This is a genomic window from Staphylococcus sp. FSL W8-1207, assembly GCF_038003745.1.
Taxonomy (GTDB): domain Bacteria; phylum Bacillota; class Bacilli; order Staphylococcales; family Staphylococcaceae; genus Staphylococcus; species Staphylococcus equorum.
Genome location: NZ_JBBOPU010000001.1, coordinates 519,043 through 576,713, shown reverse-complemented (window position 1 = coordinate 576,713; position 57,671 = coordinate 519,043). Strand labels below are relative to the sequence as shown.

Here is a 57,671-nt window from a genome sequence, read left to right as displayed (position 1 = left end):
GCTATAAGTAAGATTTTGCATATCGCTTCATCTCACTTATAGCATGTTTAAACAATGTTATTTATTTTGTTTATCTTTTTTCTTACGCTTATTATTACGATCAATAAAAGCGCAAATCATAAACATGATTGCAGCAATTAATAATTTAATACCAGAATCTTCATGACCAATAGCCTGTAAATAATAGCCTACAACGAGTAATATCATTGCCATTATGACAAATATTTTAGTTAAATGTTTCACTCTCTTCACCTCAAACAATATCATTGTATCAAACTTTGGCATTAATTTCTAAAAGCAATTCATTTCAGAAAAATTATTGATACTTATGTAACTACTTTTATGATTGACATTTAAATATATTGTTTGCAGTCTATTACCTATGATGATAAAATTGTAAATGTATCCACGGATTATACTACACAATCCCAAGTCTGCGTCATCAGACTTGGGGTTTTTTGTGTAAGGCCACCTATTTGTCCTTCCATTTACTCTCTAACCAAACACGGAATACAACAAGTAAGCTACCTGTTAATAAAGTTGTAATTATTTCTTGCCACCACGCTATCATACTACACCTCCCACAGAAAAAAGTGCCACGTAGGATTTTTGATGGCCTATCCGTATTCTAACACAAAACAGAACATGTGTTCGTATAAATGGCTAAATTTTGAAATTTTCTGTCTAAAACAGTCACAAGACTTTAATTTTAAGCTATTTCAAGATAATATAAGGTTATCATTGAAAAAGTAAAGAGAGGTTGACCAACTATGAATCCTTTAGCTTTAGATTTAAACGAGCAATTATCTAAATCAAATCCAGAAGTTGCAGACATGCTTTCCGACCTAGGAAAATTAATGTATTATCCGAAAGGTATATTATCTCAATCGGCGGAAGCAAAATCCACACAATATAATGCCACGATAGGAATGGCAACATATAAAGATAGTAAGATGTACGCAAATACTTTAAATGACATCTTCGATCATTTAGAACCAGATGAAATCTTCCCTTATGCTCCGCCACAAGGTTTAGAATCTCTTCGTGATTTATGGCAACAAAAAACATTAAAAGAAAACCCAGATTTAGATGCGAAAGACATGACAAGACCAATCCTTACTAATGCTTTAACACATGGCTTATCATTAGTTGGTGACATGTTCGTCGATAGTGGTGATACACTCTTACTCCCAACGCATAATTGGGGCAACTATAAACTCGTTTATAGTACAAGACATAGTGCTGAAATCGAAACGTATGATATTTTTGACGAAGCTGGACATTTTACAACAGAAAATTTAGTTAATACTCTAGAAAATTATAATAAAGAAAAAGTCATTTTAATATTAAATTATCCAAATAATCCAACTGGTTATACACCAACAAAAGATGAAGTTCATACTATCGTCGCTGCAGTAAAATCATTAGCAGAACGTGGTACAAACGTTATCGCTTTAGTTGACGATGCATACTACGGACTCTTTTACGAAGATGTTTATACACAGTCATTATTCACAGCATTAACGAATTTACATTTAGATAACTTATTACCAATTCGTTTAGATGGTGCAACAAAAGAATTCTTTGCATGGGGCTTACGTGTAGGTTTCATCAGTTTTGGTGTCGGAAACGATACAACAAAACAAGTATTAGAAGCTAAAATCAAAGGATTAATTCGAAGTAACATTTCAAGCGGCCCATTACCTTCGCAAAGTGCAGTTAAATACGTGCTCGAAAATCACGAAACTTTTGATAAAGAAATTCAACACAATATCAACACGTTACAAGCTAGATATGAAGTAACGAAATCTGTTGTATATGATGAGAAATACACATCATACTGGCAAGCCTATGATTTTAACTCAGGCTATTTTATGGCGTTACAAGTTAAAGACGTTGACCCTGAACAGTTACGCCAACACTTAATTAATAAATACTCTATTGGTATTATTGCCCTTAATTCAACCGACATTCGCATTGCTTTTAGTTGTGTAGAAAAGGATGACATTCCACATGTATTTGATTCTATCGCTAAAGCTATTGAAGACCTAAAAAATCAAAACAAATAATAAAAAGGATGAAATCGCATATAAACGGTGATTTCATCCTTTTTATTTATATTAACGTTGCTGTTTCAGTACACGTGCCATTTCTTCAATTTTACCAGCATGTAGTGGTACATGAATTGCATTTAAAATTAACAACTCATCTAACGTACTACAACCAGCAATCGTTTCAGTTAATTCAACTTCTAATTGTTGGTCAGTTAATTTTTTGGCACGTTCAGGTAACGTTTTTAAATTTTCGATAATTTCATCCACACTTGGGATATCTTCGTCGCCCCAATCAGCTGGATTAGAACCATAGCCAAATAAGCGCGTATATTTTTGGATGTCTACTTCATTTTGTTCACTTAAAGATAGCGCAGATTCAAAAATAGTTAACACGTGTCCATATTGCCAATGTAGCGTATTAGGGAAGAGTTCACTTTCATTATCTAATATACTTTCAATGTTCCATTTGTCATAATCTGATATTAAATAATTAATACCTGTATCAATCACATCGTACACTGATTTTTTTGTCATAGTTAATCTCCCTTTCTTAAAAAAGCTTCACATAAATAATAATTATAAGTAGTGAATAATATTTATGCTTACTTTCTCTACCCTCAATAAGTTGTTTTTACTCACTTTATACGTTTTATACTAAAAATATTTAAATACTACTGTTAAATAGTGCTCTATATCGCTTTCAAATTCAATTGTTTTTACTTTAAGATTTAGTGATTAAATATTACTAAAGTACAGCGTATTTTTAATCATCCCATTTTGAGCGTAGGACACAAGAACAAAAATTATTTTGAGGGTATTCTGGCTCAAAATATTTCACCACATCAGATTTAATATTACCAAAAGTTGTTTCAGGTTTATGCTTAAAGCCTTCATAAAAAGCTGTTAATACATCTTTTTTAAAATTACCTCGAGGAAATTTATTTACGATAGCTTTTCTAATTTCATCTGAATATTGGTCCCAATTGTCACTCATAACATCCATACCAACACCGTGATATAATAATGCAACATTATTTTCTTTATGCTCAGCCACACCTATCGTCGTATGTAATGCAATTGAATCCCAAGCAAGTTGTAAATCTTGGTCGTTATAATTGTGTGTATCTAAAAATTGGCGGACTGCATTTGCGCCGTCTACTTCAAACCTCAGATCATCACTACTATATTGGTTTGTTAACCCTAAATCATGGAAGAGCGAACACATATATAAAAGCTCTTTATCATATTTCAAATTATCTTGCATGCCTTTAACTTCACCAAATAAATATACTCTATTCGAATGGTTCCATATTAACTCATTACCGTATTCATGGACTACTTCTTGTGCTTCTTGGATTATTTTACTATCTGGGACAACAATTTCATTGATATCTTTTAACATAATAAATTCCTCCTTTGTTACAATATAGTCTCTATAGATATGTATATCAAACTATAGACCATTCATCATAAAAAAGAAGCCTTCCACTAAGTTAAGTAACTTAATGGAAGACGTCAGTAAAGAATTATTTTAAATTTTCTATGACCAAATTATGACCATAGATAAAGTGAAATACCGTCATATCAATGGTTATAAGTTATTTTACATCATCCCTGGCATGCCGCCCATACCTGCTTGTGCATCATTACTGCTTTCTTCAGGAATATGCGCAACAACCGCTTCAGTTGTTAAGAACATTGCTGCTACACTTGCTGCATGTTGTAACGCTGAACGTGTAACTTTAGTTGGATCTACAATACCTGCATCCAACATATTCACCCATTCATTTGTAGCTGCATTGAAACCAACACCTACATCAGCATTTTTAAGTCTTTCAACAATAATCGAACCTTCTAAACCAGCGTTTTCTGCAATTTGACGAACTGGAGATTCTAATGCTTTTAATACAATATTAATGCCTGTTGCAATATCGCCTTCAGCTTCAATTTTAGAAACTTTGTCATAAATATTCATGAATGCTGTACCACCACCGGCTACAATACCTTCTTCAACAGCAGCTCTAGTAGAGTTTAAAGCATCTTCAATGCGTAATTTACGCTCTTTTAATTCTGTTTCACTTGCTGCACCAACTTTAATTACAGCTACGCCTCCAGCTAATTTAGCTAAGCGCTCTTGTAATTTCTCTTTATCAAATTCAGAATCCGTTTCTTCAATTTGAGATTTAATTTGGCTTACACGTGCATCGATATTATTTTGATCTCCATTACCATCAACCACTGTTGTATTATCTTTAGTGATTTCTGCTTTACTTGAAGTACCTAACATGTCAATTGTTGCATCTTTTAAATCTAAGCCTAAGTCATCAGTAATCACTTGTGCGCCTGTTAAGATAGCTAAATCTTCCAACATTGCTTTACGACGATCTCCGAATCCAGGTGCTTTAACTGCCACTGCAGTAAATGTGCCACGCATACGGTTTAATACGATATTTGTTAGTGCGTCACCTTCTACATCATCTGCTACGATTAGGATAGGTCTGTTAGATTGAACAACTTGTTCTAATAATGGCAGAATATCTTGGAAAGATGAAATCTTTTTATCTGTAATTAAAATATATGGTTTTTCAAGTTCTGCAACCATTTTATCTGAATCAGTTACCATATAAGGAGATTGGTAACCACGATCAAATTGCATACCTTCAACGACTTCAAGTTCAGTATTAAAACCACTTGATTCTTCTATTGTAATTACACCATCGTTGCCTACTTTTTCCATAGCTTCTGAAATATATTTACCAATTTCTTCATCTGCTGCTGAAATTGATCCAACTTGCGCAATTTCATTTTTATTATCAACATTTTGAGAGATTTCTTGTAATGCGTCAATAGCTACGTCTACAGCTTTATCGATACCTTGACGTAAACCTACAGGATTTGCACCACTTGTTACGTTTTTCAAGCCTTCTTGTATCATTGCTTGAGCTAATACTGTAGCTGTAGTTGTTCCGTCACCTGCGATTTCATTCGTTTTGTTGGCAACTTCTTGTACTAATTTCGCTCCCATATTTTCATATGGATCTTCTAATTCAATTTCTTTTGCAATTGTAACACCGTCATTTGTGATTAGTGGTGATGTATATTCTTTATCTAATACAACATTACGCCCTTTTGGTCCAATTGTAACTTTCACGGCGTTAGCTAATTTATCTACACCTCTTAACATAGATTGACGTGCGTCTTCGGAAAATTTTAAATCTTTCGCCATATTACTTTACCTCCATGATGTTCGTATTATTTGTATATTTTTTAGTTTTAATTTTGATTATTCTTCTATTACTGCTAATATATCGTCTTCGCTAACGATTAAGTATGTGTCGTCTCCACGCTTAACTTCAGTTCCAGCAAATTGTTGGAAAACAACATTGTCGCCTTCATTCACTTCAGGAGCAACTCGAGAACCATCTTTTAAAATACGTCCTGCACCTACTGCAATTATCGTACCTTCATTTGATTTCTCTTTAGCGCTATCAGTTAAAACGATACCACTTTTAGTTGTTTGCTCTTGTTCTGTTTTTTGAATAATTACTCGGTTACCTAATGGCTTTAACATTGATTGTTCCTCCTTAAAATACTAAAATTTTTAGCACTTAATCATTGTGAGTGCTAATACACTTTCTATAATAATCAAAGTTGGTCAATATTTCAAGTTAAAACCATTACACTAAATTTTGTGTGAAAAGCTATTTTGCGATAAAATAGAATATATTCTAATTTTTGGAGGTTCATTATGTCTCGTTTATGGGTGTCCATTTTGACATTAGTTATTTATGGCCTTGCTCAGTTTGGTCCGATTTTCTTACAAATGGCTGGCTTATTTAACAATTTAAGTGGCAAGGAAATCCTCTTTGCTAATATTTATACACAAGTGATCTTGTTTATTATAGCTGCTTTACTCATCATACTAATAAACTTTTTCATTGCCAATCCTACCCAACTAGAGTTACAACCTAAAGAAAAGAAAAGGTATGTAATACTTTGGGCAATCGTAGGTTATATGATTGTTATGATTTATCAAGTTGTTGCAGGAATGATAAATATGTATGTATTCGGCGCACCTCAATCTAGCCCTAATACGGAAAGATTGATGAAAATAGCACAAGAAATCCCGATGTTTATCATATTAATTTCAGTTGTAGGACCTATTCTAGAAGAGTTCGTGTTTAGAAAAGTAATATTTGGTGAGTTATACAACATATTAAAAGGTAATAAAACTTTTAAATTTCTCATTGCCGGAATTGTGAGTTCAATTATCTTTAGTGCTGCACATGCAGACCCATCATTCTTTATCATCTATTTTGGTATGGGCTTTATTTTCTCAGCATTGTATGTATATACAAAACGTATATGGGTACCTATCCTAGTACACATAATGCAAAATGGCTTTGTCGCTATTGTACAAATTTACTTTGGTCCTGAAAAAATAAAAGAACTACAAGAATCTGCATCATTTATATTTATTTTCATGTTTTAATTAAATTTTAAGTTATATAAAATAAATGGAAGAACTCAATGTTTATTACATGAGTCCTTCCATTTTTTATTTGTCTATGAAACGTTATATATCAAAAGCTATTCATTTTCTTTTTTGTTTCTGAGATAAACGAAATATCCTACCACTACACCTATAAATATTATCGTTATTGCAGTGATTAAAGCAAATAATGTCCGTTCGAATTTAATATCAATTGTGTCTTTCGATTTCTTATCGTTTGTACGCGTCGATTCTTCATCACTACTTGAATGATATTCATATTTACCAGATGCGGCACTTTTGTTTTCTGGCGTTTTTAAGTCAGGCATAGAACCTATTTCTCCAGTAATCAATGCCAAAACTTGCTTATCTAAATTTTTATAGTAATCTCTTGATTTTAATGGGTTAAAATATTGAAATTTAAAATAATTTGTTCCCTTTTGTAACTCATTTAAAAACGCATTATCTGAAAAACTTTGACGTCTTATAATAGAAGTAATATCTTTGTCAGATACACTATCAACATTATTATTAAGCTGTTTAACTTGGTTCAAAATAAAAGGATTGTATTTAAAAGAACCTGGAGACATTTGATTAAATCTATTAACTAATCTGCTGTCACCTTGATTTGAATTTTGACTTGTTTTCTCTGTACTCAAATCTCCATAAGTCACAGCATTATTGTTAGTGCCTGCTATCTTTTTATTTGATTGCGCATATTGCTTATTTGCATTTTGATTCTCACCATTATATTTGTTTGAAGATGTGTGTTCATTTTGAGAACTTCCCGAGTTTGAATGATTCACTGAACTGTCTGATATATTATTTTTACTACCCTGGTTATGATGGTTTGATCCAGATGGTATGTTGGGGCTCAGTGGTTTATTAGGTTTCGGGGGTTCTGTTGTATTGTTATCTCCTCCGCCTTCACTTGGTTGTTCTGGTTTAGGCTTCTCTTCTGAGTCATCTCCACCACCTTGTGGTTTATCAGGATTTGTCGGTTCTGTTGTATTATCGTCTCCGCCTTCACTTGGCTGTTCTGGTTTAGGTTTCTCTTCTGAGTCATCTCCACCATCCTGTGGATTATCGGGGTTTGACGGTTCTGTTGTATTATCGTCTCCGCCTTCACTTGGCTGTTCTGGTTTAGGTTTCTCTTCTGAGTCATCTCCACCATCCTGTGGATTATCGGGGTTTGACGGTTCTGTTGTATTATCTTCGCCACTTTCTCCTGGTTGTTCTGGTTTAGGCTTCTCTTCTGAGTCATTTCCGCCGCCTTGTGGGTTATTTGGGTTTGATGGTTCTGTTGTATTATCGTCTTCGTCTTCACTTGGTTGTTCTGGTTTAGGCTTCTCTTCTGAATCATTTCCGCCGCCTTGTGGGTTATTTGGGTTTGATGGTTCTGTTGTATTATCGTCTTCGTCTTCACTTGGTTGTTCTGGTTTAGGTTTCTCTTCTGAATTGTCGCCATTATCTTCTGGTTGGTCAGAACCTGATGATTGATTATCTTCTTCTGGCTTTTCAGGCTCAGTAGTAGTGTCTGAATCACTATTGTCCAAATCACTACCATTTGGTTGTTCCGATGATGGTTTATCTTCAGTTCCGTTGTCACTGTCTCCTGTATTGTTTGAATCCGATGATTGATTGTCTTCATCTGACTTATCTGGGTTAGTAGTAGTGTCTGGCTCACTATCGTTAGAGTTACTATCATTTGATTGTTCAGATGATGAAATCGTTATAGCATCACTACTGGTTGTATTATCAGTTTGGTCAGAATTTGAAGGTACTTCATTCTCACTTGAATTATTTACTAGCTGAGTGCTATTTTGCACATTTTTATCTATATCTGATATATTGATACGCTTATGGTCTAAATCAGCATTCTTCATATTCGTATTCTTATTGTATTCATTTAGATCTTTCTCTGTCCCTTGTGTTGGCTTAGAAATTAATGTAGCACTTAGTGCAATTGCAAAGCTAGATACAATAAACTTATGTGAAATATAATTTTTCATAATCTCACCTCCAAATAATTTTTCTTATATTCCCTATTAGTATATTAGAAATCGTCCTATTTTTCATTAAAATTAGGCTTTTGAAAGAAGAAATTAATCTATTTGAAATTTATTGTAAAAAGCTATTTACAAACCAAGGTATAATTATTATACTAGATATATAAAATAAATTGATATGAAGGAGTTTTCCGAATGGGGCTTTTTAGTAAAAAAGAAGATACACTAGATGTATTTCAAAGTGCAGTAGAATCAAGACGTACAATATATAGTTTAGAGCAAGAAATTTCAATATCTGATAAAGAGGTAGAAGGTATCATCGAACATGCAATTAAACATGTTCCATCTTCATTTAATGCTCAATCAACCCGTATTGTATTGTTATTAAACGATAACCATAATAAATTTTGGGATATAACAAAAGAAGAATTAAAAAAATCAATGGGTCCTGATCGTGAATTCCAAGCAACTTCAGACAAAATTGATAACTTCAAACATTCATATGGTACAATCCTATACTTTGAAGATCAAGACGTTGTCGAAGGTTTACAAAATCAAATGCCTAACTATGCTGAGAACTTTGCAATTTGGTCAAACCAAACAAATGCAATGCACCAATTTGCAATTTGGACTGCATTAGGTACTAAAGGTATTGGCGCATCATTACAACATTATAATCCACTTGTAGACGTAGCAGTAACTGAAGCGTTCGATATTCCTACTACTTGGAATCTTCTAGCTCAAATGCCTTTTGGTAACGTGCGTGATGAAGCTGGAGAAAAAGAATTTCATGATGTAAGCAAACGCTTCTTAGTAAGAAAATAGTTTGTTTAATTTTTTAAACATTAACAATAATACAAGCGCTTAGGGGATAAACCCTTTCCAATTTATAAAACCAATTCATTTAAAATGAACTGGTTTTTTTATTTGAATATTTCGGTTTTGAGTGTCCACGCTTCTCACGTGGTATTTTGTAATTTCATTGAACCCTCTCAATTTTGAATTTTCTGAATGTATCTAGTATATTTATGCTAACAACAATTTAAGGGGCGATCGAGATGAATATAGAAATCTTTCAATTTAAAGTGGAACCAGCGAATGTTGCATTAAATGAAGAAACAATTACGAATTGGTTTGCAGAGTATGTGACAGCAAAGACAGACATCGTAGTTTTACCGGAAATGTGGAATAACGGTTATGCCCTACCGCAACTAAAAGAACTTGCTGATAATCAATTATCAAGAAGTTTTGAGTTTATATCAAAATTAGCAATCCAATATAAAGTTGATGTAATTGCAGGTTCTGTTTCAAATAGTATGAAAGAGAACATCTACAATACTGCTTTTGCCGTTTCAAAAAATGGTTATTTAATAAACAGTTATGACAAGGTACATCTTGTGCCGATGTTAGATGAACCTTCATTTTTAACACCCGGTAATGCAGTTCCAGAACCCTTCACCCTATCAGATGGCGCTAAAGTTGCACATATTACTTGTTACGATTTACGCTTTCCTGAATTACTTCGCTATCCAGCGCGTAAAGATGCACAAATCGCTTTTTATGTTGCACAATGGCCCGCGGTAAGATTGAATCATTGGACTGCCCTCTTAAAAGCACGTGCCATCGAAAACGATATATTTGTAGTTGGTTGTAATGCTTGTGGAGATGATGGTAAGACTGAATATGCAGGTCATTCTATCGTAATTAACCCTAATGGTGAAGTTATAGCAGAATTAGAAGAAAAACCAGATCATTTAACTTGTGACATTGATTTAGATGAAGTAACGAATCAACGCAATACTATTCCAGTATTCAAAAATTTAAGACCACATCTATATAAATAATTTCATAATAAAAACCGTGAGCTTGGGAGGGGCTCACGGTTTTTTGTAACTTATTATTAAGGGAATGTTTTTACAGTTATTTCTCTATCTATTTTTGGGGATGTTATTAATTATGAAAAAAATTAGTGAATTTACCGATTTTAATGATAAATTGAATGATGTTTACGATAGCTTACATGTTAATATTTTAAATTGTCTCTGTTATAGACAATGTTAAAATGATATTAGATTCGAGACTGGGAAGGTTCTGCAAATCTAAATTGGGAATGCTTAAATTAATAAGCGCGTTGTGTACTCAGTAAGTACTATTTTACGAAATCACTAATTGCTGCTGAGATATCTTTTGTCACTACATCAGCCTCCTCTTGTTTGTATTAAAATTGAAAAACGATAACTAATTTTTGTAACTATAACAACTATACGAAGAAAGTACAGTTACAATATCAGCGTGTCAATTAAGCTCCTGCTCAAAAGCTTAATTAACTTCATCATTCAAATCAAAATTCAAACAAAAATTGATTAAATGATTTGTAAAATGCTATCACTTCTTTGTGATACAAGTACATTTAACCATGATTTTGAGGTTATTCGTTAAAAAATCCCTAACTCGTCATATTTCATTCCTAAATGTTTACTTTTTTATGTTAAAATTAAAGAGATAAAGATTAGCAACAGTTAGGAACACAAAATATACAGTTACGCAATAAGACGCATAAAACTTAATTAAAATTGTATAATACGACTGAGGAGAGAAGCCCAATGTTAAAGTCTATAGATAGCAAAATTGACCGTTTTGCTAAATATCTACAACAACGTAACAACTTAGAACATATTGATTATTTAAAGATGCGTTTAGGTATGCAAGTATTTGTAGGCAATGTAACTAAAACAATAATAACTTATGGCGTTTCAATCCTTTGCCATCTCTTTTTTTACACACTAACTGTCCATTTATCATACTTTTTTATTAGGCGTTATGCACACGGCGCTCATGCAAAATCTTCTTTTGCATGTCATGTGCAGAATTTATTGTTATTTGTTTTATTACCTTGGTTAATCGGGTATATGAAAGTGTCTTCATTAATTATGTATCCATTAGCAATAATTGGTTTCATTATATTAATGATATACGCACCTGCTGCTACGAAAAAGCAGCCTATACCACAACGATTAGTAAAAGGTAAGAAATTAAAGACAGTCATTGTAACTTTATTATTATTAGTAATATCAATGTTTTTCAGTGAGCCTTACCAACAATTAGTACTTTTAGGCATTATTTTGATTGCTATCGCTCAACTACCTATATTTTTCCCTAAGGAGGATGTTTAATTATGCATATCTTTGAATCTATTTTTAGTTTAATCGCGAAGTTTTTCTCAACACTAGGTGCAGTAGCTGGTTTAAGACCTTGTGGTGGATATTTTGACGAACCAGAAGTACCTAAAGAAATTACAGAGTTATACGAATAATTGTCCTAGAGAGTGTGTAGAGTATGGCTATTTTAAACACAATTATGTTATCAATATTTCAAGCATTTTTGCTTTTCGTAATCATTAAAATTTTAACAAATGTAACTTATACTTTGAGGGATTATATTACCATTATTGGGATTATAATCCCTTCAACCATTTTATTCTTTTATTTTGACACAAAATCGATGTTATTTTTATTATTAGTAAGTGTTGTCTTTATGTATTATAGGAAACGTTTCATCGGTATTGCATCTGTACTCGTTAGCTTTTTCATCTTATATATGGCTAATTTTTTATCAATCTGGTTAGCTACATTATTACTAGACTTAATTTCAGCTCAGTACATATTTGATTTTATATATTTACTTATTTTCGCTATAATAACATTTTTTTTCTCAATACTAGGAAGAGTTTTATTTAAACAATTAACCACTTCCGGTTTATCATTAAATAAAATTTATTTAATTATTGTTTGTGTATTTCTGCTTACAATATTACTACTAATCTATTTTTATTTACCTGATCAAAGTCTTTCTTTTGGAGATGCGAAATTTTTAATAGTTATGTATGCCGTATTAATCATAACGACTGCTGTACTTATCATTACGATTTCTTTCAGTATCATTCGTCAGATTCAATACAAACGTAATATGCGTGAAATCGAGAATTACTATAAGTATACTTTACAAATAGAAAAAATTAATCATGAAATGCGTAAATTTAGACATGACTACGTCAACATATTATCAACGATGTCGGATTTTATTAGAGAAAATGATATGGAAGGTTTAGATCAATATTTCCATGAAGAAATTTTGCCTATGCAAGACAGTATGCAAATGAATGCCATTAAAATTAATGGTATTGAAAACCTAAAAGTTCGTGAAATCAAAGGATTATTAACAACAAAAATATTACAAGCTCAAGAAAAGAATATTAGAATTAGCATAGAAGTTCCTGAAACAATCGAAAAAATAGAAATGCCTATTATTAATTTGAGTAGGGTTATTGGCATTTTACTTGATAATGCGATCGAAGCTTCTGAAAAAATAGTGGATGACCCGCTTATTCGAATTGCTTTTATCAAAAATGAAGATGATTCAGTGATGTTTATAGTTATGAATAAATGTGATACTGATATGCCTCGAGTACATACCCTGTTCCAAGAGAATTTCTCTACAAAAGGTAAAAATCGTGGACTTGGGCTTTCAACATTAAAAGAGTTGACTGATACGACCTCTAATGTTTTATTAGATACAACAATTGATAATAACTATTTTATTCAAAAAGTAGAAATATTAAATACTGATTCATAAGGGTGTGAAAATATGAAGATATTCATATGTGAAGATGATGAAAGACAACGTGAGAATATGATTTCGATTATCAACAACTACATCATGATTGAAGAGAAACCGATGGAAATTGAAGTTGCAACTGCCGATCCTTATGAAGTTTTAGAACGTTCTAAAGATTTAAGTGATATAGGGTGTTACTTTTTAGATATACAATTGGAAGCCGACATTAACGGTATCAAGCTTGCTAGTGAAATTCGCAAGCACGACCCTGTAGGTAATATCATTTTTGTTACAAGTCATAGCGAGCTTACATATCTTACTTTTGTTTATAAAGTAGCAGCGATGGACTTTATTTTTAAAGATGATCCAGATGAATTAAAATCTAGAATCATTGATTGTTTAGAAACTTCAGAATCTAGGTTAAAATTACTTTCTAAAGAAAGCACTGTTGAAACAATTGAATTAAAACGTGGAAGTAATTCAGTATATGTTCAATATGATGATGTTATGTTTTTTGAGTCCTCTACTAAATCTCATCGATTGATTGCGCATTTAGACAATAGACAAATTGAATTCTATGGTAACCTTAAAGAACTTAACCAACTTGATGATAGATTCTTTAGGTGTCATAACAGTTTCGTTGTTAACAGACATAATATTGAATCTATTGATTCAAAATCTCGCATTGTTTATTTCAAAAACCAAGAACATTGCTTTGCTTCAGTAAGAAATGTTAAAAAAATATAATAAAAAAAGACTTAGTAAATTATGCTAAGTCTTTTTTTTACTGTTTATTTAATGCTTTATTTACTTCACTTAAATTCGGAATACTCTCTATAGCGCCGTATTTGGTAGTAACCATTGCTGCTACATAATTACTAAATTCTAAAATGCTTTGACCTTCATTTTTTAACAATTGATTTATATCATTTGTATTTGAGGTTACGATTCTACTAATCAACGCTCCAATAAAAGCATCTCCGGCACCTGTCGTATCAATCGGCTGTACTTTAAACCCTTGGTGCCTAATGACTGTACCGTCCTTCAAATATATCATAGCTCCACCAGCACCTTTAGTATAAATAACCGCTTCTACATCACCTTGAAATAACCATTGAATTGCTTGTACTTCGTCACTCTGACCTGTAACAAAAGTCAATTCTTCATCAGAAATTTTAACAATATTTGCTAGTGGTATAAATGATTGTATTGCCTCTTTACACGCGTCCTCACTATCCCATAATGGCAAGCGAACATTGGGATCAAATACAACTGTTCCCCCTGCTACTTTAACTTTATCAATCAATGCTTTGTGTGCATACTTCATAGGACTTTCTACTAAATCCACCGAACAAAAATGTAGCACATCGTTTTCCATTACATCAATTCCTGCTACCGCTTCAGTTTGGTAAAGCATATCAGCAGAAGGTTTACGATAAAAGGAAAAGTCTCTTTCACCGTCTTTAGTTAAGCTTACAAAAGCTAATGCAGTATTAGCCTCATCCGTACGTTTTAAATACTGTGTACCGACATCTAAGTTTTCTAACGTTTCAACTATTAAATCACCAAATGCATCATTTCCTAATTGAGTAATCATCTCAGCTTTGCCACCTAGTTTAGTGGTCGTACATGCTACATTACAAGGTGCGCCTCCCACTTGGCGCGAAAAGCCTTCAACATCTTTCAATTTAGAGTCCGTCGTATTAGGTATAAAATCGATTAACGCTTCACCTATAGCAAGTAGTCGTTTCATACTTCCTCATCCTTTAAATCATATTTTGTGAATTTTAAATATACTTGTCCAGATTCTGTTGATGTTTTAATGCCTGTAGCTTCATCGTCTGTAAAAATTCTAGAAGTCATGACACGTTCACCATCGTTGCAGAATATTTCGACACTCGATGTATCGATAAATAATTGTAACTGTGTTAAAGGTGTATCCAGATAGGTTGTTCTTGTTGTACTGTCGACTGGGTCTGGTAACAAACCACTTTCACTACGATCTAACGTTAACTTTTGTTCTTTCTTATTATAAGTAATCAGTGTTGTTTGTGTTTTAGACGTACGCACTTCAAAATATACTTCAGTTGAATCGTTTTCTAAAATATCGATAATCAATTCATATTGTCTTCCTTCATATGGATACAATTGTCTCGTGAATTTATTCGCATACCCTAGTGCTGTTTCTTTATTTGTTCTTAATTGTTCAAGGGATTTTACAGGTCGTTGTTTTAAATTACCTGCTTCAATCGATAGTACACGTGGAATAGTTAGACAGTGTGCCCATCCATCAACATCAGATGGATAATTAATTTCCGGCAATCCCATCCAGCCAATTAATATTCGCTGTCCATGTTCATCTATAAACGTTTGTGGCGCATAAAAATCAAAGCCGTGGTCAAGTTCAAAAAAGTCTCCATGATTCATTGTTAAATTATCAATGTCGTATTGTCCCATAATATACCCTGATTGATAGATATTCTTAAATCGCTCACCTTCTTCATCAATACCTTGTGGACAAAATAACAGCATATCATATCCATCCAAGTTAAAGTAATCCGGACATTCCCACATATAACCAAATGAATCTAGATTCGTATGAACTTCACCTTGAAATTCCCAATTCACAATATCTGTTGAACGATATTGAATCACTCTACCTTGACCTTGTTCATTTTGAGCTCCAATGACAGCATAATAGACACCATCTTTTGAAAATACTTTAGGGTCTCTGAAGTGCTGTGTATATCCAAATGGCGGTTCAGCAATGACCGCTTTAGGAAACTTTTCAATTTCACCTTCTGCATTTATTTTTGCAATATGTTGCGTAGAAATTCTATTCCAATCTTCATCGCGATGATTTGCCGTATACATATAATACATATGGTTATTATATTCAAATGCACTACCACTATAAACACCATGACTATCATCTTTAGTATCTGGCTTTAATGATGTTCCCACATCTTCAAAATGTACTAAATCCTTACTTGTATATGTATACCAATATTTCAAGCCATGGACTGGTCCTAACGGAAACCATTGATGTGATATATAATACGTCCCGTCATAGTATATTAATCCGTTAGGATCGTTTAATAATCCTGTTTTAGGTTGTAAATGAAACGTTTGTCTATACTTAGACTCATTAACTTTAGCTGATAAATCATCTAATGTTTGCTGATCAACGTCTTCATATTTTTGATAACGTTCATCTCTTGTCCACTCAGCCATTACTATTTTCCTCCTACTATCCAATATTCAAACTTTATTCTATATTATGGTACCGGTTCCATTACGCTTTATTATATAATATCATGCTTCAGTTAATTTTTAAATGAAAGACCCACATCAATAGAGATACGTTGCTCTATAGGTTGATGTTGAATGAGTTGATTGAGTTTGCTCATTGCTACTTCACCAGCATATTCAAAATGATAATTAACTGTATGAATTGAAGGCGAGACAATTTCTGTAACTGGATCACCACCAAAACCAACGATAAATTTGTCACCATTTTGTGTAGTATCTTCTGAGGTGATTTTATGTACAGCTAATGCGATAGAATCTGTTGCTCCTACAACTGCGTCATAATTAGGTTGAGTTTGCAATTCTTTTGATACATCAATCATTGCCTCATTGTAATTAAATGAGGTTTGCGAAATATGTGGTTTGACATTATATTTCGCTAAGCCACTGATTAAGCCTTTTTTTCTATGTATACCTACAGCAACATCGGTTTCTGTAACTCCAAAGAATTGAATGTTTTTAAAACCTTTTGATCCGAGTCCTTCGCCTACCATATAACCTGCATGAAAATCATTATGGATAATACAGTGCAAGTCCTTATGTTCTTGACCGACGATAATAACAGGGACATCAATTTTATTAATCACTTCAATATGTCTATCTGTAATTTCTGTAGCCATTAATATAATTCCATCGACTTTACTTCTATAAAATGTTTCTAATGCATCAATTTCCAGTTCTGTATCGATATTTGTATAATTAAGCAATAATCTATAGTTCAAATCATCACAAACTGTTTTCACGCCTTTGATTGTTTCATCTACTGCGTAAGAGTTCATTCTAGGTATAATCGCACCTATCATATTGGTTCTATGCGCTCGCAGACTTTGGGCAAACTGATTTGGTTGGTAATCATTTTCTTGAATGATTTTATCCAACTTTTGCTTAGTTTTTAAACTTACCGAGCCATTATTAAGATATCTTGAAACTGTACTCTTTGATACGCCAGCAATTTTTGCAATATCAGATATATTTTTCATATTCTCTCACTCTCATCAATAAGCTATTCTCAATATGATTAATTCTATCATATTGCAATCGCTTTAAATACTATTTAAAATAAAAACCAACCTGATACCTTAGGTATTTAAACCTAATAATAGCAAGTTGGTTGGTCTTTCACTTATTCAGCTTTTTGAATTGTAATCGTCCAAGAAGCATCATCTAATTGTTCATAGTTTGTTATCGGATATCCTTTTTCAGCTGCCCAATTAGGTAGTGCCTCTGTTGCCTGAGTACAGTCAAAGTCTATTTTCAATTCTTCACCGTTATTCATTGTATCCATTTTCTTTTGTGCTTCTATTAATGGAAATGGGCAAACCATTCCTACCGTTCCTAATTCATGTACCATAATTAAATTCCTCCCTAATATAATTAAGTCGTTTGTGTTTGTGTTGAAATCGTATTTTCACTAGTTTGTTGGCGTTGCGCTTTTTTCATTGGTTTTATAAATATAAAGTAACTCATAAACCAAGCTCCTAAAATCATAGACGCAAGTGCAATCCAACCTTTCCATGACATCGTTGCAGTTTCTACTAAACCGTTACCTATTGAACAACCGCCAGCTACAGAAGCGCCAAATCCCATACATACGCCACCGATAACACTATTACGTATTGTCTTTTTATCAGGCATTCTCCATTTGAATTCTTTAGCACCTTTCGCAGCAATATAAGAACCAACGAATATACCTAGAACAAGGAATACACCCCAGTCTATCAATTTCAAATCACCAGTTACAAAAAACTGAACTATATTTGCAGATGGTGTTGTAATACCAAGTCCATACATTCTTCCTGTTGATTCACTTACAGGCCACGCGATTAAAGCAATTAGCCCAACAGCTATTGCTGCAACAAATGGGTGATATTTTTTCTCGAATAAATAATGTCTTATACCTGTATATTTTTGCTTTAATTTTGGTATAGCAAATTTAGGTTTTGGTTTACGTAACGTTTTTACAACAAGAAGAATCGTGATGATTGTAAGTAACGCGACCCAAACCCATGTTGGTATACCTGTCGTTTGTGCCATACTTGAATTTACATTTGTCGGTTTGTTCACACCATTCATTAATGGTAACAGCAAACCAAACTTTGTTGCCGCTGCAGTGAAACCATAGGCAATAAGTGCCATCCAGCTACCTATTAAACCTTCTCCAGCTCTATACCACGTACCTGTAGCGCAACCTCCAGATAAAATAATACCAATACCAAATATAAATGAACCTATTACTGTTCCAATAATTGGATACGTAGATTCTGGAATTTCTACTAAGCCTGTTGATGTTAAAATTAATAACCCAATACTTTGTACGGAAATTGCAATTAACAATGCATAAAACATTTTATTGCTTTTTTGAACGTACATATCTCTAAATCCACCAGCTAAACAAAATCGTGTTCTTTGCATAACAAAGCCTAAAAGCGCACCAACGATTAGTCCACTGATTACTAACCACGTCATATTATTACCTCTTTCCCGATAAAATCAATATGATTTATCATATTAAACTTTTCATTAAATATCAAGCCCGTTTGCTTATATTTTATAAAGTGTTAAATGTGAAAATAACTGTAGTTGTTAGTAATCGTATAACTAAATACAAAAACTAGCTTTTTTAAACACTCACCACTTAACGTGTATCTCGTGTAAATAAAAAAGCTAGCCTATTTTCATACGCTTTATTTGTTACTATAATTTTTCATAAAGAATAGTAAAGATTGTAATTCAATACCCAAATCAATATGATGTACTTGAACATCCGATGGTGTCAAAACACGACTTGGTGTAAAGTTCAAAATACCTTTTACACCTGTTTTTACTAAAGTATCAGCAACGTGCTGCGCTACTTCTTCAGGTGTAGTTAAAATCACTACATCAATATGTTCTTGTGCTAATATTTCCGTAATTTTATCAAACGGACTGACTGTTACCTTCCCTATTTGCGTCCCTATAATTTCATCTCGTATATCAAAAGCTTCCGTTATTGTCATCTCATCATGTATTGAGAAGTTGTATGTTAATAATGCTTTCCCTAAATTCCCAACACCTACAATTGCAATTTTTATCTCGTCATTTTCACTTATCTCATTTTTAAAAAAATGTAATAAGCTATCTATATTATAGCCATAGCCTTTCTTGCCTAATTCACCAAAATATGAAAAATCACGACGAATCGTTGCAGAATCAATGTTCAAACCCTCACTTATAGTTTTTGAATTAACTCTATCTATGCCTTTAGATTTCAAAGTATTGACGAATCTATAATACAACGGTAAACGTTTCAATGTGGCACGAGGAATCTTTTCGCTTTGATTAGCCAAGACCATGTCCCCCTATTTCATTATCTATTGCTGATTTATCTTATAATCACTACAACATTATACATTATTGAATAATAAAAATAAACAATGATAGTTTTAACCACGCGTTGAATACTGTAGAATGATAATGAATAGAGAGGTGCAAATCGGATGATATTATTACAACTCAATGACTTAACTAAATCATTCGACGGAGAAGATATTTTTAATAATGTAGATTTTGAAGTTAAAACTGGTGAACGTATTGGTATCGTTGGACGTAATGGTGCCGGAAAATCTACTTTAATGAAAATCATTGCTGGCGTCGAGACATATGATAGCGGTCAAGTTTCAAAAAGCAAAAATCTCAAGCTTGGTTATCTAACACAACAAATGACTTTAAATACGAATCAAACTGTTTTTGATGAAATGTCGAAACCATTTGAAAGTATGAAAAAATTAGAATTAGAAATGAAATTTGAGACGGACTGGTTAGCGCAACATGCTGATGAATATGATACTGAGTCATATAAGACACACATCGATCGCTATGAGTCTTTATCTAATCAATTTGAACAACAAGAAGGTTACCAATATGAAAGTAAGATTAAAACTGTACTACACGGTTTGAATTTTAGTGAAGCGGATTTTAATCGTCCTATTAATGATTTTAGTGGCGGTCAAAAGACTAGGTTATCTTTAGCCCAGATGTTACTTAGCGAACCTGATTTACTATTACTTGATGAACCTACAAACCATTTAGATATGGAAACAACGCAATGGTTGGAAAGTTATCTTAATTATTTCAAAGGCGCTATCGTCATTATCAGTCACGATAGATATTTCTTAGATAAAATTGTCAATCAAATTTATGACGTTGCGCTCGGCGATGTACAACATTACGTAGGTAACTATGGACAATTTATAGAGCAAAGAGATAAATATTATGAAAAACGTATGCAAGAATATGAAAGTCAACAAGCTGAAATTAAAAAACTTGAAACATTTGTAGAGAAAAACATCGCTCGTGCTTCAACTACGGGCATGGCAAAAAGCCGAAGGAAAATGTTGGAAAAAATGGAAAGAGTTAACAAACCTATGATTGATGCTAAAAGCGCCAATATCCAATTCGATTTTGATAGAAATACTGGAAACGATGTATTTCATATTAAAAATCTAGAAATTGGATATGAGGAAGCCATAACAAAAGGTATTAATATCGAAGCCACGAAGGGAGATCATATTGCAATCATTGGTCCTAATGGTATTGGGAAGTCTACTTTAATCAAAACAGTCGCCGGTCTCCAACAAAAGATTAGTGGAGAAATTACTACAGGTGCAAATTTAAAAGTTGGTTATTACGATCAAAAACAAGCTGAATTTAAATCAAACAAAACAATCCTTGATTATTTATGGGACCAATATCCAACAATGAATGAAAAAGATATTCGAGCTGTCTTAGGTCGTTTCTTATTTGTACAAGATGATGTCAAAAAAATCATCAATGACTTGTCTGGTGGAGAAAAAGCGCGTCTTCAACTTGCTCTACTGATGCTAGAGCGCAACAATGTACTTATTTTAGATGAACCAACTAACCATCTAGACATAGACTCTAAAGAGATGCTTGAACAAGCATTGTCAGATTTTAAAGGCACAATCTTATTTGTGTCACATGATCGCTATTTTATAAACGAACTTGCAAATAAAGTTTATGATTTGGACACTACTGGTGGAACAATGTATTTAGGTGATTATCAGTATTACATTGAAAAATTAGAAGAAAAAGCAGCGATTCAAGCGAAAAAAGAATTGGATAACCCTACAAAAACAGAAGTAAGTGCATCACAAAATCATAATTACGTTGACCAAAAACAACAAAAACGAGAGCAACGACAAGTTGAACGTAAAATAGAACAATGTGAAACAAATATTGAATTATATGAACAAGAAATAAATAATATAAACGAACAACTCACACAGCCTGATGTGTATTCTAACCCAGAAAAGGCAAATGATTTAGCAATTGAAAAAGAAATAGCCGAACAAAAATTAGAACAAGTCATGGATGAATGGGCAGAATTACAAGAATTGTTAATATAATCGCTATAAGTGCAATTGAGCTAAAGTAAAATTTTCTACTTTAGCTCTTTTTTTATGCTCATTCTATTCACAATACCATTACTGTTACAATAGCTATCCACAGAGTTATCCTATTTGTCCACAAGTAATATGTAACTATTGCCCGTTTTCAATTTTCAGATATTAACCTATATCCACACACATAACCACTACTTATCCACAAGTTACGCACTATTTGTTGATAAGTACGCACGTTCCCTATTGACATTCTATATAAACTATAAATCACTATAAACGAAAGGTATTTGTTTAAAATGGAATGTCATGTCATAATTATTACGGGCTTACAGCAAAATCGTGAAAGGATGTAGAAAAAATATGCCTACATTATTATGGTTTCTAATTGCTTTAATTCTAGGGACGACAATACTAATTATTACTACGACAATTGCTGCTAATAAAAAATTAAAGCACGATTTACAAAATCTATGGACTAACCAAAAATCACTAGAAAACTTTATTCGTCCTAATCATAACTATAGTTACGAGTTTGACACATATAAAAATAGATTTGACGAAAATTTATTGCTAGATGATAAAACCTGGTCTGATTTAGATATGGATAATGTATTTCATAGTATGAATTTTAATTTTACTGCAATTGGTGAGATGAGACTTTTTGCTACACTAAGAAATATGTATAAAGTAAAAGATGAAAATTTAATTCATCAATTTAAAACAAATGTCGCATTTAGAAATTCTGTTTCTCTGCACTTAGCACAAATTGGTAAAGCCATTTATCCTATTTTTCCAGATCAATTATTATATATTAAACGAAATAATTTTTTTATGTTATGTACATATTTACCTCTTATTTTTATGATTCTAACTTTCTTTTCACCTAGTAAAGGTATAGCTTTAACAATCGCTTCTGTCATATTCAATATGATTCTAAGCGGCTCTCTAAAAAAGACGTATAATCAAGATTTAAATTCAATATTTTATACATCTACAGTAATTAAAAAAGCATATAACTTACAAAAACTTGAGGGGACACCTAACCTTAATGTTAACTTTAGTCATTTTCGTATAGCTCGAAGATTTAGTGGTTTATTAGGTCGTGTTAATTCTAGCGAAGATGCCTTTGTTGTATCTTTACTAATCAAAATAATTTTTATGCTGGACTATCATATCTTCCACTTAATTCAAAACAGTTTTAAAAAATATGAAGATGAAGTCATGACTTGTTATAACTATATTGCGAGCATAGATAATCATTATGCCGTAACACTTTGGCAAGAGACATTGGACCATTACTCCCTTCCACAAATCAATAGAGAAGACTACCTTGAATTTGAAGAATTAACTCACCCTCTTATCTACGAAGCGGTATCTAATGATATGAGTATAAATAATCATATACTTTTAACGGGATCCAATGCTTCAGGTAAATCAACGTTTATGAAAGCAATTGCTCTAAATTTAGTATTAGCTCAAGCAGTAAACACTGTTACAGCAACGAAATTTATCTATAAACCTGGCGTAGTTTATACCTCTATGGTTAACCAAGATGATATTTTAACTGGAGATAGTTATTTTATGACTGAAGTCAAATCGATACGACGCTTATTCGATATAACAACCTCTAACAAAATATATTGCTTTATTGACGAAATATTTAAAGGAACCAACACTACAGAACGTATTGCAGCTTCAGAATCTGTATTAAGCTACTTGAATCAGCTACCCGGTTATAGACTTATTGCTGCTACACACGATATAGAGTTAGCTACTTTACTAGAGAAAAACTATGAAAATTATCATTTCAATGAATCTATTTTAGAAAACGAAATTGCTTTTGACTTCAAAGTAAAACCTGGTAAAGCCGATACTAGGAATGCCATAGAGTTGTTACGCATTATGCAATTTCCAGAACAAATCTATAAACGTGCAAAATCTTTCATCTCAAAAACCAATTAATCAAAAAGCTAAGGCTGGGACATAATTACATGTCTCAGCCTTAGCTTTTTATAATTTATTCTGCATTGATCATCCAAGTCACACCGAATGGGTCATTAAACATACCGTATAGTTCAGACCACTCTGTCTTATCTAATGGCATCGTAGCTTCACATCCACCTTCTATTGCTTTATTAAAAAAAAGCTTCTGCTTGTTGTTTGTCCGCTTCATTTGAATAATCAAAAGTGAAAGCCACAATCGCACCACTATTATCAATTTTTTTATTTTTCATTGTATCACTACAATAGAATGTTTCACCTAAAATTTTAAATGATGCATTCATAGTAAAATTCTTATCAATATCATATTCCTCTGGCATATCTGCAAACATTTCATGATCACCGCCAACACGCTGTATGTCAGTGGCCCCTAGGTGTTTCTCATAAAAATTCAACGCTGCTAAACTATTTTGAAAGTTAAAATATTGAACTGATTTCATTAAAATATCCTCCTTTAAAAATGATAATTGTAAATAACCTTAGATTCTATCGTCATTAGATAATGATTCACTAAATTACCTATACCCTTATTTCTCAACTATAAATTAAAAAACACCAACCGATTGTCAAAATGAACTGCGCCCATCCAAGTAGACACTTAAAAAGTAAAAACTTAGAAGAGAGCATATCATCATTCAATCGTTGGTGTTATTATTTTTAGAAAATATATTTAGCCTTATGTTGTTCATAGATTCATCTTTTTAAATATTAACTAATATTTAACTGAAAATTGTTCAATATCCATACTATTAAAGCCATTTAATGTCATATCAGCAGTTACGCCAGCCTGATATAAATAATGGCCAGCTGAACCAATCATGGCAGCATTATCTGTGCAAAGACTAGGGCTCGGTATACAAAGTGTAATGTTATGGGCTTCACAAGCTTCTGCTAAATTTGCTCGCAAACCTTTATTACTTGCCACGCCACCTGCAACAATCAGTTGTTTAACATCATAATGCTCACAAGCTGAAATAGCTTTGCCGACTAAAACTTCTACAACGCTATTTTGAAAACTTGTTGCTACGTCTGCTTTGTTAATTTCTTCATCTTTTTGTTTTAAATTATGCAATTTATTAATTACTGCACTTTTCAAACCACTAAAGCTAAAGTCATAGCTATCTTTTTCAAGCCATACTCTAGGAAATTGATAATTATCTTTTCCTTCTGCTGCTAGACGATCTACTTGTGGGCCGCCCGGATAACTTAATCCAATTGTTCTCGCTACTTTATCATAAGCCTCACCGACAGCGTCATCTCTTGTCTCTCCTATAACTTCAAAACTCAAGTGGTCTTTCATATATACTAATTCTGTATGTCCACCTGAGACTATTAATGCCATTAAAGGAAACTGTAAGGGTGTTTCTAAATGGTTCGCATATATATGACCAGCAATATGATGAACAGGTATCAAAGGTTTATCGTAAGCAAATGCTAAGGCTTTTGCCGCATTAATGCCCACTAATAATGCACCAATCAATCCTGGTCCTTGAGTTACAGCAACTGCATCTATATCATGCATTGTTACATTTGCTTTAACTAACGATTCATTAATCGTTGTTGTTATTCCTTCAACATGATGTCTACTCGCTACTTCTGGTACTACGCCACCAAAACGTTTATGACTCTCAATTTGACTCAATACGATATTACTGAGTATTTCTGTACCATTTTTAATAATACTTACACTTGTTTCATCACAACTCGATTCAATTGCTAATACTAATGTTGCTTCACTCATTAAAATTCACCCACATAACTAATGCATCCTCGCCTTCACCATAATAATTTTTTCGCTTACCACCATATTTAAAACCTAAATTTGTATAAACGTGTTGTGCTATATCATTATCTACACGCACTTCTAAACTCATCATTTCACATTTTTCTCGGACAAAATTCATTACATATTTTAATAAAAGTTGGCCTAAACCGTAACCCCTATATTCATTATCAATAGCGACGGTTGTAATTTGTGCCTGATCAATTACTATCCATAAGCCAATATAACCAATTATCTTCTCATTAAATTCAATAATAAAATAATTTGCAAATTCATTTTGCTCTACCTCGTGATAAAATGCATCAATCGACCAACTACTGTCATTAAAACTATTTCTTTCTATATCAAATATCTGTGGCACATCTTTTGTGTTCATTAAACGTATATTTAACTCTTGTTCTGTTGGTTTAACCAATTTCTCTCAGCCTCTGATATTTTAATATAGTTTGGTGTGAATTGATGTATATTTTCTGCTGTTTCAATAAGTGGTTTCATGTTTTTAGCTAGTGGCACATTCGCAACACAGGTACTATCTAATAATTCTTCTAAATTCTCAGTATCTGCCCCTACAAACACATAGGATTGTCCAGTCTTGTGCAATAAATCCAATAATTCTTCAATAGGTAGATACTGGTCTTGTTCAACTTGAACTAATTGATTCTCTTCATATTGGTATACACCTGTATAAACCGCTTCTCTTCTTGCATCAAACACAGGTACAATTAATCTCGTGTCTTCTTTAATCGTTGCGGCAAGTGCCTTGAGTGATGACACACCATACAACTCAGCATTTAAAGCGTATGCTAAAGTTTTTGCAACTGTTACACCTATTCTTAAACCAGTATATGAACCTGGTCCCTGTGCAACTACAATGACATCGATATTTTCTTTCAATACTTTACTTTCAGCAATAACTTGTTCGATTGCTGGCATTAACTGTACTGAATGATTTACTTTTTCATTTGAATTCAATTCACTTAACACCTTATCGTCTTGCATTAAAGCAACTGACAATGGCTGATTTGACGTATCAATCAACAGATAGTTCACGTTCAACCTCCTCCTTTATTTTTGCATAATGTACACCTTGTGCTTCTAATTCTATATTTCTTTCCGATTCATTTAATGTCGTTATATTAATAGTTAAAGAAGACGGTGGTAAAAATTCAGAAATAAATTGACTCCATTCAATTAAAATAACTGCTTCATCTTCAAAATATTCATCAAAGCCTAAATCCTCTTCAGAGTCTTCTAATCTATAACAATCCATATGATGTAATCTCAAATTTGATCCTTGATATGATTTTATAATATTGAAGGTTGGTGAATTAATATTTCTTTTTACACCTAACGCTTTTCCAATAAATTGACTTAATGTTGTTTTCCCAGCACCTAGATCACCATTAAGCAATACAAGGTCGCCAGCTGATAAATACTTCGCTAACGTTGTAGCAAAAACCGCCATTCCATCTAAATCCTTAATCTTAATCATATTCCCCTCCTTTAAAGAACTACTTTCTTGCTTGCAAGATTAGTAGTTCTTATGCATGAGCTTTAGCTCAGGCGTTCCTTTAACACTTCTCTTGTACTCCATTATAAAAACTCAGTTCTTTCTATAGTAACTATTCGCAATTTTTATTTGAGTTAATCACAATATATTACTTCAATTTATCTGCTCTATATAAATAACTCTTATAGTTTAACAAATTTTTGCCTATTTTACTTCATAGTAAAACAAGTTCTTTCTTTTTTGTAATTGTGTGAATTTAGAGATAATTCTAAAAAGTCATTGACATGATCTCGCTGATGTAGTAAATTTAATTTATCGAATTTTTAGACAATTCAATTAAATAAAAACCATTCATTCGAGAGGAGTATAATAAAATGACCAAAAACCATATGCAATACAAACCAACAACTTCAAATAATTTAGTCATTTTATTATGCTATTAGGACTGGAACTTTAGTGAAGAATTTACTAAACGTTTAAGTCCTCTTTCTAGTTGAATGGGACTTGAAAACGTCCCAATAATTTATTGGGACGTTTTTTTTATTTTCAATTTTAAGGGGGAAATGGTATGAGAAGCGATATGATCAAAAAAGGTGATCAGCAGGCTCCAGCAAGAAGTCTTTTGCATGCTACAGGTGCATTAGAAAAACCAACAGATATGAATAAGCCTTTCGTGGCAATTTGTAATTCATATATTGACATTGTCCCAGGACATGTCCACTTAAGAGAATTAGCAGACATTGCCAAAGAAGCAATTCGTGAAGCAGGTGCTATTCCCTTTGAATTTGACACAATCGGTGTAGATGATGGTATCGCGATGGGTCATATAGGAATGAGATATTCCCTTCCCTCACGAGAAATCATTGCTGATTCTGCTGAAACAGTAATTAACGCGCATTGGTTTGACGGTGTATTCTATATTCCTAACTGTGACAAGATTACACCAGGTATGATCCTCGCATCAGTCAGAACCAATGTTCCAGCCATCTTTTGTTCTGGTGGTCCTATGAAAGCAGGATTATCTTCAGAAGGTAAAGCATTAACACTTTCTTCAATGTTTGAAGCAGTTGGTGCTTTTAAAGATGGTTCGATTTCAAAAGATGAATTTTTAGATATGGAACAAAACGCTTGTCCAACATGTGGTTCTTGTTCTGGTATGTTCACTGCGAATTCAATGAATTGTTTAATGGAAGTTTTAGGCTTATCCCTTCCATATAATGGAACAGCATTAGCAGTCAGTGATCAACGTAGAGAAATGATTAGAGAAGCCGCTTCTGGTGGACCTATTGGACTAATTGAAGATGGTGATGAAATTACTATTGATTTAACTAACCGAACGTTGAATGTCGAAGTATCAAATGAAACTTTAAACGATAGAAAAGAAGATGTGAAACCATTTAAAGCAAAAGTGAAAACTGGTTATCTTGCACGTTACACTGCACTTGTTACAAGTGCTAATACTGGTGGCGTAATGCAAGTTCCCGAAAATCTCATTTAAGGAGTGAGCACAATGTCTAAACATACTGAAACACTTGAAATAGAAAAATCAGAAAATTTTGAATCTTTGGAAGCAGTAGAACCAATTGAACCTGAAGTTGAGCTAGAACAAGAGACAATTGATGAAATGAGATCTGGTTCAGAATTATTAGTTGAATCATTGGCAAATGAGAGTGTTGATTTTATATTTGGTTATCCAGGAGGTGCTGTTCTCCCTCTTTATGACACACTATATGATGGAAGAATAAAACACATCTTAGCCCGTCACGAACAAGGTGCAACGCACGCAGCTGAAGGTTATGCACGTGTATCTGGTAATACAGGCGTAGTAGTTGTTACAAGTGGTCCAGGAGCTACAAATGCGATTACCGGTATTGCTGATGCTTACAGCGACTCTTTACCTTTAGTAGTAATCACAGGCCAAGTCGCAACACCTGGTATTGGTAAGGATGCATTCCAAGAAGCAGACTTACTCTCCATGACAACACCTATTACTAAACACAACTATCAAGTCAAAAATGTACAGGATATTCCAAAAATTATTCATGAAGCTTTTCATATCGCTAATACTGGAAGAAAAGGTCCTGTGGTAATCGATTTTCCTAAAGATATGGGTGTCCTATCAACAAATGCCCAAGTTACTAATGAATTAGAGTTACCTGGTTACACAATACCTAATAAACCGAAAAAAGATGATATACAAAAATTGAGAGACTTTTTGAAAAGTGCAAAAAAACCATTAGTACTTTCAGGTGCAGGCATCAACCATGCCAAAGCAAACGATTTATTCACTGAATTTGTAAGTAGACACCAATTACCAGTAGTAAGTACATTACTTGGTCTCGGTGCAATTCCATACGAACACCCCCTATTTTTAGGTATGGGTGGTATGCACGGATCATACGCAAGTAATATGGCATTAACTGAATGTGATTTACTTATTAACTTCGGAAGCCGCTTTGACGACAGATTAGCTAGTAACCCTGATGAATTCGCACCAAATGCTAAAATCGTTCATGTTGATATCGATCCATCTGAAATCAACAAAATTATTAAAGTAGATTTGGGTATTGTTGCCGATTGTAAAGCGACATTAGAATTTCTACTCGATTTCGACAGTTATTCAATCCGACACGAAGATTGGTTAGAAACATGTAACGAAAATAAAACACAGCAACCATTTGCATACAGTGATGATGAAGATGGTGTATTTTCAAAACCACAACGCGCAATTGAATATATCGGAGAAATTACCAATGGTGATGCAATCGTAACTACAGACGTAGGACAACATCAAATGTGGGTTGCACAATACTACCCATTCAAAAATCATGGTCAACTTGTTACAAGTGGTGGTTTAGGCACAATGGGCTTTGGTATACCTGCAGCAATTGGTGCTAAATTAGCTAAACCAGACAAACCAGTCGTAGCATTTGTAGGCGATGGTGGTTTTCAAATGACAAACCAAGAAATGGGTATTTTAGAAGAATATGGCATAGATATTAAAATCGTAATCGTAAATAACGGTACGCTGGGTATGGTGAAACAATGGCAAGATAAATTCTTTAATAAACGTTTTTCACATTCTGTGTTTAATGGACAGCCAGACTTTATTAAGCTATCTGAAGCATATAATGTAAAAGCCTATCTTATAGATGATCCAACACACTTAGAACAAAAATTGGATGAGGCTTTCCAACATGACGGACCAGCTTTAATTGACATTCGTATTTCACCAGTTGAAATTGTCTCTCCTATGGTACCAAGTGGTAAAGCAAACCATGAGATGGAGGGTCTATTATGAGAAGAACATTTAGAACAAAAGTGAGAGATAAAGCAGGTACATTGAATAGATTAACCAGTATTTTCGTACGAAGACAATTTAATATCGTTAACCTTTCCGCAACACCTACGCTAGAAGAAGGTATTTCTAACATTACTTTTGTAGCAGAAATACCTGATACAGACGTGTTACGCACACTACTTCAACAGCTTGAAAAGCAAATCAATATAATTGAGGTTGAAGATATAACAGATACAAATACCTACAATAGAGAGTTGGTACTTGTGAAATTACAAACACCAAACAATCACCAAGAATTACAAAATTTAATCAAACCTTATGATGCGCTAGTCTCTATATTAAAAAATGAAGAAACTTATACGTACCTTCAAGCCTCAGGTCCACAATATACGATGGATAATTTATTAGACGATCTATCATCATATAAAATCGAACAAGTCTCACGTACGGGTTCGGCAGGTATTATTTAGCTTAAGTTTTAATGTTTTAACAAAAATTCAAATCACATGGAGGATTATATTATGACAACAGTTTATTATGATGAAACAGTAAAGAAAGATGCATTACAAGGTAAAAAAGTAGCGGTTTTAGGTTATGGATCTCAAGGTCATGCTCATGCACAAAACTTAAAAGACAATGGCTATGACGTAATCATTGGTATCAGACCTGGACGTTCTTTTGATAAAGCAAAAGATGACGGCTTCGAAGTATATCCTGTAAATGAAGCAGCAAAACAAGCTGATGTCATTATGGTACTTCTACCAGATGAAGCTCAAGGAAAAATATATAAAGAAGAAATCGAACCAAATCTAGAAGCAAATAATGCATTAGTTTTTGCTCATGGTTTTAATATTCATTTTGATGTTATCAACCCACCAGAAAACGTTGACGTATTCTTAGTAGCTCCAAAAGGCCCAGGACATTTAGTTCGTCGTACTTTTGCTGAAGGTAGTGCAGTCCCTGCCCTATTCGCAGTAGAACAAGATGCAAGTGGAGAAGCTACAGACTTAGCTTTAAGCTATGCTAAAGGTATCGGTGCTACACGTGCTGGTGTATTAGAAACATCATTCAAAGAGGAAACTGAAACAGATTTATTTGGTGAACAAGCTGTCCTTTGTGGTGGTACAACTAAATTAATACAAACTGGTTTCGAAACTTTAGTTGAAGCTGGATATCAGCCAGAGATTGCTTATTTCGAAGTATTACATGAAATGAAACTTATCGTAGACCTATTATACGAAGGTGGTATGGAAAACATGCGTTATTCAATTTCAAATACAGCAGAATTTGGTGATTATGTATCTGGACCACGTATCATTACACCTGACGTTAAAGATAATATGAAAGCAGTACTAGAAGATATCCAACAAGGAAAATTCAGTGATCGTTTCATTAAAGATAATGAAAATAATTTTGAAGAGTTCCACAAACTACGCGAAGAACAACATGGACATCAAATCGAAGCGGTTGGTAAAGAGCTACGTGAAATGATGCCATTCATTAAATCTAAAAGCATTGAAAAATAATTAGATTCAACCTTTAAATTAATCGTAATTGGAGAATCACACTTAATTAGGGATATATGATTGCTTAAAAATGCAGCTACTTTTCTCATAAAAGTGTGTTTCTTCATTACTTACGGTTATATGAGTCTAAAATTCATTTATAGGAGATGTTGAAAATGAGTAGCCATATTCAAATTTTTGATACAACACTTAGAGACGGCGAACAAACACCTGGTGTAAACTTTTCATTCGATGAACGTTTGAAGATAGCAAACCAACTTGAAAAATGGGGCGTAGATATTATAGAAGCTGGGTTCCCTGCATCAAGTAATGGTAGTTTTAAATCAGTTGAAGCAATCTCAAAAGCATTAACAACAACTGCTGTATGTGGTCTAGCCCGTTGTGTGAAAAAAGATATTGATGCAGTATATGAAGCAACTAAAGAAGCAGCAAAACCAAGAATTCATGTCTTTATCGCAACAAGCCCGATTCATCGCGATTCCAAACTTATGATGTCTAAGGAAGAAGTTTTAGCATCTATAACAGAACATGTAAGCTATGCGAAAAAATATTTTGATTTAGTTCAATTCTCCCCAGAAGATGCAACAAGAACAGAACTACCATTTTTAATAGAATGTGTTCAAACAGCTGTTGATGCCGGAGCAAGTGTAATCAATGTACCTGACACTGTAGGTTTCAGTTACCCTTCTGAATATGGTCAAATTTTCAAAACACTACAAGAATCTATCAAAACAGACCATGAAGTAATTTATAGTGCGCACTGTCACGATGATCTTGGGCTTGCAGTTGCAAATAGTATGGCTGCAATTGAAAATGGAGCCAAACGAATAGAAGGTACTTTAAATGGTATTGGGGAACGTGCAGGTAATGCAGCACTTGAAGAAGTAGCACTTGGCCTTTACGTTCGACAAGATCATTATGGCAATCAATCTAGAATTAACCTTGAAGAAACAAAACAAACCTCAGATTTAATTGCTAGATTTGCAGGAATTCGAGTTCCTAGAAACAAAGCCATTGTCGGTCAAAACGCTTTTAGTCATGAATCAGGTATCCATCAAGATGGCATAATTAAAAACCCTGAAACATATGAAATTATGACACCTCAACTTGTTGGTGTTAAAACAACAGAATTACCTTTAGGTAAACTTTCAGGCAAACATGCTTTTGCTGAAAAATTAATTAATTTGGGTTACGATGTTGATCCAGAAGAACAAAAAGTATTATTTAAACAGTTTAAAACAATTGCAGATAAGAAAAAAGCAGTTACAGACCGTGATATTCATGCTTTAATTCAAGGTACAGAACACGAACAAAATGCGATATATCAAGTTGAAACTTTACAGCTACAATTTGTTTCAAATGGACTTCAAAGTGCTGTAGTCGTCATTAAAGATAAAGACGGTAATACGTATCAAGATTCAAGTATTGGCACTGGTTCTATCGTTGCCGTGTACAATGCAATAGATCGTATTTTTGACCTCAACACTGAGTTAATAGAATACCGTATTGATTCTGTTACTGAAGGCACTGATGCACAAGCAGAAGTACATGTACAAATTAAGATTGATAATCAAATTGTTACAGGTGTCGGTATTGACCATGATATCTTACTTGCGTCATGTAAATCATATGTAGAAGCACATGCTAAATATGCTGCTAATTCAGCTACGGAAGAAGGTATTCATTCATGAGTTATAAGATTGTAGCCCTACCAGGTGATGGTATTGGTCCTGAAATTATGAAAGGATCACTAGAAATATTAGCACAATTAAGCCAAGATTTTAATTTTAATTATGACTTAGAATCACATGATTTTGGTGGTGTTGCTATAGATCACCATGGTAAACCACTTCCTGAATCGACACTAAATGCATGTCAAAATGCTTATGCAATTTTATTAGGCGCTGTAGGTGGACCAAAATGGACTGATCCTAATAATAGACCAGAACAAGGTTTATTAGGCATACGTAAAGCGTTAGGCTTATTCGCTAATATACGCCCTACTACTGTAACAAATGGTACGAGCCATTTATCTCCGATTAAAGAAGAGCGTGTTGCAGGTACAGATTTCGTTTTAGTAAGAGAGCTCACTGGCGGTATCTATTTTGGTGAACCTAAGAAATTGGGTGATGACGATGCACTTGATTCTCTTACTTATACCAGATCAGAAATTGAACGCATTGCTAGAGTTGGATTTGATTTAGCTCAAAGAAGAAATAAAAAATTAACATCTGTTGATAAAGAAAATGTGCTTTCTTCTAGTAAATTATGGCGTAGAGTAATAAATGAAGTTTCACAAGATTATCCTGAAGTAGAAGTTAACCATTTGCTTGTAGATGCTTGTGCAATGCATTTAATTACTAACCCATCACAATTTGATGTCATTGTTACGGAAAATTTATTTGGTGATATTTTAAGTGATGAAGCATCTGTAATACCAGGTTCACTAGGTTTATCACCTTCTGCAAGTTTTAGTGAACAAGGTCCACGACTTTACGAACCAATTCATGGTTCAGCACCAGATATTGCAAACCAAGATATCGCAAATCCTTTCGGTATGCTTTTATCAGTTGTTATGTGTCTTAGAGAAAGCTTAAATGAACCACAAGCAGCTGAAAAATTAGAAACAGTAATTTATCAACTCATTAAAGAAGGTAAGACAACCCGTGATCTCAATGGAAATTATAATACGTCAGATATTATTAATTTCGTAAAAGAAAATCTATAAAAAGGAGGAGATGTCATATGGGTAAAACACTATTTGATAAAGTTTGGAATAAACATGTCTTGACTGGTAAAGAAGGTGACCCACAGTTATTATATATAGATTTGCATCTTATACACGAAGTCACATCTCCTCAAGCATTTGAAGGTCTGAGACTCCAAAACAGACAATTGCGTAGACCAGACTTAACATATGCAACACTTGATCATAACGTACCAACCGTAGATATCTTTAATATCAAAGATGAAATCGCAAACAAGCAAATTACTACATTGCAAAATAATGCTAAAGAATTCGGTGTCCATATATTTGATATGGGTTCTGATGAACAAGGTATTGTGCATATGGTAGGTCCTGAAACAGGTTTAACCCAGCCAGGTAAAACAATTGTTTGTGGTGATTCTCATACTGCTACACATGGTGCTTTCGGAGCAATTGCTTTTGGTATTGGTACAAGTGAAGTAGAGCATGTATTTGCTACACAATCGCTATGGCAAACTAAACCTAAAAATCTAAAAATTGATGTAACAGGCAAATTGCCGACTGGTGTATATGCCAAAGATATTATCTTACATTTGATTAGTCAGTATGGCGTTGATTTTGGGACAGGTTATGCTCTAGAATTTTCTGGAGAAGCGATTCGTAGTTTGAGTATGGAAGCTAGAATGACAATTTGTAACATGGCAATTGAAGCTGGTGCTAAATATGGCATGATGGAGCCAGATGAAACAACATTTGAATATGTTAAAGGCCGTCCATACGCAACAAACTTTGATAATTCTGTTGATGAATGGCGCGAACTCTACACAGATGACGATGCCGAATTTGATAGAGTCATTGAAATGGATGTCTCAGATTTAGAACCTCAAGTGACTTGGGGAACTAGTCCTGAAATGGGAGTGAGTTTTAGCACACCTTTCCCAGAAATAGAAGATGTTAATGACGAACGTGCATATAATTATATGGATTTAAAACCTGGTCAAAAAGCTGAGGATATTGATTTGGGTTATGTCTTCTTAGGTTCTTGTACAAATGCTCGTCTTTCAGATTTAGTTGAAGCGAGTCATATTGTTAAAGGAAATCAAGTCCACCCTAATATTACAGCAATCGTTGTTCCAGGTTCTCGTACAGTTAAGAAAGAAGCAGAAAAAATAGGACTAGATAAAATTTTTAAAGAAGCAGGTTTTGATTGGAGAGAGCCCGGTTGCTCAATGTGTTTAGGAATGAATCCAGACCAAGTACCTAATGGTGTTCATTGTGCTTCGACAAGTAATCGTAACTTTGAAGGTCGCCAAGGTAAAGGTGCAAGAACACACCTTGTTTCTCCTGCTATGGCAGCAGCCGCAGCAATTAATGGTAAATTTGTAGATGTTAGAAAGGTGGTTGTATAATATGGAAATCAAACCAATCACTACGTATACAGGTAAAGTTGTACCATTATTTCATGACAATATTGATACCGATCAAATTATACCTAAAGTCCATTTAAAACGTATTTCAAAATCAGGATTTGGACCATTTGCTTTCGATGAATGGCGTTATTTAGATGACGGATCTGATAATCCAGACTTCAATCCAAATAAACCAGAATACAAAGATGCATCGATTTTAATTACTGGAGATAATTTCGGATGTGGCTCAAGTCGTGAACACGCTGCTTGGGCGATTAAAGACTACGGTTTTGACATAATTATTGCTGGCAGTTACAGTGATATATTCTATATGAACTGTACTAAAAATGCGATGTTACCTATTGTATTAGATGAAGAAGCGAGAAAACATTTAGCCCAATCAGAATCAATCACAGTAGATTTACCAAATCAAAATGTTTCTTCTCCAGACAAAACATTTACTTTTGATATCGATGAAACTTGGAAAAACAAACTCGTAAAAGGACTTGATGATGTTGCAGTAACATTGCAATATGAAGATGAGATTAAATCTTACGAAAGATCAAAAAATTTTTAAAGATACTAAACTAACAAAGGTGTGAAACATATGACTGTAAAAACAACTGTTTCTTCAAAAGATATCGATGAAGCTTACTTACAAATAAAAGATACTGTTAAAGAGACTCCATTACAAAAGGATCATTATTTATCACTTAAATATGACTGTAATGTATATTTAAAAAGAGAAGACCTACAATGGGTCAGATCTTTTAAACTTAGAGGAGCTTACAATGCAATTGTAGCCTTAAATAAAGAAGACAGAGAAATGGGCATCACATGTGCAAGTGCAGGCAACCATGCACAAGGTGTGGCTTATACTGCTAATAAATTACACTTAGATGCAGTTATCTTTATGCCTGTCACTACCCCACTTCAAAAGATTAACCAAGTTAAATTCTTTGGTGGACAAAATCTCGAAGTCATTCTTACAGGTGATACTTTTGATGATTGTTTAAAAGAAGCGCTCGGCTATACAGAAGATAACAAAATGAATTTCATTGATCCTTTTAACAATATCTATACTATTGCAGGGCAAGGTACACTTGCTAAAGAAATCATTGATCAATCTCAAGAAGAAAATATACAATTTGATTATTTATTTGCCGCAATTGGAGGCGGAGGTTTAATTTCTGGTGTTGGTACGTACTTCAAGGAAAATTCACCTCAAACATCTATTGTTGGCGTAGAACCTGCTGGCGCAAGCAGTATGTATACATCAGTTGTTTTAGAAAATCAAATCGTAACATTACCTGACATTGATAAGTTTGTTGACGGTGCTTCAGTAGCAAGAGTTGGTCAAATAACATATGACATCTCTAAAAAAGTTGTTGATGATTATGTTCAAGTACATGAAGGTGCTGTATGTTCAACCATTTTGGATATGTACTCTAAACAGGCCATTATCGCAGAACCTGCTGGTGCATTAAGTATTACCGCTTTAGATAATTATCAAGCAGAAATCAAAGGTAAAACAGTTGTTTGTGTTGTGAGTGGTGGTAACAATGATATTAACCGCATGAAAGAAATTGAAGAGCGTTCATTACTTTTCGAAGAAATGAAACATTACTTCATTTTAAACTTTCCCCAACGTCCCGGCGCTTTAAGAGAATTTGTAAATGATGTACTTGGACCTAAAGACGATATTACTAAATTCGAGTATCTAAAAAAATCATCTCAAAACACCGGTACAGTTATCATAGGCATTCAATTAAATAACCATAAAGATTTGAATAACTTGAAAAAGAATGTAAATGAGTTCGATGCTTCAAATATTTACATTAACGAAAATAAAATGCTTTATTCACTTCTTATTTAAAAGCTTAGCTATTGCGCTAAGCTTTTTTTAATGAACTACTTCTCAAAATCATTGGAATCAGTAGTTCTTACACATGAGCTTCAGCTTATGTTGTCATGTCTTAAATCAGGTTTGCAGTTCTTCGATAAAGTACTACTCCTCAATTTGTTGAGGCTAGTAGTACTTATGCAAGAGCTTCAGCTCTTGTAATCCTCTGTAGTTAAGCTCTTTTCAACATAAAAAAAGAGACCCTTTCGGGTCCCTAATTGCCTGTAAAGTGCTCCTTATTCTAATATTTAGAGTTTAGGAGCACTTATACAAAAGACTTGTCTTTTGTATCCCTCTTATTCTACTCTTGCGGAACGTAAGTCGGCTACCATTGACGCTAAGAAGCTTTTCTGGTGTAAGGCAAGCGTTCGTATCTTTTCTCACTTTCGCTCTTTCCTTACTCACTTACCGCTTGTAAGCTCGTCTCGTCTTTCACTCAGTTCGTCAGCTTCAAACGCTTTCTTAAACCAGATTTTTTTGGAAGTTAAGCTCCTTTTGCGCATAAAAAAAGAGACCCTTTCGGGTCCCTAATTGCCTGGCAACGTCCTACTCTTGCGGAACGTAAGTCCGACTACCATCGGCGCTAAGGAGCTTAACTACTGTGTTCGGCATGGGAACAGGTGTGACCTCCTTGCCATTGTCACCAGACAATGAACTGTATAAAAAATTATACATTCAAAACTAGATAGTAAGTAAAATTTGATAATGCCAAACAAAACACTTTTAAATTTGATTAAGTCTTCGATCGATTAGTATTCGTCAGCTCCACATATCGCTATGCTTCCACCTCGAACCTATTAACCTCATCATCTTTGAGGGATCTTATAACCGAAGTTGGGAAATCTCATCTTGAGGGGGGCTTCATGCTTAGATGCTTTCAGCACTTATCCCGTCCATACATAGCTACCCAGCGATGCCGTTGGCACGACAACTGGTACACCAGAGGTATGTCCATCCCGGTCCTCTCGTACTAAGGACAGCTCCTCTCAAATTTCCTGCGCCCACGACGGATAGGGACCGAACTGTCTCACGACGTTCTGAACCCAGCTCGCGTACCGCTTTAATGGGCGAACAGCCCAACCCTTGGGACCGACTACAGCCCCAGGATGCGATGAGCCGACATCGAGGTGCCAAACCTCCCCGTCGATGTGAACTCTTGGGGGAGATAAGCCTGTTATCCCCGGGGTAGCTTTTATCCGTTGAGCGATGGCCCTTCCATGCGGAACCACCGGATCACTAAGTCCGTCTTTCGACCCTGCTCGACTTGTAAGTCTCGCAGTCAAGCTTCCTTATGCCTTTACACTCTATGAATGATTTCCAACCATTCTGAGGAAACCTTTGAGCGCCTCCGTTACTCTTTAGGAGGCGACCGCCCCAGTCAAACTGTCCATCTGACACTGTCTCCCACCATGATAAATGGTGCGGGTTAGAAATCCAACACAGCAAGGGTAGTATCCCACCAACGCCTCGACGTAAGCTGGCGCTCACGTTTCAAAGGCTCCTACCTATCCTGTACAAGTTGTACCGAATTTCAATATCAGACTACAGTAAAGCTCCACGGGGTCTTTCCGTCCTGTCGCGGGTAACCTGCATCTTCACAGGTACTATGATTTCACCGAGTCTCTCGTTGAGACAGTGCCCAAATCGTTACGCCTTTCGTGCGGGTCGGAACTTACCCGACAAGGAATTTCGCTACCTTAGGACCGTTATAGTTACGGCCGCCGTTTACTGGGGCTTCGATTCGTAGCTTCGCCGAAGCTAACCACTCCTCTTAACCTTCCAGCACCGGGCAGGCGTCAGCCCCTATACATCACCTTACGGTTTAGCAGAGACCTGTGTTTTTGATAAACAGTCGCTTGGGCCTATTCACTGCGGCTCTCCTGGGCGTTAACCCTAAAGAGCACCCCTTCTCCCGAAGTTACGGGGTCATTTTGCCGAGTTCCTTAACGAGAGTTCGCTCGCTCACCTTAGAATTCTCATCTTGACTACCTGTGTCGGTTTGCGGTACGGGCACCAAAATTCTAGCTAGAGGCTTTTCTTGGCAGTGTGAAATCAACGACTCGAGGAAACAATTTCCTCTCCCCATCACAACTTGACCTTAAGAGTGCCGGATTTGCCTAACACTCAGTCTCATTGCTTGGACGTACAATCCAATAGTACGCTTCGCCTATCCTACTGCGTCCCCCCATCGCTTAAAACGAAATTTGGTGGTACAGGAATATCAACCTGTTATCCATCGCCTACGCCTATCGGCCTCAGCTTAGGACCCGACTAACCCAGAGCGGACGAGCCTTCCTCTGGAAACCTTAGTCAATCGGTGGACGGGATTCTCACCCGTCTTTCGCTACTCACACCGGCATTCTCACTTCTAAGCGCTCCACATGTCCTTGCGATCATGCTTCAACGCCCTTAGAACGCTCTCCTACCACTGTCCTTACGGACAATCCACAGCTTCGGTAATATGTTTAGCCCCGGTACATTTTCGGCGCAGTGTCACTCGACTAGTGAGCTATTACGCACTCTTTAAATGATGGCTGCTTCTAAGCCAACATACTAGTTGTCTGGGCAACGCCACATCCTTTTCCACTTAACATATATTTTGGGACCTTAGCTGGTGGTCTGGGCTGTTTCCCTTTCGAACACGGACCTTATCACCCGCGTTCTAACTCCTAAGATAAAATTGATTGGCATTCGGAGTTTGTCTGAATTCGGTAACCCGATAAGGGCCCCTCGTCCAAACAGTGCTCTACCTCCAATAATCATTACTTAAGGCTAGCCCTAAAGCTATTTCGGAGAGAACCAGCTATCTCCAGGTTCGATTGGAATTTCTCCGCTACCCACAACTCATCCGCTCACTTTTCAACGTAAGTCGGTTCGGCCCTCCATTCAGTGTTACCTGAACTTCAGCCTGGTCATGGGTAGATCACCTGGTTTCGGGTCTACGACCAAATACTCAACGCCCTATTCAGACTCGCTTTCGCTACGGCTCCACATTAACTGCTTAACCTTGCATCAAATCGTAACTCGCCGGTTCATTCTACAAAAGGCACGCCATCACCCATTAACGGGCTCTGACTACTTGTAAGCACACGGTTTCAAGTTCTATTTCACTCCCCTTCCGGGGTACTTTTCACCTTTCCCTCACGGTACTGGTTCACTATCGGTCACTAGAGAGTATTTAGCCTTGGGAGATGGTCCTCCCGGATTCCGACGGAATTTCTCGTGTTCCGTCGTACTCAGGATCCACTCAAGAGTGAACAAACTTTCGACTACAGGATTATTACCTTCTTTGATTCATCTTTCCAGATGATTCGTCTAATTTGTTCTTTTGTAACTCCGTATAGAGTGTCCTACAACCCCAACAAGCAAGCTCGTTGGTTTGGGCTCTTCCCGTTTCGCTCGCCGCTACTCAGGGAATCGATTTTTCTTTCTCTTCCTGCGGGTACTAAGATGTTTCAGTTCCCCGCGTCTGCCTTCAGATATGCTATGTATTCACATATCGATAACACGACATAACTCGTGTTGGGTTTCCCCATTCGGAAATCTCTGGATCAAAGCTTACTTACAGCTCCCCAAAGCATATCGTCGTTAGTAACGTCCTTCGTAGGCTTCTAGTGCCAAGGCATCCACCGTGCGCCCTTAATAACTTAATCTTTTCGACCTTCAACACGATAAAATCGGTTGAAAACCTAAAATGTTATTAATCTGTGAGTGTTCTTTCGAACACTAGCGATTATTTCTATTTTTTTGAATTCAAGCTTTTTAAAACTCTAATTCACTCGGTTTTGCTTGGTAAAATCATAAATTTTACTTACATATCTAGTTTTCAATGTACAAAATAACGCAATGAATACTCGTAATGAGCATTCAAAACTGAATGCAATATGTCAATGTCGTTCCTCTTCATCTTCTCAAGGAAGATGTTCCGAATATATCCTTAGAAAGGAGGTGATCCAGCCGCACCTTCCGATACGGCTACCTTGTTACGACTTCACCCCAATCATTTGTCCCACCTTCGACGGCTAGCTCCATAAATGGTTACTCCACCGGCTTCGGGTGTTACAAACTCTCGTGGTGTGACGGGCGGTGTGTACAAGACCCGGGAACGTATTCACCGTAGCATGCTGATCTACGATTACTAGCGATTCCAGCTTCATGTAGTCGAGTTGCAGACTACAATCCGAACTGAGAACAACTTTATGGGATTTGCATGACCTCGCGGTTTAGCTGCCCTTTGTATTGTCCATTGTAGCACGTGTGTAGCCCAAATCATAAGGGGCATGATGATTTGACGTCATCCCCACCTTCCTCCGGTTTGTCACCGGCAGTCAACCTAGAGTGCCCAACTAAATGCTGGCAACTAAGTTTAAGGGTTGCGCTCGTTGCGGGACTTAACCCAACATCTCACGACACGAGCTGACGACAACCATGCACCACCTGTCACTTTGTCCCCCGAAGGGGAAGGCTCTATCTCTAGAGTTTTCAAAGGATGTCAAGATTTGGTAAGGTTCTTCGCGTTGCTTCGAATTAAACCACATGCTCCACCGCTTGTGCGGGTCCCCGTCAATTCCTTTGAGTTTCAACCTTGCGGTCGTACTCCCCAGGCGGAGTGCTTAATGCGTTAGCTGCAGCACTAAGGGGCGGAAACCCCCTAACACTTAGCACTCATCGTTTACGGCGTGGACTACCAGGGTATCTAATCCTGTTTGATCCCCACGCTTTCGCACATCAGCGTCAGTTACAGACCAGAAAGTCGCCTTCGCCACTGGTGTTCCTCCATATCTCTGCGCATTTCACCGCTACACATGGAATTCCACTTTCCTCTTCTGTACTCAAGTTTCCCAGTTTCCAATGACCCTCCACGGTTGAGCCGTGGGCTTTCACATCAGACTTAAGAAACCGCCTACGCGCGCTTTACGCCCAATAATTCCGGATAACGCTTGCCACCTACGTATTACCGCGGCTGCTGGCACGTAGTTAGCCGTGGCTTTCTGATTAGGTACCGTCAAGATGTGCACAGTTACTTACACATTTGTTCTTCCCTAATAACAGAGTTTTACGATCCGAAAACCTTCATCACTCACGCGGCGTTGCTCCGTCAGACTTTCGTCCATTGCGGAAGATTCCCTACTGCTGCCTCCCGTAGGAGTCTGGACCGTGTCTCAGTTCCAGTGTGGCCGATCACCCTCTCAGGTCGGCTACGTATCGTTGCCTTGGTAAGCCGTTACCTTACCAACTAGCTAATACGGCGCGGGTCCATCTATAAGTGATAGCAAAACCATCTTTTACTTTAGAACCATGCGGTTCCAAATGTTATCCGGCATTAGCTCCGGTTTCCCGAAGTTATTCCAGTCTTATAGGTAGGTTACCCACGTGTTACTCACCCGTCCGCCGCTAACTTCAAAGGAGCAAGCTCCTTATCCGTTCGCTCGACTTGCATGTATTAGGCACGCCGCCAGCGTTCATCCTGAGCCAGGATCAAACTCTCCATAAATGAATTATGATGTTTGATTAGCTCATAAAATACTAATTTGTGTGTTATCTCTAACACGTTTGAACCAACAATTTAATGTTGTGTTCGGAATTAACGTTGACATATTGCAATTCAGTTTTCAATGTTCACTAATGTTTCTATTGGAGCGGGTGATGGGAATCGAACCCACAACATCAGCTTGGAAGGCTGAGGTTTTACCATTAAACTACACCCGCATTTTATTTATATGTAATATTTTTGATGCGGCCAAGAGGATTTGAACCTCCACGGGATTTCTCCCACTAGGCCCTCAACCTAGCGCGTCTGCCGTTCCGCCACGGCCGCTCGCAAAACGGTTTGTTTATCAAGTTAACATTATACATTGTAATATACCTTTAATGTTTTGTCAACACGTTTTTAAAGTTAATTTAATAAATTTAATACTTGCTTAACTCAATTGCCTATTAATTTCGCAACGTTTATTATCTTATAATATAATCGACTCATCGTCAACAGAAAAAGCAAACAAAAATGAGTAAAATGATCTAGTTATAAGTTGGATTTAACTATTGATGTTAAAATACACATTAAAAATCACCTAAATAGACCTTTATTACTTAAATTCCATTTATATTTTAATTCAAAATAAAAAGGGCGAGCTAAAACTAATCGTTTTAGCTCGCCTTTTTATAACAACTACTATGATTGCACAATGTCATGTTGAACCAATTTACCTTTACAATGTCCACACATCATTTTTGTCGTGTTAACTTTTCGTATCCTCGGAAATTGAGCACCGCATGTATTACATTTATAAATATACTTTGCTCGGTCTTCATATTTTTCTACAGCTGAACAGAACCTTGGAGCACCTGTTAACTTACTCAACGCTTTAAAATCCTTATCCTTATGTTGATATCCCTTTCCTTGTATGTGCAAATGATAATGACATAATTCATGTTTAATAATATCTTGAACTGCTTTTTCACCAAATTTAGTATACTGCTTATCATTAATTTCAATATTATGAGTTTGTAATAAGTAGCGACCGCCTGTTGTTTTTAAGCGTTTATTAAAATAAGCTTTATGCTTAAATGAGCGCTTAAAGTGCGTTTCAGATATAGTTTCTGTCAATCTTTGAAGGGTTTCATTATCCAAGTGGATCAATCATAGTTAATGATACCTTACCTTTTTTATCATCAATATCAAGTATCCAAACATCTACTATATCTCCAACGCTAACAATATCCATTGGATTCTTCACAAACTTCTTAGATAGTTTAGATACATGTACAAGTCCATCTTGTTTAACTCCAATGTCTACAAAAGCACCAAAATCTACAACATTTCTAACTGTACCACTTAACTTCATATTTTTTGCTAAGTCTTCGATTGATAAAACATCTGATTTTAGAATGGGCGTTTCAAATTCATCACGAGGATCTCTATTTGGAGCAATCAACGATTTTAAAATATCTTCTAATGTCGGTTGACCTATATTCAATTTCTCAGCCATTTCCGCAATGTTTAAGTGATTTAATGCTGATTTCAAATCTTCTGTGCCAAGATCTTCAGCTTTCATATTGATTTCATTTAATAATTGATACGTTGCTCTGTAGCTCTCAGGGTGAATCGAAGTATTATCTAATGGTTCGCTACCATCGACAATTCTTAAAAACCCAATACTTTGCTCAAATGTTTTAGCGCCTAAACGCTTAACTTTTGCAATATCTTTGTTATGTTTGATTGCTCCGTTTTCTTCACGATAGTTAATTATGTTTTGTGCAATCGTTGGTGATAGACCAGAAACGTATTGGAGTAGTGAGCGTGAAGCAGTATTAACATCCACACCTACTTGGTTTACTGCTGTTTCAACCACAAATGTTAACGCCGCTTCAAGTGCTTTCTGATTAACATCATGCTGATATTGACCTACACCTATTGATTTAGGGTCGATTTTAACAAGTTCACTCAATGGATCTTGCACTCTTCTACCAATTGAAACTGCACTACGTTCTTCAACTTGGAAATCTGGGAATTCTGTTCTAGCGACTTCTGATGCAGAATATACTGACGCACCCGCTTCATTCACAATAATGAATTGCACCTTCAAATGATGTTCTTGAATCATAGATGCTACAAATTGTTCAGTTTCGCGACTAGCTGTCCCGTTACCTATTGCTATCAGTTCTACGTCATAATCTTTTACAAATTTAACGAATATTTTCTCAGCATCTGCTTTTTTATTAATTGGAGGATGCGGATACATCACGCCTTTTGCAACAAATGTACCGAAAGGATTAATAACTGCAAGTTTGCAACCTGTTCTAAATGCTGGATCTACCCCAAGTATTTGTTTACCTTTCAATGGTGGTTGTAACAATAAATTCCTTAAATTTTCACTAAAGACATCAATAGCATGGTTTTCAGCTTTTTCTGTTAGATCTCCTCTTATTTCTCTTTCGATAGAAGGCATAATTAATCTTTTTAAGCTATCTTTAATGGCATCTTCAATTATATAATCACCCTCATGATTTGTAGTTATTTCATTTTTGCGAATGAAGTTTTCAATGCCTTGTGTATCCATTTCTAATTTTACTGATAATACTTTTTCTTTTTCTCCACGGTTCACAGCTAAGACTCTGTGGTTAGCAATTTTTTTCACTGGTTCGCTGTAATCATAATACATTGAAAATATTTCTTTTTCGTCTTCAGCATTCTTTTTCTTTTGTGTAATGATATTGCCATGTTGAAAAGTATCTTTAAGGATTTTAGTTCTATATTTAGGTGCATCCGAAACTAATTCTGCAATGATATCTTGTGCACCTTTTATAGCAGCTTCAATAGTTTCTATTTCTTCGTTTAAAAATTGTTGCGCTTTGTTTTCGATTGTTGTGTCTAAGTTAGATTGCTTTAGCCATTTTGCAAATGGTTCTAAGCCTTTTCTCTTTGCTTCCGTTGCTCTCGTTTTCTTTTTTTGTTTAAATGGTCTATATAAATCTTCAACACGTTGGAGTTTTGTTTGTTTTAAAATATCACTTTTTAAGTCTGTTGTTAATAAACCTTGTTCTTCTATATTATGTATAACTTCTTCTTTTCTTTTTTGAAGGTTAACCATATATTGATATTCATCATCTATTTGTTTAATTTCTACTTCATCTAATCCACCTGTTTGCTCTTTTCTATAGCGCGCTATAAAAGGTACTGTATTTTTATCCTCTAGGAGTAATAACACTGAATTAATTTGTTTTGTTGTGACATTGTATTTCTCTCTTATAGATTGTATTAGATTACTATCCATAGAATCCTCCGCTCATTTATTTCTTTTTTATTTTACTTCCTTTAACATTTTAACATATTTAATAGTAACCACTGTTCAAAACATCATGCTTTAATTAAAGTGATGCAACTAGTATAAAAATTAAAATAAGGCAGCTCCCTAATTTATAGGAATGCTGCCTTATATTTTATTCAATCATTGATTAGCGGCTTCTTGTAATTTCTTGATTGCTGTTCTTTGCAATCTTGAAACATGCATTTGGCTTAACCCAATTCTTTCTCCAGTTTCTTTTTGGCTTAAACCTTCAATAAATGTACATTGAATAATCTGTCTTTCTCTTTCATTTAATATTGGTAAAATTCTTTCTAATATCATACGTTTTTCAGTTAAATCATAATTGTCATCTTGTTGACCCATAATATCTAACAAAGTAACTGTAGAACCATCTTTGTCTGCTTCAATCGAATGGTCAACGCTTAACGCATTATAACTTTGACCCATTTCCATTGCTTCTAACACATCTTCTTCGTTTACTTCAAGACGATCCGCTATTTCTGCAATCGAAGGAGAACGTTCTAACTCATTCGTTAATTCATCAGTCACTTTTTTGATACGAGGTCCAATCTCTTTGATTCTTCTTGGTACATGGACACTCCATGTTTTATCACGTAAATAACGTTTAATCTCACCAATGACCGTTGGTACTAAAAAGGCTTCGAACTTTCTATCAAAGGATAAGTCAAATCGGTTTATTGCACCAATCAAACCAACCATACCAACCTGAACGAGGTCTTCGTGATGAGATTGACCTTTTGAATATTTATATGCCAATGATTCGATTAACTTTCTATAATGTCTTACGAGTTTATCTTGAGCATCTTTATTTTCGTCATTTTGATGCTGCGTTATCCATTGGTTAATTTGTTCAGGTGATACATCATTAACTGATTTCGACTCTTTCGCCATTATTTCGCACCTGCTCTTTTTTAATATACTTTATCATACTGATTGTTACGCCTGATTGTTTATCAACTGTAACTTCATCCATTAAAGATTCAATTAAAAACAGACCAAGACCGCCTTCTCTTAGGAAATCTATGTTTTCGTTTTCTTTATATGGCCCTAATTGTGCTTTTGTCTCTTCATAATCGAAACTTTCACCTTGATCTGAAATTACAATCTTGATTTTATCATCGAAAATTTCAAAGCATAGATTAATCATTCCCACATCTTCTGGGTCATCTTTATATGCATGTTTTACTGCATTCGTTACTGCTTCGCTCACTGCAATCTTCGCATCTTCAATGTCGTCATATGATGCACCTGCACGTGAAAAAACGCCTGACAGTGTTAAACGTATCAAACTCACATACTCTGCAGATGCTGGCAAACGCATTTCTATATAATCTTGTTTAAGTTGCATGTTATTCGACCTCCGTTCCTTCATTAACATGCATCAAATCTTTTAATCCTGTTATATCAAATAGTCGACTTATTCGATCTGAAACACCTAATATATATAATTCTTTATCATGTTGGTTTAACGCTTTTAATGTACCTACGAATACGCCTAATCCTGTTGAATCCATGTAACTCACATTTTCTAAATTTACATGTAAATCATGAGTTCCTTCTTGTCTCATCGGCACTAAAACTTCTTCTAATTCTGGAACAGTATAAACGTCCAGTTCTCCGCCAACTTTAACCTCGTAATGAGTATCATGTGTTACTGTTTCGATATTAAGATTCATAACATTACACTCCTAATTATAGTCTCATAATAACTTCCATACCCTTAAATTAAATAACTTAACCTTAATTATGCTAAAACTAATTAACTCTTTTTATAATTAGAATTGTTAAATCATCTCTTTTGTCAGGATTTTGTATTTTCAAAATCGCTTCATATAGAAGTTGAACGATATCTTGTGGATGCATGTGCTTATACTTGTGAATCATCGTTAAAAGATGCTTTTTGTCTAAGAAATCTCCTGCTTCATTTCTAACTTCTGTAACGCCATCTGTAAATATAATAACTAAGTCATCTAAATATACAGGGATTTCTTGTTGTTTATATCTCGTTTGCTCGCTGACACCTAACACTCTGCCTCTAACGCTGATTTCTTCAAATTCTTCAGTCTCTGCTCTATATACATATCCTGGTTCGTGTCCAGCAGAGCTACAATATAACAAATGGTTTAACTCTTCATATAGTCCGTAAAACATTGTTACAAACATATTCTGATTGACGTTTTTTTCTACTACTCGATTGAGACGCTTTAAACCGTCACTCGGAAGTTGAGAATGACCATAAGAGTCCATACCAAATTTTATCATACTCATTGCAAGCGCAGCTGGTATACCTTTACCTATAACGTCTGCCACTGCAAAACTCATCGTGCCATCTTTATGATCTATTAAGTTAAAATAGTCACCACTTACTTTTTGCGCTGCTACTGATATAACACCGATTTGTATGCTATCAAATTGAGGAATATCCGTTTTAAGCATTGTTTGCTGTAAACGAGAGGCTAAATCAATCTCTTTATCATGATATTGTAGACGATTTACTAATTGTTGATAATCTCTATAACTATACCCAAACCCTCTTACTACTTCTTTAAGCACATTAAAAGTTTCTAAAATTTGAGTTTCATTTAAATTTAAAACTCTGACATAATCTCTATGAATTTCAACTATATCTTCTGGTAATAAATCTCTTTTTATCACTTCATCGGTAAAGCTTTCACACTTTTTCTTTAGATCCGTAGCATCTAAAGTGTGTAAACTTTCGTCAATTAGCGCTTTATATTGATTTTTGAATTCTTCCATGTAGTAATTCCTCCTAAAAATACAAATATAAACCGCATACATCGGTTATAACAGATTTAAACGTACTATGTATGTAAGTAAAAATATCTTTTATAATGAACGAGCCTATCCTAGCTTTGTACTTGCTTGTATTGGCTACTCGCTATATATGATAAACACGCTCCAAATACCTAAAAAAGCTTTAGGATAACCTAAAGCTTTTCAAATTAAAACATCCCACTCAAAGGTATTAAACCACAAAACTAAAATTCTTAATTTTCCAATCACAATTAAATTACTAATTAAGTGGTAATTACATGTTATAGGGAATCGATATATAATTCACTATTTTATTAACTGTTTCTTAAACCTTTGAAAATCATGATTTACTATTTCTAACATTATGTAATCCTAAGCTTATATCTATGGCAACATTAACTTCTTTCATTTTACTTTCAGAAAGGTATGTTAATTTTTCTTTCAGCCTATTTTTATCTAAAGTTCTAATCTGCTCAAGCAGTATTACAGAATCTTTATCAAGCTTATATTTACTTTTTTCTATTTCTACATGTGTAGGTATTTTAGCTTTATTTATCCTACCAGTAATTGCAGCTACAATTACGGTAGGACTATATTTATTTCCAGTATCATTCTGTATGATAACGACAGGTCTTATTCCCCCTTGTTCAGACCCTTGAACTGGTGATAAATCAGCTAAATAAACGTCTCCTCTTCTCATCATTCATTGTTATTCTTAGAGCTGAGGTAAACTTCATTGCAATCACAAGCTTCACATTCAAATGGAAATGCTTCTGCTGCAAGGGAGAGATTTAAGTCGGCCATTTGTGAATAGCCTTCTTTTAATAGTTGTTCAATACTATGGTTTCTGCTTTGATTAAAACTTGCCATGAATAAAGACCTCCATGTTACTAAAATAGAATATATTGAGATTCGTTGTTAGACTTATAATAACAAATTTTACATTAAGTGACTATACTATTTTAGTAATTCATTGCGAATTTCTAAGTCTTGCGTCCCATGATAAATTCTAGGAAGCCTTCTATTTAGTCTACATAACACTTCATAATTAATGGTCTGTTGCTGTCGTCCCAGAGCTTCTGCTGATTGTCGACTATCACTATGGTGATCCATTAAAATGACTTTATCACCTGTATTAACTTCTTCAGGAATTTTAATTATTGTTTGATCCATGCACACTTTTCCAATTACTTCACATTGGTACCCATTCACATTCACACTAAATCCTGTCATCATTCTTGGATAACCATCTGCATATCCTACTGGAATAATTCCAATTTTTGTAGGTTCTTTTGCTGTATATATACTTCCATAACTCACAGATTCTCCAGTTTGCAATACTTTAGTTTGAACGACTTCACTAATCCATTGTGCACTTGGTTTTAAATGTATCTTCACTTTTGATTTAACGTACTCTGAAGGATAGTAGCCATATAATGATATGCCTATTCTAACCGTATTACAAAACTGACTGTCTTTCATTAATGCGCCTGCAGAATTCTGAGAATGTATATAATTGGGCTTTTCTACCTGCTCAACAATTCCTTCAAAATAGGCTTGTTGTTTATTCATCGAATCACCCGGTTCATCAGCACATGCGAAATGTGTAAACACGCCCTCAAAAACTAAATGGTCATGTGATTGAATCAAATCAATAACTTCCTTGTACTCATCCACATCTTTTATTCCTAACCTACCCATGCCAGTATCTAATTTAGCGTGAAGCCACAAATCTTTTTTATTATCGGTTGGAATTTCTTCAATAGCCTCAGCGAGCCATACTTTAGATGGCACCGTAATTGCTACTCGATGTTGTATTGCTTTGTTTATGTTATATGTTGGAATAACTCCAAGTACAAGTATTTTTGCATTAATTCCATGCATACGAAGTTCAATTGCTTCATCTAATGTTGCAACAGCGAAAAACTCAGCTCCATTTTCCATTAATTGACGTGCAATTTTAATGCTACCAAGTCCATAACCATTCGCCTTAACTACTGGCATAACTGTTTTGTTTGGATGTAATGTTTGAAACACTTGAAAATTCGAAACAATAGCATTTAAATCTACATTCAAGTATGTCGATCTATAATACTTATCAGACATTAAGCATGTACCTCCTATTTCATTAAATAACTTTCACTAATTTTTTATAATAAATCAATTTTATAACAATGATGATAGGATAACCAAATTAAACATACTGGAATTTAGAAATTTTTTAATAAATTAAACTTCTAAAATGACTTGACTCATAGCATAATGTTCCGTATGTGTTATACTTACATGCACTTTAAAGCCTTCATAGGTAATACAAGGCTTACCATTTTCATCGTTAAAACAATCAATGTCATTAAATGCTACTGTTTTTCCTAGCCCCGTACCTAGCGCTTTACTAAAAGCCTCTTTACAAGCAAATCTACCTGCAAGAAATTCCATTTTACGTTGTTCATTTTTGAAACAATTAAATTTTTGTTGTTCATTGGTAGTTAATATACGTTCTAGCAATTTCTCTTGTCTGCTATAAAGTTTTTTTATTCTTGTTATCTCTATTAAATCTACACCTATACCGTGTATCATAAGTCTCCCCTCGCTCATATAAAGATATTGATCTATTTTAAATCACTATCTTTATAATGTTCAATTTCTGAAGCTTCATTTTCTGTTACATCAATTGCTTTATTAACATTTTTTATTTTGTACTTTAATGTAGCCGCTATATCTTTGTCGATAAGTTTAATCTCAGTATTTCCGCCTGCTGTCGATAACGTTAAACTTGCTAATTTATATTTGCGCATTAAAATACCTTCGTGTGTATCGACATTTTGAATTCTGAATAATGGGATATTGATTACTGAAACAAACCATAAACCATTTCTTACAGTGATTTCATTTTCACCTAGTTTGTATCTAAAGATTTGGTACCGGTACGCAGGAATTAAAATAGCACCTAGTAGCAATTGAATTACAATAATAATTATACCAATAATTAAAACCCACATCATCGTATTGGAGTTAAGCCATTGCAACCACAGTCTATTAATTATATAAACAACTGCTAAAATTAATACAAATATTACAGTTACAATATATGCCGAGAGACGCATGACTGTTTTTCCAGATTTATCCATATAATTATATTCATTCATGATGCTCACCTCTCAAATACCAATTTTGAAGTGTTTCAACTTCTTTATAATTATTAAATTTCAAACCGATTGCTTCACTACCCGCAGCTTTTGCAATGATAAAATTGAAATTACCTAAATCACTATTTATTAAAAATGGATTTCGTTTAATTTCCATACCTAGTATTTTATCATGCTTGAAATACGTATTTTTGAATCCAAACATAGTTACATTACGTACTACAAGTTCATCATTTCGTACTTTTAATCCAGATGATTTAATAACTATAAGGCTATGAATAATTAGTAGTAAAATCATAATCGCTGCGATAAGAAATGACCAAGGTAACCAGAAATAATTAACAATAGTTGCAAGCACTAGCAATATGACTGTTTCTTGCCAAAAGTGCCTATGGAAACCTCTCCAAGGCATACCCTTTTCCGCATTTTCAAATGCCATACTAGGGATAAGTGATTTAATGATTTCGAATGCTTTTTTTCGTTTAATAAAAGGTAAAATCATAACATTTCCATCTAATGAAATATCCTCTTTATCATTACCATTCATATCGCTCGTAATCACAAAATGTATAGACGTAAAACCGAATAGTTTTCTTAAGAAAGATTGTCTTTCAACTACAGCTTGAACTCTATCAGTTGGCACCGTGATACTTTTAACATTAAATAAACCATATCGGATATTCAATTGATTATCATTTTGCGTCACTGTGTAGTTATAGTTTTTTATAATTACAATCAATGTACCCAATATATAACTTGCGATAATGATAGTCGCAACCATTATTAACACAATCACAAAAATCGCTTGAGAAATCCGAGCAAATTCACCAGTGAGCCATTCCCATGGTATCACTTCTGAAAAGGCACCAATTATCGGTGAAATGGCTGCAAACGCCACGCCTATAGCTCCACTCGTTAATGCCATAAACAGTAATTCTTTAAAATTAAGCTTATATAAGCGCACAGGTTCTGATAGTTGTTCCGGATTATCTCCATTATCCTCTGGTTCAGGTATGCTAGTTAAATTTGGTTCTTCATTTTGACTAGTTAATTCTCGTTGTTTTTCTTTAATCGTACGTTGTATTAACTCACTTTGTTTTTTAGAAACAGTGTCTAAATCAATACCATCACTCGGTGTTTTGATTTGTAATTTCATACCACCTACGATTTGATTTATAATGCCTTGTGATGTATCTAATGTTTGTATACGACGGATATTAAGTTCTTTTCTTTCTTTAGTAAAGATACCCGTTGCTAAAACAAAATGATCATTTTCAATCCAATATGTCGTGTTATAAACTTTTAATACTTGAGCTACAAATGAAAATAAAAAGAAAGCAAAAACGATAGCTGGAAATATGTACGAAGTTATATTTGTAAAATCAAAATCCTGAATATTAAATACTAGAAAAATAATAATCAAAAAAATATTTTGCTTAATAGCTTCAATAACACCAGTTAAATAAGAAATAGGATGTAACTTTTGAGGATTATACATCAAAATCAGCTCCTCTCAAGTAATTGAGTGTTAGTAATTCGAATGACTTCGCATCATCCGTAGACATCAGAGGAAAACTAACTTTATGACCAGCAGTAATTAATGTAGTTTTAGACAGTCCCATTTTCTTCAAAATCGGGTTATTCTGCCTTTCAATAAACTGTGTGCGTTCCAATTTCACTATTTTTTTAGATTTAAAGAAGAAATCATATTTTACTTCTATATAATTTTCCTTAATTCTATAATATGTGTATTTAATTTTAATCCAGGGTCTAACCAATAAATACATAAAATCAAACACTATAAAAGCAACGATTAAATATACAATGAAATGCCACCAATTAAAGTGACTCCATAAAAATATTAAAATAACCGAAACGATCAAACTAACAATAAATTCCAGTCCTTCGATTATGTAGTAATACTTCATAGCTTGTTTAGGACTTCTGTTAAATAGTTGGTCGTTAGTCATATATACACTCCTTAATTAAGATTTCAATTTATTATAACATAGCTTTTATAGTCATTTCATTCCTCATTTAAAATTTATAAACATCTATTCTAATATTAAATATATTGCACTTAATATTTATTACTAGAATAGCTTTTCTTAAAAAACAAAAAAATCATCCCACATGAGTGGAATGATTAAACCTAAATTTCATATATGATAAATTATTTTTAATTTTTGTGGTCAGCGAATGTGCGACCTTTCATTGATTTCTTATTGCTATTGTTTCTATCAGAAGACTTTTCGTTCTTCTTATTATTGTTGTTGAATCCGCCTTTTGAACGACGATTTTTGTTATCAAATTTATTACCACGTTTATTGTTGCCTTGACCGCCACGTTTTGGTCCGCGGCCTTGACGACCACCTTTACCACGAGATAATGGTTTTTCAAATGTTAATTGAACATCAACTTCATCATTTGATTCAACCAATTCTTGTAATAATGAAGCAACTAAATCAACATCACTATATTCTTCAATTAATTCTGAAGCAATACGTTGTAATCTTGGTTCATTTTCTCTAGACATCCACTTTTCAACTTTACCTTTAATATCGTTTTCACGCGCTTTAAGCACTTCTTTACGATGAGGTGGTCTCATTGCAGTCATTTGTCTCTTGTTTGCTTGTTCAATCTGACGGATGTAATCCATTTCAATTGGGTTCACAAATGTGATTGCTACACCTTTTTTACCAGCACGACCAGTACGGCCGATTCTGTGTGTATAACTTTCAGTATCTTGAGGAATATCAAAGTTATAAACATGACTTACGTTTGAAATATCAAGTCCTCGTGCTGCAACATCTGTTGCAACTAAGATATCTAATTGATCATTTTTGAATTTTTTCAATACTTCCAAACGTTTCGCTTGAGTAATGTCACCATGTAAACCTTCAGCTTTGTAGCCTTTAGAGATTAACGCACTTGTTAATTCATCTACACGACGTTTAGTACGGCCGAATACAATAGCTAATTCTGGTTGGTGCACATCTAATAAATTCGTAAATGTATCGAATTTTTCCAATTCTTTTACGATTGTATAGTATTCTTCGATTTGTGGATTAGACATTTCGTTATTCATTGTTTTAACAATTACTGGTGTTTTCATGAATTGTTGAACTAATGTTTGAATAGCTTTTGGCATTGTAGCTGAAAACAACATTGTTTGGCGTTGTGAAGCTGGAATTTTATCCATGATAAATTTCATATCATCGATGAAGCCCATGTTCATCATTTCATCCGCTTCATCTAATATAAGCGTATGAACATCATTAGTTTTTAATGTACGACGGTTAAGGTGATCAATCACACGACCTGGTGTACCTACAACGATTTGCGGTCCTTTTTTAAGTGACTTGATTTGACGGTCGATCGGCATACCACCAAATACAGTAACAACTTGTACGTTTTGACCTTTAGCAAATTCTCTGATTGATTCAGCTACTTGCATAGCTAATTCTCTTGTTGGTGCAAGGATTAATGATTGTACGCCTTCTTTGTCTGCCACTTTTTCAACAAGTGGAATACCAAACGCACCAGTTTTACCTGTGCCTGTTTGAGCTTGACCAAGAACGTCTTTGCCTTCTAAGGCAAGAGGGATACTCTCTTTTTGTATAGGAGTGGCGTCATCGAACCCCATTGATGCTAGGGTTTCTGCCATCTTATCTGAGAGCCCTAATTCTTTAAATTTTTGCAATATAATTCTCCTTTATTTATCTGTATTTCTATACATATATGTTCACTTAAGTTTCTTCAACTTCTTAATAGTACCACCTCAAGTATATAATCGCAATAAACCAAATTTGATTAAATGCAATAACTTTGCTTGTTTTAAAATGTTTTAAAACACCAAAAATACCGAAATATATAGGTTGTAAGCGTTTAACTTTATTCTGTAAACTTACTTTATACCCTCTTAAAAAAATTTATTAATTTATTTATTCTGTTAATTGTCAGAATATTTTACTTGTAAGATATGGCTTATTCACTCCTTATTTAAATTAAATTCAAGAAATTCTTTAACTGAAATTACATTGGTACCGACATTAAGCTTAACTGTATGTTTCTTTAATGAAATTATGAAACGTCGTTATTTTTTCAATATGAGTATGTCAATTACATTTAAGTGTGATAACTTTATAAATACTTGTTGCCTTTTATAAGTTTTCCCGTTTTAGCAAAATAAAAACGAGCTGTTAGACTTCTAATCAAATTCTAACAACTCGTTATTTTGTTAATGTTTAAATTAAAGCTTCGACAACCTCTTCTAGTTTCATTCCTCTAGAACCTTTGACTAAAATTTTATCCTCAGATTGAACATAATTTTGTAAAGTTGTTATCAATGCTTGCTTATCTTCGTAATGTTCTGCTTGTGTTACATGCGCTTTGCCCGTGTTACTAATAAATTTTGAAGCTGCCCCAAAAGTAAATAATGCATCAATATTTTTACCTTCTAAGTATCGACCTACATTTTCATGCATCATCTGACTATCTGGACCTAACTCTAAAACATCTCCAAGTACAATAATTTTTCTACCTTTCATAATTGAAAGCGTATCAATTGCTGCTTTCATACTTGTAGGACTCGCGTTATATGCATCATTAATGACTAATTTATTGTCACTGGTATAATGTTGTTCCATTCTCATACCTGTAAGTTCTACTTTACGTAAGTTATTAAAAATTATGTCATGGCTCAAGCCTAACCTTTTACCAACAGCGATAGCAATTGTTGCATTCTTCATATTATGTTCACCTAAAATAGGTAAATCGAATCTTTCTTCCCCGTTAATATTAAATACGATACCTGCATTTTCAATATCTTCAATCTGACAAACAAGTGTGTTGTCTTTGTCTTTACCAATACTTACTATATCTGCATCTAGTATTTTC

General features: G+C 34.5%; 51 protein-coding genes, 2 tRNA genes, 3 rRNA genes and 1 pseudogene (1 of these 57 running past the window's edge). 19 read left to right on the top strand and 38 right to left on the bottom strand.

What is annotated here, in order from left to right:
• Window positions 1-57: 57 nt before the first annotated feature.
• Window positions 58-243 (bottom strand): SE1626 family protein, encoded by a 186-nt coding sequence (locus tag NSR03_RS02805; protein ID WP_002507152.1) that lies wholly within the window; start codon window positions 241-243, stop codon window positions 58-60.
• A 229-nt stretch (window positions 244-472) separates the two neighbouring features.
• Complete coding sequence (locus tag NSR03_RS02800; protein ID WP_230456587.1) at window positions 473-568, bottom strand: Trp-rich small protein; 96 nt, start codon at window positions 566-568, stop codon at window positions 473-475.
• Window positions 569-770: 202 nt separating this feature from the next.
• Here NSR03_RS02800 and NSR03_RS02795 point away from each other — a divergent pair, with 202 nt between their 5' ends.
• Window positions 771-2,069 carry an aminotransferase class I/II-fold pyridoxal phosphate-dependent enzyme gene (locus NSR03_RS02795; protein WP_002507151.1) on the top strand — a complete coding sequence of 433 codons (1,299 nt, stop codon included), beginning with the start codon at window positions 771-773 and terminating at the stop codon, window positions 2,067-2,069.
• Between the two features lie 51 nt (window positions 2,070-2,120).
• Here the strand turns inward: NSR03_RS02795 and NSR03_RS02790 are convergent, their stop codons facing one another.
• The 4 genes from NSR03_RS02790 to groES form a co-directional block, all read right to left on the bottom strand.
• A complete protein-coding gene (locus NSR03_RS02790; protein WP_002507150.1) occupies window positions 2,121-2,588 on the bottom strand; it encodes a bacillithiol transferase BstA in 468 nt (155 codons plus the stop codon).
• A gap of 229 nt (window positions 2,589-2,817) precedes the next feature.
• On the bottom strand, window positions 2,818-3,456 hold the full coding sequence (locus tag NSR03_RS02785; RefSeq protein ID WP_002507149.1) for an HD domain-containing protein: 639 nt from the start codon (window positions 3,454-3,456) through the stop codon (window positions 2,818-2,820).
• Between the two features lie 201 nt (window positions 3,457-3,657).
• Window positions 3,658-5,280 (bottom strand): chaperonin GroEL, encoded by a 1,623-nt coding sequence (groL, locus tag NSR03_RS02780; RefSeq protein WP_002507148.1) that lies wholly within the window; start codon window positions 5,278-5,280, stop codon window positions 3,658-3,660.
• A gap of 57 nt (window positions 5,281-5,337) precedes the next feature.
• Entirely contained in the window at window positions 5,338-5,625 is a 288-nt protein-coding gene (gene groES / locus NSR03_RS02775) for a co-chaperone GroES (protein WP_002507147.1), read from the bottom strand.
• Between the two features lie 177 nt (window positions 5,626-5,802).
• Between groES and mroQ the strand changes: the two genes are divergently transcribed.
• Window positions 5,803-6,546, top strand: a complete 744-nt coding sequence (gene mroQ / locus NSR03_RS02770) for an intramembrane glutamic endopeptidase MroQ (RefSeq protein ID WP_002511405.1) — start codon at window positions 5,803-5,805, stop codon at window positions 6,544-6,546.
• Window positions 6,547-6,644: 98 nt separating this feature from the next.
• Here mroQ and NSR03_RS02765 read toward each other — a convergent pair whose 3' ends face one another.
• A complete protein-coding gene (locus NSR03_RS02765) occupies window positions 6,645-8,558 on the bottom strand; it encodes an SdrH family protein (protein WP_285328688.1) in 1,914 nt (637 codons plus the stop codon).
• Between the two features lie 192 nt (window positions 8,559-8,750).
• On the opposite strand from NSR03_RS02765, the gene NSR03_RS02760 reads away from it, so the two are divergent.
• The 6 genes from NSR03_RS02760 (at window position 8,751) to agrA (ending at window position 13,916) form a co-directional block, all read left to right on the top strand.
• Window positions 8,751-9,380, top strand: coding sequence for a nitroreductase family protein (locus NSR03_RS02760; RefSeq protein ID WP_002507144.1), 630 nt, complete (start codon window positions 8,751-8,753; stop codon window positions 9,378-9,380).
• Between the two features lie 233 nt (window positions 9,381-9,613).
• On the top strand, window positions 9,614-10,399 hold the full coding sequence (locus tag NSR03_RS02755; RefSeq protein ID WP_002507143.1) for a carbon-nitrogen family hydrolase: 786 nt from the start codon (window positions 9,614-9,616) through the stop codon (window positions 10,397-10,399).
• A gap of 759 nt (window positions 10,400-11,158) precedes the next feature.
• Window positions 11,159-11,728, top strand: a complete 570-nt coding sequence (locus NSR03_RS02750) for an accessory gene regulator AgrB (protein WP_002507142.1) — start codon at window positions 11,159-11,161, stop codon at window positions 11,726-11,728.
• A gap of 2 nt (window positions 11,729-11,730) precedes the next feature.
• On the top strand, window positions 11,731-11,868 hold the full coding sequence (gene agrD / locus NSR03_RS02745; RefSeq protein WP_002507141.1) for a cyclic lactone autoinducer peptide AgrD: 138 nt from the start codon (window positions 11,731-11,733) through the stop codon (window positions 11,866-11,868).
• A 23-nt stretch (window positions 11,869-11,891) separates the two neighbouring features.
• Window positions 11,892-13,187 (top strand): quorum-sensing sensor histidine kinase AgrC, encoded by a 1,296-nt coding sequence (agrC, locus tag NSR03_RS02740; RefSeq protein ID WP_037539474.1) that lies wholly within the window; start codon window positions 11,892-11,894, stop codon window positions 13,185-13,187.
• 12 nt (window positions 13,188-13,199) lie between these two features.
• Entirely contained in the window at window positions 13,200-13,916 is a 717-nt protein-coding gene (gene agrA / locus NSR03_RS02735) for a quorum-sensing response regulator AgrA (RefSeq protein ID WP_002507139.1), read from the top strand.
• 37 nt (window positions 13,917-13,953) lie between these two features.
• On the opposite strand, the gene NSR03_RS02730 is transcribed toward agrA, so the two are convergent.
• The 6 genes from NSR03_RS02730 to NSR03_RS02705 form a co-directional block, all read right to left on the bottom strand.
• On the bottom strand, window positions 13,954-14,922 hold the full coding sequence (locus NSR03_RS02730; protein ID WP_021339968.1) for a carbohydrate kinase family protein: 969 nt from the start codon (window positions 14,920-14,922) through the stop codon (window positions 13,954-13,956).
• Window positions 14,919-16,403 (bottom strand): sucrose-6-phosphate hydrolase, encoded by a 1,485-nt coding sequence (locus NSR03_RS02725; protein ID WP_069812753.1) that lies wholly within the window; start codon window positions 16,401-16,403, stop codon window positions 14,919-14,921. The genes NSR03_RS02730 and NSR03_RS02725 overlap by 4 nt, the downstream gene beginning before the upstream one ends.
• Window positions 16,404-16,495: 92 nt before the next feature.
• Entirely contained in the window at window positions 16,496-17,458 is a 963-nt protein-coding gene (locus NSR03_RS02720) for a LacI family DNA-binding transcriptional regulator (protein ID WP_002507136.1), read from the bottom strand.
• 143 nt (window positions 17,459-17,601) lie between these two features.
• Window positions 17,602-17,829 (bottom strand): sulfurtransferase TusA family protein, encoded by a 228-nt coding sequence (locus NSR03_RS02715; RefSeq protein WP_002507135.1) that lies wholly within the window; start codon window positions 17,827-17,829, stop codon window positions 17,602-17,604.
• A gap of 23 nt (window positions 17,830-17,852) precedes the next feature.
• Window positions 17,853-18,944, bottom strand: coding sequence for a YeeE/YedE family protein (locus tag NSR03_RS02710; protein ID WP_002507134.1), 1,092 nt, complete (start codon window positions 18,942-18,944; stop codon window positions 17,853-17,855).
• Between the two features lie 218 nt (window positions 18,945-19,162).
• Window positions 19,163-19,810 (bottom strand): redox-sensing transcriptional repressor Rex, encoded by a 648-nt coding sequence (locus NSR03_RS02705; RefSeq protein WP_165349559.1) that lies wholly within the window; start codon window positions 19,808-19,810, stop codon window positions 19,163-19,165.
• Between the two features lie 144 nt (window positions 19,811-19,954).
• Between NSR03_RS02705 and NSR03_RS02700 the strand changes: the two genes are divergently transcribed.
• Entirely contained in the window at window positions 19,955-21,883 is a 1,929-nt protein-coding gene (locus tag NSR03_RS02700) for an ABC-F family ATP-binding cassette domain-containing protein (protein ID WP_002507132.1), read from the top strand.
• Between the two features lie 357 nt (window positions 21,884-22,240).
• Window positions 22,241-23,842, top strand: coding sequence for a MutS-related protein (locus NSR03_RS02695; RefSeq protein ID WP_002507131.1), 1,602 nt, complete (start codon window positions 22,241-22,243; stop codon window positions 23,840-23,842).
• A 55-nt stretch (window positions 23,843-23,897) separates the two neighbouring features.
• Here NSR03_RS02695 and NSR03_RS02690 read toward each other — a convergent pair.
• The 5 genes and pseudogenes from NSR03_RS02690 to tsaE all read right to left on the bottom strand — a co-directional run bounded on the left by NSR03_RS02690 (window position 23,898) and on the right by tsaE (window position 27,156).
• A pseudogene (locus NSR03_RS02690) lies at window positions 23,898-24,321 on the bottom strand (VOC family protein).
• Between the two features lie 272 nt (window positions 24,322-24,593).
• Window positions 24,594-25,622 (bottom strand): tRNA (adenosine(37)-N6)-threonylcarbamoyltransferase complex transferase subunit TsaD, encoded by a 1,029-nt coding sequence (gene tsaD / locus NSR03_RS02685; protein ID WP_002507129.1) that lies wholly within the window; start codon window positions 25,620-25,622, stop codon window positions 24,594-24,596.
• Window positions 25,615-26,079, bottom strand: a complete 465-nt coding sequence (gene rimI / locus NSR03_RS02680; RefSeq protein WP_069812749.1) for a ribosomal protein S18-alanine N-acetyltransferase — start codon at window positions 26,077-26,079, stop codon at window positions 25,615-25,617. The genes tsaD and rimI overlap by 8 nt, the downstream gene beginning before the upstream one ends.
• Complete coding sequence (gene tsaB / locus NSR03_RS02675; protein ID WP_002507127.1) at window positions 26,052-26,714, bottom strand: tRNA (adenosine(37)-N6)-threonylcarbamoyltransferase complex dimerization subunit type 1 TsaB; 663 nt, start codon at window positions 26,712-26,714, stop codon at window positions 26,052-26,054. Before tsaB ends, rimI begins: the two co-directional genes overlap by 28 nt.
• A complete protein-coding gene (gene tsaE / locus NSR03_RS02670; protein ID WP_002507126.1) occupies window positions 26,695-27,156 on the bottom strand; it encodes a tRNA (adenosine(37)-N6)-threonylcarbamoyltransferase complex ATPase subunit type 1 TsaE in 462 nt (153 codons plus the stop codon). Before tsaE ends, tsaB begins: the two co-directional genes overlap by 20 nt.
• Window positions 27,157-27,742: 586 nt before the next feature.
• Between tsaE and NSR03_RS02665 the strand changes: the two genes are divergently transcribed.
• The 9 genes from NSR03_RS02665 to ilvA all read left to right on the top strand — a co-directional run bounded on the left by NSR03_RS02665 (window position 27,743) and on the right by ilvA (window position 37,993).
• Window positions 27,743-28,672 carry a dihydroxy-acid dehydratase domain-containing protein gene (locus NSR03_RS02665; RefSeq protein ID WP_069821062.1) on the top strand — a complete coding sequence of 310 codons (930 nt, stop codon included), beginning with the start codon at window positions 27,743-27,745 and terminating at the stop codon, window positions 28,670-28,672.
• Window positions 28,673-28,684: 12 nt separating this feature from the next.
• A complete protein-coding gene (gene ilvB, locus NSR03_RS02660; RefSeq protein ID WP_069801697.1) occupies window positions 28,685-30,475 on the top strand; it encodes a biosynthetic-type acetolactate synthase large subunit in 1,791 nt (596 codons plus the stop codon).
• Window positions 30,472-30,945, top strand: coding sequence for an acetolactate synthase small subunit (gene ilvN, locus NSR03_RS02655; RefSeq protein ID WP_002507123.1), 474 nt, complete (start codon window positions 30,472-30,474; stop codon window positions 30,943-30,945). The genes ilvB and ilvN overlap by 4 nt, the downstream gene beginning before the upstream one ends.
• Before the next feature lie 36 nt (window positions 30,946-30,981).
• Window positions 30,982-32,001: a ketol-acid reductoisomerase gene (gene ilvC, locus NSR03_RS02650; protein WP_071561883.1), complete on the top strand. Its 1,020-nt coding sequence runs from the start codon at window positions 30,982-30,984 to the stop codon at window positions 31,999-32,001.
• Between the two features lie 155 nt (window positions 32,002-32,156).
• On the top strand, window positions 32,157-33,692 hold the full coding sequence (locus NSR03_RS02645) for a 2-isopropylmalate synthase (RefSeq protein ID WP_069801693.1): 1,536 nt from the start codon (window positions 32,157-32,159) through the stop codon (window positions 33,690-33,692).
• Window positions 33,689-34,729 (top strand): 3-isopropylmalate dehydrogenase, encoded by a 1,041-nt coding sequence (gene leuB / locus NSR03_RS02640; protein ID WP_069812747.1) that lies wholly within the window; start codon window positions 33,689-33,691, stop codon window positions 34,727-34,729. The genes NSR03_RS02645 and leuB overlap by 4 nt, the downstream gene beginning before the upstream one ends.
• A gap of 17 nt (window positions 34,730-34,746) precedes the next feature.
• The gene (leuC, locus tag NSR03_RS02635; RefSeq protein WP_021339954.1) at window positions 34,747-36,117 is read left to right on the top strand and encodes a 3-isopropylmalate dehydratase large subunit; all 1,371 of its coding nucleotides are present in this window, start codon (window positions 34,747-34,749) and stop codon (window positions 36,115-36,117) included.
• A 1-nt stretch (window position 36,118) separates the two neighbouring features.
• Window positions 36,119-36,694 carry a 3-isopropylmalate dehydratase small subunit gene (gene leuD / locus NSR03_RS02630; protein WP_069801688.1) on the top strand — a complete coding sequence of 192 codons (576 nt, stop codon included), beginning with the start codon at window positions 36,119-36,121 and terminating at the stop codon, window positions 36,692-36,694.
• 30 nt (window positions 36,695-36,724) lie between these two features.
• On the top strand, window positions 36,725-37,993 hold the full coding sequence (gene ilvA, locus NSR03_RS02625; RefSeq protein ID WP_069812745.1) for a threonine ammonia-lyase IlvA: 1,269 nt from the start codon (window positions 36,725-36,727) through the stop codon (window positions 37,991-37,993).
• A gap of 560 nt (window positions 37,994-38,553) precedes the next feature.
• Here the strand turns inward: ilvA and rrf are convergent.
• The 20 genes from rrf to NSR03_RS02525 all read right to left on the bottom strand — a co-directional run.
• Window positions 38,554-38,668, bottom strand: a 5S ribosomal RNA gene (gene rrf / locus NSR03_RS02620).
• 81 nt (window positions 38,669-38,749) lie between these two features.
• A 23S ribosomal RNA gene (locus NSR03_RS02615) occupies window positions 38,750-41,673 on the bottom strand.
• 288 nt (window positions 41,674-41,961) lie between these two features.
• Window positions 41,962-43,514: ribosomal RNA gene (locus NSR03_RS02610) — 16S ribosomal RNA — on the bottom strand.
• Together the 16S, 23S and 5S rRNA genes with 2 tRNA genes alongside form the textbook arrangement of a ribosomal RNA operon.
• A gap of 141 nt (window positions 43,515-43,655) precedes the next feature.
• Window positions 43,656-43,729: transfer RNA gene (locus tag NSR03_RS02605), tRNA-Gly, on the bottom strand.
• A gap of 26 nt (window positions 43,730-43,755) precedes the next feature.
• Window positions 43,756-43,838 (bottom strand) — tRNA-Leu (locus tag NSR03_RS02600).
• Window positions 43,839-44,192: 354 nt separating this feature from the next.
• The gene (locus NSR03_RS02595) at window positions 44,193-44,651 is read right to left on the bottom strand and encodes a SprT family protein (RefSeq protein WP_021339952.1); all 459 of its coding nucleotides are present in this window, start codon (window positions 44,649-44,651) and stop codon (window positions 44,193-44,195) included.
• Window positions 44,644-46,794 (bottom strand): Tex family protein, encoded by a 2,151-nt coding sequence (locus NSR03_RS02590; protein WP_069813880.1) that lies wholly within the window; start codon window positions 46,792-46,794, stop codon window positions 44,644-44,646. Before NSR03_RS02590 ends, NSR03_RS02595 begins: the two co-directional genes overlap by 8 nt.
• Before the next feature lie 174 nt (window positions 46,795-46,968).
• A complete protein-coding gene (gene sigB / locus NSR03_RS02585) occupies window positions 46,969-47,739 on the bottom strand; it encodes an RNA polymerase sigma factor SigB (protein ID WP_002507114.1) in 771 nt (256 codons plus the stop codon).
• Window positions 47,714-48,196 (bottom strand): anti-sigma B factor RsbW, encoded by a 483-nt coding sequence (gene rsbW, locus NSR03_RS02580; RefSeq protein WP_002507113.1) that lies wholly within the window; start codon window positions 48,194-48,196, stop codon window positions 47,714-47,716. The genes sigB and rsbW overlap by 26 nt, the downstream gene beginning before the upstream one ends.
• 1 nt (window position 48,197) lies before the next feature.
• Entirely contained in the window at window positions 48,198-48,524 is a 327-nt protein-coding gene (locus tag NSR03_RS02575; RefSeq protein WP_002511417.1) for an anti-sigma factor antagonist, read from the bottom strand.
• 79 nt (window positions 48,525-48,603) lie between these two features.
• Entirely contained in the window at window positions 48,604-49,605 is a 1,002-nt protein-coding gene (locus NSR03_RS02570; RefSeq protein ID WP_002507111.1) for a SpoIIE family protein phosphatase, read from the bottom strand.
• Between the two features lie 358 nt (window positions 49,606-49,963).
• Window positions 49,964-50,326, bottom strand: a complete 363-nt coding sequence (locus NSR03_RS02565; RefSeq protein WP_002511418.1) for a type II toxin-antitoxin system PemK/MazF family toxin — start codon at window positions 50,324-50,326, stop codon at window positions 49,964-49,966.
• Window positions 50,323-50,493 carry a type II toxin-antitoxin system antitoxin MazE gene (mazE, locus tag NSR03_RS02560; protein ID WP_002507108.1) on the bottom strand — a complete coding sequence of 57 codons (171 nt, stop codon included), beginning with the start codon at window positions 50,491-50,493 and terminating at the stop codon, window positions 50,323-50,325. Before mazE ends, NSR03_RS02565 begins: the two co-directional genes overlap by 4 nt.
• Before the next feature lie 87 nt (window positions 50,494-50,580).
• Window positions 50,581-51,729 (bottom strand): alanine racemase, encoded by a 1,149-nt coding sequence (gene alr, locus NSR03_RS02555; protein ID WP_069802198.1) that lies wholly within the window; start codon window positions 51,727-51,729, stop codon window positions 50,581-50,583.
• A gap of 123 nt (window positions 51,730-51,852) precedes the next feature.
• On the bottom strand, window positions 51,853-52,203 hold the full coding sequence (acpS, locus tag NSR03_RS02550) for a holo-ACP synthase (protein ID WP_021339949.1): 351 nt from the start codon (window positions 52,201-52,203) through the stop codon (window positions 51,853-51,855).
• A 32-nt stretch (window positions 52,204-52,235) separates the two neighbouring features.
• Window positions 52,236-52,772 carry a PH domain-containing protein gene (locus tag NSR03_RS02545; protein WP_069813882.1) on the bottom strand — a complete coding sequence of 179 codons (537 nt, stop codon included), beginning with the start codon at window positions 52,770-52,772 and terminating at the stop codon, window positions 52,236-52,238.
• Window positions 52,765-54,270 carry a PH domain-containing protein gene (locus tag NSR03_RS02540; protein WP_069813884.1) on the bottom strand — a complete coding sequence of 502 codons (1,506 nt, stop codon included), beginning with the start codon at window positions 54,268-54,270 and terminating at the stop codon, window positions 52,765-52,767. Before NSR03_RS02540 ends, NSR03_RS02545 begins: the two co-directional genes overlap by 8 nt.
• On the bottom strand, window positions 54,263-54,742 hold the full coding sequence (locus NSR03_RS02535) for a PH domain-containing protein (protein ID WP_069813886.1): 480 nt from the start codon (window positions 54,740-54,742) through the stop codon (window positions 54,263-54,265). The genes NSR03_RS02540 and NSR03_RS02535 overlap by 8 nt, the downstream gene beginning before the upstream one ends.
• A gap of 209 nt (window positions 54,743-54,951) precedes the next feature.
• The gene (cshA, locus tag NSR03_RS02530; protein WP_069813888.1) at window positions 54,952-56,475 is read right to left on the bottom strand and encodes a degradosome RNA helicase CshA; all 1,524 of its coding nucleotides are present in this window, start codon (window positions 56,473-56,475) and stop codon (window positions 54,952-54,954) included.
• A gap of 544 nt (window positions 56,476-57,019) precedes the next feature.
• Window positions 57,020-57,671, bottom strand: the end of a protein-coding gene (locus NSR03_RS02525) for a UDP-N-acetylmuramoyl-tripeptide--D-alanyl-D-alanine ligase (protein WP_064783567.1). 704 nt of this gene lie beyond the right edge of the window; the window shows 652 of its 1,356 coding nt (coding positions 705-1,356); the start codon falls outside the window, past its right edge; it ends in the stop codon at window positions 57,020-57,022.

Excerpts from the sequence above, each read along its gene's own strand:
- NSR03_RS02795 (WP_002507151.1), top strand. The coding sequence starts at position 771 with ATGAATCCTTTAGCTTTAGATTTAAACGAGCAATTATCTAAATCAAAT.
- NSR03_RS02790 (WP_002507150.1), bottom strand. The coding sequence starts at position 2,588 with ATGACAAAAAAATCAGTGTACGATGTGATTGATACAGGTATTAATTAT.
- NSR03_RS02785 (WP_002507149.1), bottom strand. The coding sequence starts at position 3,456 with ATGTTAAAAGATATCAATGAAATTGTTGTCCCAGATAGTAAAATAATC.
- groL (WP_002507148.1), bottom strand. The coding sequence starts at position 5,280 with ATGGCGAAAGATTTAAAATTTTCCGAAGACGCACGTCAATCTATGTTA.
- groES (WP_002507147.1), bottom strand. The coding sequence starts at position 5,625 with ATGTTAAAGCCATTAGGTAACCGAGTAATTATTCAAAAAACAGAACAA.
- mroQ (WP_002511405.1), top strand. The coding sequence starts at position 5,803 with ATGTCTCGTTTATGGGTGTCCATTTTGACATTAGTTATTTATGGCCTT.
- NSR03_RS02765 (WP_285328688.1), bottom strand. The coding sequence starts at position 8,558 with ATGAAAAATTATATTTCACATAAGTTTATTGTATCTAGCTTTGCAATT.
- NSR03_RS02760 (WP_002507144.1), top strand. The coding sequence starts at position 8,751 with ATGGGGCTTTTTAGTAAAAAAGAAGATACACTAGATGTATTTCAAAGT.
- NSR03_RS02755 (WP_002507143.1), top strand. The coding sequence starts at position 9,614 with ATGAATATAGAAATCTTTCAATTTAAAGTGGAACCAGCGAATGTTGCA.
- NSR03_RS02750 (WP_002507142.1), top strand. The coding sequence starts at position 11,159 with ATGTTAAAGTCTATAGATAGCAAAATTGACCGTTTTGCTAAATATCTA.
- agrD (WP_002507141.1), top strand. The coding sequence starts at position 11,731 with ATGCATATCTTTGAATCTATTTTTAGTTTAATCGCGAAGTTTTTCTCA.
- agrC (WP_037539474.1), top strand. The coding sequence starts at position 11,892 with ATGGCTATTTTAAACACAATTATGTTATCAATATTTCAAGCATTTTTG.
- agrA (WP_002507139.1), top strand. The coding sequence starts at position 13,200 with ATGAAGATATTCATATGTGAAGATGATGAAAGACAACGTGAGAATATG.
- NSR03_RS02730 (WP_021339968.1), bottom strand. The coding sequence starts at position 14,922 with ATGAAACGACTACTTGCTATAGGTGAAGCGTTAATCGATTTTATACCT.
- NSR03_RS02725 (WP_069812753.1), bottom strand. The coding sequence starts at position 16,403 with ATGGCTGAGTGGACAAGAGATGAACGTTATCAAAAATATGAAGACGTT.
- NSR03_RS02720 (WP_002507136.1), bottom strand. The coding sequence starts at position 17,458 with ATGAAAAATATATCTGATATTGCAAAAATTGCTGGCGTATCAAAGAGT.
- NSR03_RS02715 (WP_002507135.1), bottom strand. The coding sequence starts at position 17,829 with ATGGTACATGAATTAGGAACGGTAGGAATGGTTTGCCCATTTCCATTA.
- NSR03_RS02710 (WP_002507134.1), bottom strand. The coding sequence starts at position 18,944 with ATGACGTGGTTAGTAATCAGTGGACTAATCGTTGGTGCGCTTTTAGGC.
- NSR03_RS02705 (WP_165349559.1), bottom strand. The coding sequence starts at position 19,810 with ATGGTCTTGGCTAATCAAAGCGAAAAGATTCCTCGTGCCACATTGAAA.
- NSR03_RS02700 (WP_002507132.1), top strand. The coding sequence starts at position 19,955 with ATGATATTATTACAACTCAATGACTTAACTAAATCATTCGACGGAGAA.
- NSR03_RS02695 (WP_002507131.1), top strand. The coding sequence starts at position 22,241 with ATGCCTACATTATTATGGTTTCTAATTGCTTTAATTCTAGGGACGACA.
- tsaD (WP_002507129.1), bottom strand. The coding sequence starts at position 25,622 with ATGAGTGAAGCAACATTAGTATTAGCAATTGAATCGAGTTGTGATGAA.
- tsaE (WP_002507126.1), bottom strand. The coding sequence starts at position 27,156 with ATGATTAAGATTAAGGATTTAGATGGAATGGCGGTTTTTGCTACAACG.
- NSR03_RS02665 (WP_069821062.1), top strand. The coding sequence starts at position 27,743 with ATGAGAAGCGATATGATCAAAAAAGGTGATCAGCAGGCTCCAGCAAGA.
- ilvB (WP_069801697.1), top strand. The coding sequence starts at position 28,685 with ATGTCTAAACATACTGAAACACTTGAAATAGAAAAATCAGAAAATTTT.
- ilvN (WP_002507123.1), top strand. The coding sequence starts at position 30,472 with ATGAGAAGAACATTTAGAACAAAAGTGAGAGATAAAGCAGGTACATTG.
- ilvC (WP_071561883.1), top strand. The coding sequence starts at position 30,982 with ATGGAGGATTATATTATGACAACAGTTTATTATGATGAAACAGTAAAG.
- NSR03_RS02645 (WP_069801693.1), top strand. The coding sequence starts at position 32,157 with ATGAGTAGCCATATTCAAATTTTTGATACAACACTTAGAGACGGCGAA.
- leuB (WP_069812747.1), top strand. The coding sequence starts at position 33,689 with ATGAGTTATAAGATTGTAGCCCTACCAGGTGATGGTATTGGTCCTGAA.
- leuC (WP_021339954.1), top strand. The coding sequence starts at position 34,747 with ATGGGTAAAACACTATTTGATAAAGTTTGGAATAAACATGTCTTGACT.
- leuD (WP_069801688.1), top strand. The coding sequence starts at position 36,119 with ATGGAAATCAAACCAATCACTACGTATACAGGTAAAGTTGTACCATTA.
- ilvA (WP_069812745.1), top strand. The coding sequence starts at position 36,725 with ATGACTGTAAAAACAACTGTTTCTTCAAAAGATATCGATGAAGCTTAC.
- NSR03_RS02590 (WP_069813880.1), bottom strand. The coding sequence starts at position 46,794 with ATGGATAGTAATCTAATACAATCTATAAGAGAGAAATACAATGTCACA.
- sigB (WP_002507114.1), bottom strand. The coding sequence starts at position 47,739 with ATGGCGAAAGAGTCGAAATCAGTTAATGATGTATCACCTGAACAAATT.
- rsbW (WP_002507113.1), bottom strand. The coding sequence starts at position 48,196 with ATGCAACTTAAACAAGATTATATAGAAATGCGTTTGCCAGCATCTGCA.
- NSR03_RS02575 (WP_002511417.1), bottom strand. The coding sequence starts at position 48,524 with ATGAATCTTAATATCGAAACAGTAACACATGATACTCATTACGAGGTT.
- NSR03_RS02570 (WP_002507111.1), bottom strand. The coding sequence starts at position 49,605 with ATGGAAGAATTCAAAAATCAATATAAAGCGCTAATTGACGAAAGTTTA.
- NSR03_RS02565 (WP_002511418.1), bottom strand. The coding sequence starts at position 50,326 with ATGATGAGAAGAGGAGACGTTTATTTAGCTGATTTATCACCAGTTCAA.
- mazE (WP_002507108.1), bottom strand. The coding sequence starts at position 50,493 with ATGGCAAGTTTTAATCAAAGCAGAAACCATAGTATTGAACAACTATTA.
- alr (WP_069802198.1), bottom strand. The coding sequence starts at position 51,729 with ATGTCTGATAAGTATTATAGATCGACATACTTGAATGTAGATTTAAAT.
- acpS (WP_021339949.1), bottom strand. The coding sequence starts at position 52,203 with ATGATACACGGTATAGGTGTAGATTTAATAGAGATAACAAGAATAAAA.
- NSR03_RS02545 (WP_069813882.1), bottom strand. The coding sequence starts at position 52,772 with ATGAATGAATATAATTATATGGATAAATCTGGAAAAACAGTCATGCGT.
- NSR03_RS02540 (WP_069813884.1), bottom strand. The coding sequence starts at position 54,270 with ATGTATAATCCTCAAAAGTTACATCCTATTTCTTATTTAACTGGTGTT.
- NSR03_RS02535 (WP_069813886.1), bottom strand. The coding sequence starts at position 54,742 with ATGACTAACGACCAACTATTTAACAGAAGTCCTAAACAAGCTATGAAG.